The sequence below is a fragment of the Schlesneria sphaerica genome, assembly GCF_044336245.1.
GTDB lineage: Bacteria > Planctomycetota > Planctomycetia > Planctomycetales > Planctomycetaceae > Schlesneria > Schlesneria sphaerica.
In genome coordinates this window covers 1,004,385-1,062,055 of record NZ_CP172346.1, presented here as the reverse complement: position 1 = coordinate 1,062,055, position 57,671 = coordinate 1,004,385, and the positions used below count along the sequence as shown (strand labels likewise).

Below are 57,671 nucleotides of genomic sequence, written 5' to 3'. Positions count from 1 at the left end.
GACGATGTCCTGGCATTCCTCGACCAGCAGAATATTGCTGCACTCAACCTGGATCGAATCGCCTGGCGGATGCGGGATCGCGACGTTTTTGCAGCGACGCTCGCCAGACTGACTCAGCGACATCTCTATCAGCACACACTGTGGTCATATGCCCTGATGCACAACGACGTCCCGCGAATTCGGGAGTTCCTGCAGCATGCTGATCAGATTGCTAACGATTGTGGTGGGCGTATCAAAAGTCTGCTACTGACGATCGACCCCGTCGAGCGGAAAACGTTTGAGCACCTGGAGTATAAGCCGCTCGTGAATGCTCGAGCCCATTCGCTGGGGAAACGGCGACAGATTGTGAATGACCAATTTCATGCTCAGTATCACCGCACGCTGAAGCAACTCTCTTACGAGAAAAAGCTCGGGTCGCAGGACCTACTGATACTGACACACTACCTGCTGCTGCAGGACCGGATCGAAGAGGCGCTGTCGCTCTTCGCTCAAGTTGATGTCGAGCAGATTTCCACCCGAATTCAATATGATTACTGCGCTGCCTACCTCGACTTTTTCAATGATGACCACAAACGGGCACGGGGAATCGCTTCCCGGTACAGCGAATTCCCGGTGGACCGCTGGCGGCAGGCGTTTGCCTCGATCATTGCTCAGCTTGACGAGGCCGAGGGGCAAGGTGTTGGGCCGGTTGACGCGGAAGACCGAAATCAGCAGCAGAGTGTACTGGCGGCGACAGAGCCTGCGCTCGAATTCGTCGTCGAAGCGCGCCAGATCCGGCTGGAGACCCAAAATCTGAAATCGGTGACGGTGAACTTCTATGAAATGGACGTTGAATTGCTGTTCAGCAGCAACCCATTCGTGCAGCAGTTCCGCGGTGAGTTCAACTCGATCAAACCAAACTCGACGTTGCAGGTTGAACTGACCGCTCAGGAAGGGAGTCAGCCCGGCACTCCACGAGTGGTCTCCAAAACAGTTCCACTTCCCGAGGCGCTCCACAACAAGAATGTGCTCGTGGAAGTGGTCGGAGCGGGCCTTGCCAAGTCACACGCTTACTATTCGAACTCGCTGACGGTGCAGGTCATCGAGAACTACGGCCAGATCAAAGTGACGCGGCAGAAGGATGGACGCCCCGTTCCCAAAGCCTACGTCAAAGTGTATGCGCAACTGTCCAACGGCGATGTTCAGTTTTACAAGGATGGTTATACCGATCTACGGGGGAGATTCGATTATGCCTCTCTGAGTACGGACGGACTGGAAACGGCGACGAAGTTCTCGATTCTCGTCCTGAGCGATGAATTCGGTGCCACGGTGAAAGAAGCGACACCGCCGAAGCAGTGATAGCCGTTCCGCAATGAGGTTCGTGCCGACGAAATCGCAGAGATGACTTGGAAGTCAACGAGGTCGCTTGAAGGGATGGAAAGGGCTGGGAGCCTGCTCCCTTCGCGTGAGAACAAACCGCCAGAGATGGCGGTTTGTTTTTTCAGAGGCGTCCGTCTCAACTGTTGGGAGTTCGGTTTACGCAAAGGTAGAACGAACTGCCTGCTGACTCAGCGATCCGGGTTGACTTCATTGGGCTAACGTATGGATAATGCGTTATGCGTTTTCAGCGACCAGTCGGGTGAGGCACTTTACGCGGGGAAATCGATGCTGACAATTTTTGGCCGCCGTCCATCAACAGTCCGAGGTTTCTGTGACGGTGTTTCCCGCCGGGATTTCCTTACTGTCGGAGGTCTGGCCCTTGGCGGTATCAGTCTGGCTGACACATTGCGTGCCGAGTCGCTGGTGAAGAGCGGTCACTCGCATAAGGCCATCATCAACATTTATCTTCCCGGGGGACCGCCCCACCTGGACATGTGGGATCCAAAGCCTCTGGCGCCGGTCGAGATTCGGGGCGAATTCCAGGCGATCCAGACAAATGTTCCCGGCATTGAAGTCAGCGAAATGTTCCCGCGGATGGCCCAGATGATGGACAAGTTCATCCTGGTCCGTTCGTTGTCCGATTCCGACGGGGCCCACGATGCGTATCAGTGTATGACTGGGCGTAAAAAGGGTGAGCGGCAGCCTGCGGGGGGATGGCCACAGGGGGGAGCATGGGTTTCCAAAATGCAGGGACCGGTCAATCAGGCCATCCCGCCCAACGTGGCATTGATGTACCAGACCGGCAACCGGACATGGGGTGAGCCAGGCGATGGTGGATTTCTCGGCGTGGCACATGCGCCATTCAACCTGTTAGGCCGTGAAGCACGCAGCAGTGCGGAAAACATGGTGTTGCACGGTATCACGCTCGAAAAGCTGCGCGACCGGACATCTCTGATGCAGTCACTCGATAAATTCCGTCGCTCTGCAGACCAGCGAGGCCAGATGGAGAGTATGGATGTCTATGCTCAACAGGCGATGGGGATCCTGACCACGTCGAAACTGGTCGACGCTCTGGACCTGTCGAAGGAAGATCCTCGCATCGTGGCACGCTATGGGAAGAGTAGCGAAGCGTTCCAGCGCGATGGTGCCCCGCCGATGATCGAGAATTTTTGTGTCGCACGGCGACTGGTGGAAGCAGGAGCTCGTTTTGTCTCTCTGAACTACAGCCGGTGGGACTGGCATGGTCCCGACGGAATGAACTATCCCAAGTGTCGTGAAGAATGCCCGCTGCTGGACCAGGGCCTCGCTGCACTCGTGACTGATCTTCATGAGCGGGGACTTCACCGCGATGTCTCGGTGGTCGTCTGGGGCGAATTCGGCCGTACTCCGAAAATTAATGAAAACAACAGCCGCGACCACTGGCCGCAAGCCAATACCGCGGTCCTGGCCGGGGGCGGAATGCAGTCAGGCCAGGTCGTGGGCTCTACGAATCGTAACGGCGAGAGCCCGCAGACGCGCCCCGTCAAGTTTCAGGAAGTCTTTGCCACGCTCTATAAATGTGCTGGAATCGACGTTCAGAACGTCAGAGTCTTCGATGTCTCTGGTGTTCCTCAATATCTCGTCGATCAGGGCAACGAACCGATCGCGGAAGTGATGTGACGCGACCTGCCAACGACGTCTGATCGCCGCAGCGACATTGAGCGTCGAAGAACGCTGGGACCAGGGTGAGAATTTCAAGCCGGATTCCACGAGCCGCGACCGGGTGATTACCGATCGCGGCTCGTCGACGTTGAAAACGGCCGGCGGCTGGAGCAACATACTGATCAAACGTCTGAATGAGATCCAGAGTTGGAAGGAGGCGACTCGAGTACCGTCTGGTCGGATGCGTCTCTGGAATGCACTCTATCGCAGCAAGGTCCAGAACTCGCATGATTCAACACCCGATAGTACTTCCAGTCCTGCATTGGCTGCGTCGGTCTGCCCTGGTCGTGATTGCCGCATGCGGCTGTTTACCACCTTCACTGGTGTCGGCGCAGTCTCCGGATTTCGTTCACGACATCGCTCCACTGCTGCGTAATCACTGCGGAAAATGCCATATCGGTACGATCAAGGAAGGGGGACTCTCTCTCAATTCACGCGAGTCGCTTCTCGCGGGGGGAGATGGAGGCATCGTTGTCCGGCCTGGAAAAAGTGGCGAGAGCAAGCTGATTGACGTCGTTACGACGCGAGATCCGGATCGGCAAATGCCCCCTGACGGACCTCGCCTGACGGACAAACAACTACGGTTGCTGAAAGAGTGGATCGATGCCGGCGCCGAATGGGACGACACCTTCGTCTTTCAAAAGTCGACGTATGAGCCTCCGCTGAAGCCGCGACGTCCGGAATTGCCTCCTGTCGTTGATGGGCGGACAAATCCCATTGATCGACTGATTGATGCCGAATTTGCCAGGAGACAGACTTCGCGTCCGGGCCCCCTGGATGACGGTGCGTTTGCCCGGCGAACGTCGCTGGATCTGACCGGGTTGCTTCCTTCGGTCGAGTCGCTGAATGCTTTCCTTTCTGACACGCGTGCCGACCGTCGTGAACGCTGGATCGAGCAACTTCTGTCGGATGAAACAGCCTATGCAGAGCACTGGTTGTCGTTCTGGAATGATCTGCTGCGAAACGATTACGGAGGGACTGGATTCATTACCGGCGGCCGGAAGCAGATCAGCAACTGGCTTTATCGAGCACTGATCGACAACAAACCCTATGACGCAATGGTGCGGGAATTGATCGCTCCGTCCGCAGAATCCGCTGGATTCTCTGAAGGAATTCGTTGGCGCGGCACGGTCAGCGCAGGCCAGACGGTCGAAATCCAGTTTGCTCAGTCGGTGGGCCAGGCCTTCCTGGGAATTAACCTCAAATGTGCTTCCTGCCACGACAGCTTTATCGATCGCTGGAAGCTGGACGAGGCCTATGGACTGGCGGCGATCTACGCAACGGAACCGCAGGAGATTCATCGGTGCGATAAGCCTGTTGGTCGTCAGGCCGTTGCCAGTTGGCTCTTTCCGGAATTGGGGCAGGTGGTCGCGACAGATCCTCAGCCCGAGCGATTGAAACAACTGGCCGGCTTAATGACGCACCCTGAGAACGGGCGTTTCACAAGAACGATCGTCAATCGCCTGTGGCAGCGAATGATGGGACGAGGGATCGTGCATCCTGTCGATGCAATGCAATCAGAGCCGTGGAACGCGGACCTGCTCGATTTTCTGGCCAGTGACTTTGCCGATCACAAGTATGACTTGAAGCAAACTCTGAAACTGATTGCGACCTCGGCCGCCTATCAGTCGCAGTCAGAAGTTGTCGGCTCTGGAATTGAAGAATCGAATTATAAGTATGCCGGTCCGCGTGCCAGGCGGCTGACAGCAGAACAGTTTGTCGACGCGGTCTGGCAACTGACCGATTCGGCTCCACGTCAATTCGATGCGCCCGTCGTTCGGGGTAAAGCTGCAGGTGTCAGTGCCGAATTGAAAGCACTCTCCGGACAATGGATCTGGTCGACTCGGGATGCGTCGGCCGCTGTTCCCCATACCGATGCAATTGCCGTCCGGAAGCGATTCTCATTGCCAGCGGCACCACTTCGGGCGGGAGCCGTTGTTTCCTGTGATAATTCGTATGTTTGTTACGTTAACGGTGCAAAGGTTTCAGCATCGGAATCGTGGGAACGGATCGAGGGAGTTCCGCTTGAATCGGTGTTGCAGGCGGGTGACAACGAGATCCTGATTGTGGGCCGAAACGGCGGCACCAGTCCAAATCCTGCCGGGCTTTTCTGCGAAGTCTTTATTCGCTTGAGTGATGGTCAGACCCAGACCATTGCCTCGGACGGGACGTGGGAATGGACTGCAACGTTGCCTCCTGCAGATGGCAAATATGTCACTGTCCCGACCGACTGGAGACCGGCTGTCGCTGCGGCAGACCAGAACTTGTGGACGAGTCGCGTTGGCGGTGATCTGCTGCTGCAACTGACGCACGTCGCGATTAATCCGCTGCGAATGGTCCGTTCCTCGTTACTGAAGAGCGACTTCCTGCAGCGGACACTGGGACGCCCCAACCGGGATCAGATTGTGACCACCCGGCCTAATGAACTGAGCACGCTCGAGGCGATTGACCTGAATAATGCTCAGACGCTGGCAGAGAATTTGTCACGCGGGGCCAAACACTGGATAGAATTGACGGGTGGAGATGCCGGCCAGGTGGCAGACGGGTTGTATCTGGCCATGCTCTCTCGCCGACCGACGTCCGAAGAACGGTCGATCGCGCTCGACGCGTTGGGAACTCCCGTAAACGAACAAGTTGTGCAGGACCTGATATGGGCTCTGCTGATGCTGCCTGAGTTTCAACTCGTCCGTTGATTGTGACGGAAGGTATACTTCATGAAGCCGTTTAATGTGATTGACGAACGTGTCCCGGAAGAAGTTCTTCGCCGGACGTTTCTCAAGCAGCTTGCCGCTGCGAGTGCGGCGGCGCTTGCGGTCCGGGAACCACGACTGATCGGTGCCGAAACGACTGAGCATCCCACGGCAACAGCAGACGCCTGCATTCTGCTCTGGATGGGTGGAGGGATGGCCGCTCCGGACACATTTGATCCGAAGCGGTATGTTCCGTTTGAAGTCGGTGTTCCCGTCAAAGAGGTCGAGAGTACATTTCCTGCGATCGATACGGTCGTCGACAATATTAAGATCACAAAAGGGCTGGAAAATATCGCCCGAGTGATGGACCGGGCAACGCTGGTTCGCTCGCACGTGCTCCCCGATCTGGGAAGCATTCTGCATTCGCGACATCAATACCATTGGCACACGGGTTATGTGCCCCCCCAGACAGTCGCTTGTCCGCACATCGGGGCATGGATGGCTCGCGTCCTCGGGCCTAACAATCCCGTGATTCCTCCTTTCATCACGATTGGTCAGCGGCTGGAGGGGGTGGGTGAGTCAGAAGAACTGAAAGCATTCACGACGGCGGGCTTTTTTGGCAGCGAATTTGGACCGATGGTCCTGCCGTATCCCGATGAAGCGGCGCAGTCAGTCAGACCTCCCAAGGGGATGGAAGGGGGCCGATTTGAGAGTCGTGAAAAGCTGTTCCGAAAGCTGCTCGACAGGTCCCCGCAACGTGATCGAATGAGCGATTTCCAGCAGCAGTCCTATCTGAGGTCGCTCGACGGTGCTCATCGGTTGCTCAGTTCCAAAGATCGGGCCGCGTTCGATCTCGAGCTGGAACCTGGCGATAGTGCTGAACGATACGGCAGCACCCGGTTCGGGCGGGGCTGTCTGCTCGCCCGTCGACTGGTGGAATCCGGGGCCCGCTTTGTGGAAGTGACCACGGAATACGTCCCCTTCCTGAATTGGGATACGCATGCGAACGGGCATGAGACGCTCGTCCGCATGAAGCAGGAAATCGACCAGCCGATTGCCAGTCTGATCCTTGACCTCGAAGCCCGGGGATTGCTGGATCGGACCCTGGTGATCATCGCGAGCGAGTTCAGCCGGGACATGATCATGGAAGGGAAGCCGGGATCGACAGCGGGTGATCAGACCACTTTCCCTGTCGAGAAGCTGTCTGAGATGAAGCACTATGGACAGCACCGGCACTTTACGGGGGGCTCGTCCGTGCTGATGTTCGGAGGAGGAATGCGTAAGGGTTTCCTTTACGGAGCTACCTCGACGGAACGACCTTTCGTTGCGGTCGAAAACCCGGTCAGTGTGATGGATCTGCATGCCACCATCTTCACCGCGATGGGGATCAGTCCAAAGACTTCGTTTGATGTGGAGGGACGCCCCTTCTATCCGACGGAGGATGGAAAAGGAAAAGCGGTTCGTGAGTTATTCTCCTGAACCATCGGAAATCGAGATCAGGTTGTTTGTGGTTTGCCTCAACTTTGACACCTTCCGTCGTGATATTTGTCACCGCTAAGGTCGGCCGCAGTGACGAGCCGGTGAAGGGATGATGAAGACCCGACTGAGTGTCATCGCGAAAGAACGCTGAAGGATTCACCGTTTTCGGCCCTGACATCGTTAAATGATCGAGATCCAGATACTCGCCCCAGGAGCAAGCTAATCCTATGTTCGAAGCGCACCTGCCAATGACGCGTCGGTCTCTCCTTGAGCGGTCCGGAATGGGGATGGGGGCACTCGCCCTGGCGGGCCTCTTTCACGATCAGGAATCCCGTGAGGCACGCGCGGCATCCGGGGCAGACGCCGCGGTGACTGAAACAGAAAAGAAACCGCATTTTCCGGGTCGAGTGAAACGGGTAATTCACTTCTTCCTGAATGGTGGTCCGTCTCACGTCGATACCTTTGATCCGAAACCGGCTCTGGAAAAATATGCGGGTCAGCCGGCACCCGTGAATCTGACGACCGAACGGAAGACAGGGGCCGCCTTTCCGTCCCCTTTCAAATTCCAGAAGTACGGTCAGAGCGGGCTGGAGATCAGCGAGATCTTTTCCAAAACGGCCGCCCATGCAGACGACATCGCGGTGATTCGCTCGATGTACGCTCATGTTCCCAACCACGAACCCTCGCTCATGCTGATGAACTGTGGGGATTCCGTTCAGCCACGTCCCAGTGTCGGTGCCTGGGTGCTTTACGGGCTGGGAACAGAGAATCGCAACCTCCCCGGCTTCGTCGCGATGTGCCCTAACGGCCTGCCGATCAAAGATTCAGAAAACTGGCAATCAGGGTTCCTGCCGGGTGTCTATCAGGGAACGTATGTCGATCCCCGACACCAACTGATTGACAAGTTGATCGAGAATATCCGCAGCCCGCACGCCACGGCGGGAATGCAGCGGCGGCAACTCGATTTGCTCAGGTCACTCAATGCCGAGCATCGGGACGTGCGGGTTGATACCCGGCTGGAAGCCCGTATTCAGTCCTTCGAACTCGCGTTCCGCATGCAGACGGAGGCGGCCGAGGCCTTCGATATTTCGAAAGAGCCGAAGCACATTCAGGAACTTTACGGAGCGGGAGTGCACGCCCGGCAGACGTTAATCGCCCGTCGGTTGCTCGAACGAGGGGTGCGGTACGTCCAGCTCTGGCATGGAGCCGGGCAACCATGGGACAATCACTCGGGGATCGAAACTGCGCATCGCCAGCTTGCAGGAGAAATTGATCAACCCATCGCCGCACTGATGACCGATTTGAAGCAGCGCGGAATGTTCGAAGATACGCTGATCGTCTTCGGTGGTGAGTTCGGTCGGACTCCGACGGTGGAACTGGCCGGTGACGGGAAGGCGCTACTCGGACGTGACCACAATCACTATGGCTTTAGCGTCTGGCTTGCGGGTGGTGGCGTTCGAGGCGGGACCGCTTACGGAGCCACCGACGAGTTCGGGTTCAAGGCGGTCGAAAAGCCGACCAGTCCCCACGACCTGCATGCGACTATCCTGCATCTACTCGGCTTTGATCACGAACGGCTCACCTATCGCTATGCGGGACGCGACTTCCGCCTGACCGACGTGCATGGCCAGGTGATTCACGAAATTCTGTCCTGATCGATGAATTTCGTTGATGACTTGTTCCGGGACCGGACTTGGCAACGATTTCTACTGCCGCTGGATTCCTCTCCGGCGCTGCGTCTGACGGGCTGCGTCTTGTGTCCGCTACCGCTGGACTCGTTCGTAAGTTGAAGGTCGCTAGATTACGGCAGTTACCGTAATGGATCTGCGTCGATGAACACATCACATTCCGGGACCCAGCATCACGGGGCTGCTGCGGCTCAACCAGACTCCGCCGCCTCGCTGATCACGCTGCGATGGCTTCTGTGGGTTTGCTTGAGACACGATGTTCGTCGATACTGCCGTCTCATGGGATCTGTTTTCGCCTGCGGCACCTTAACGCGGAGTTTTGCATGGTTCGTTTTCTGATCGCACTGAGGATCGTCTGCGTTATCAGTGGGTTGAGCGGTCTCGGACAACTCGTCTCCGCGACAGAAAGTACCGCAACGTATTCTGTCGGTGTTTCGCAGGCCGACGTGACGCCGGAATACCCCGTTCGGTTATCCGGTTTTGGATTCCGCAGAACCGAATCCGAAGGGGTGACTCAGCCCATCTGGGCGAAAGCATTGGCCATTTCGGCGAATCCGCAGTCCGATCCTGTGGTGCTGGTGACGGTCGACAATCTCGGAATTCCGGCATCGATGTGTGATGAAGTCGCGTCACGCCTCAAGACGAAAGCAGGGTTAAAGCGAGCAAACCTCTCGATCACGGCTTCGCACACGCATACGGCCCCGATGCTGCGTGGTGTGGCTCCGACGCTGTTCAGTGTGCCGATCCCGGAAGACCACTGGAAGCAGATTGATCGCTATACGCAGTTCCTGACCGATCGCATTGAAGAAGTGGCGCTGGAAGCCCTGGCGAACAGGGAAGAGTCGAAGCTGACCTGGGGGATCGGGACAGTCAAGTTCGCGATCAATCGACGACAGCAGGGGGGGCCCGTGGACCACGATCTTCCAGTCCTGGTTGTGACGAGGCCGGATGGAGTGGTCCGAGCCATTTACGTCGACTACGCGTGTCATTGTGTGACGCTCTCTAACAACAAAGTGAGCGGTGACTGGGCGGGGTACGCTCAGGATTTGATTCAGCGCGCATTTCCTTCTGCTATCGCTCTGGTGTCAGTCGGATGCGGTGCCGACCAGAACCCGAGCAGCGGGGTGGTGGGCGACAGGGCCGATATTGCCATGCAGCAGGGGGCCGAGATCGCCGCTGAAGTGAAACGAATGATCAGAGGCTTTATGACGCCGGTCCAGGGACCGATCCAGGCCGTGCGTGAGTCGGTTCCGCTTGACTACGACACGCTTCCGACACGAGCCGAATGGGAGAAGCGAGCCGAGAAAGATGACCCTGTTGGATATCAGGCGCGCGTTCAGTTAGAGCGGCTTAACCGCGGGGAAAAATTGCCGACGACCTTGGACTACCCGATTGTGACGTGGTCGTTCGGTGATTCGCTGGCAATGGTCTTTCTGCCGGGCGAAGTCGTTGTTGATTACTCGTTGCGGCTGAAACGGGAATTGGATCGGATGCGCATCTGGGTAAACGCGTATGCAAATGACGCCCCTTGTTACATTCCCTCTGAGCGAATTCTCAGGGAGGGAGGCTACGAAGGGGGAGGGGCGATGGTCTACTACGACCGTCCCGCGCCGTTTAAGCCGGGACTCGAGGATCGCATTATCCGTTCTGTCCGAGGTCAACTCGACGAGAAGTTTGCAGCCCGCTTCGATGCCGGAAAGACGTCGGGAACCCTGCCGAAGTCTCCGCACCAATCCCTCGCTGCTCTTGAGACGACATCGAATCTGAGAGTCGATCTGGTTGTGGCAGAACCTTTGATCGCTGATCCGGTTGCGATCGATTTCGGACTGAACGGCGAATTGTGGGTCGCGGAGATGAGCGACTATCCCAATACCTTCATCTCGCTTCAGGGCAGTGAAGGTGGCGCCCCCACGGACTCCGTACCTCCACCACCGGGTGGACGAATTCGACTGGTCCGCGACACCGATGGTGACGGGCAGTTTGATCGATCGACCATCTTTCTGGATAAGATTGCTCAGCCGACGGGAGTCACCGTCTGGCGAAAAGGAGTGCTGATCTGTGCCGCTCCGGATCTGCTGTATGCGGAAGATACCGACGGCGACGACAAGGCCGATCTGGTTCAGAAACTGTTTACCGGCTTCGGAACTTCCAACAACCAGGCACGTCTCAACAGCTTGACCTACGGTCTGGATGGCTGGATCTACGGTTCGTGTGGTCTGTTTGGTGGGTCAATTACGAACCTGGCTGGCAAGACCGTCGAATTAGGTGATCGCGATTTTCGGATCAAACCCGAGACCGGTGAGATTGAAGCGGCCACTGGCCGGACTCAGCAGGGGCGAATCCGCGACGAATTCGGGAACTGGTTCGGCTGCGATAATTCCACGCTCGGTTATCACTACCCTCTGGCGGAACACTACCTCCGACGAAACCCTTACGTGACTTCACCCCTCAGTCGCGTGAATCTGGCGCAATCGGAGGAGACGCGTCGGTTGTATCCCGCTCGTCCTGATGCTCAGCGATTTCAGCTCAGCGGAGCACCCGGCACCGTGACCGCGGCGTGTGGAATCGCTGCCTATCGGGATTCGGTTCTCGGCGCGGACTACCAGAACAATCTTTTCATCTGTGAACCGGTAAATCTGCTGGTTCACCGCTTCGCCCTGAAGCCCGCCGGGACGTCCTTTGTCGCAGAACGTCCGGCGAACGAGGCGGAGACGGAATTTTTGCGATCGACCGATGGATGGTTCCGTCCGGTTCAGGTCGTCAACGGGCCCGACGGCGCCATCTGGGTCGTTGATATGTACCGCTTCATTATCGAGGATCCTCGTTGGATCCCCAAACCGGAACTCGATCCGCTCGATTTGAGGGCGGGAACGACACTGGGGCGAATCTACCGTGTCACGAGTCAATCCGACCAATCCAAACCAGCGACACGAGCACTCCCTCGCACTGACCGCTCTGGAACCACGGAAACCAAATCCACGCTGTTGTCGGTCTATCAGGAGCGGGAACTCCACGACGTGATTGCTAGCGGCGGAAAAGGGACCCGTACGATCTCTGCCGAACGGGTCAAGTCGTGGCGCGACGAAAGTCAGCAGGGCAATGCCAACCTGCGAGTGATGAGCTATCGCCGACTGGCCGCGGCATCGCAACTCACTGCAGCCGATCTTCAGCGTGCATTCAACGATCCTGACCCGCGGGTCCGTGCAGTGGGCCTGGTGCTTGCTGAGGAGATGACCGAGAAGGGAGCACTGATCGATTCGCTACTGAAACTTTCGGACGATGCTGATCCCCATGTGCGGTTGCAGGTGGCTTGTTCATTGGGTGAGTGGGAAGACCGACGAATTGGATCGACACTGGCGAAGATGGCCTTGCGTGATGCGGGTGATCCCTACCAGGTCGCAGCGATTTTCAGCAGCATCCGACCGGGAGACCTGCAGGCGTTTACGACAACCCTGTTCGATGAATTGAAAGACGGAGAGCCACCTCCGTCGCTGATGGCACCGTTCCTCGCCACAGCCGTCGGATACGGTGACGACGGTGCGATCAAGTTGGCGCTGGTTGCTGTCTCGAAAGGCCTGGATCAGCAACCCCGCGCCTGGCAATTGCGAGCGGTCACAAACCTGGTGGAATCTTTGCGTCGGCGACCTGCCGATGCGGGGGGGGAGCAGGTGAAGCGGGACGATGAGGTAATGAACGTCACCCGCCGGATGCAACAGGCGGCTCGCAGTTTGATCGCGGCCGAGGGGGCTGACGATGAAACTCGCATCGCCGCGATTCAGTTACTCGGGCGCGACCCGATGCAGCAGGTGGATGACGTCGCGACACTGACCCCGTTGCTGTCTTCTGCTGATCCGCCGAGAGTTCAACTGGCGGCAGTAGAAGCGTTTGAGCGGATCGCCACAGACAACGTTCCCGAAATTTTTGCAGAAAGGTATCGCGAACTTTCTCCGTCCGTACAGCCTCGAATTGTCGACGCGTTCCTGGGACGTGGCAAATGGACGCCCTACTTCTTTGAAAAAGTGGCCGATGGTACCATTCCCGCGACCTCCATTTCTGCGGCTCAGCGCCAGGCCCTGATTTCCCATCCAGTCCTTGAAATACGCCGGCAGGCGGAAAAGTCTCTCGCCGCCGGCATTAATAACGACCGGCAACAGGTGGTCGAGCAGTATCGCGAAGCACTGACGCTGAAAGGGGACAACGAGCGTGGGCGGGCTCTGTTTGCCAAGACCTGTGCCCAATGCCACCGTCTCGGCGATGTCGGACACGTCGTCGGCCCCAATTTGGCCATGGTGGCCAACAAGTCTCCTTCGTTTCTGCTGCAGGAGTTACTTGATCCCAATCGCAATGTGGATACTCGCTACATCGGTTACCTGGCCGTGACCCGGGAGGGATTGATCCGGACAGGACTCCTGGCGAGTGAATCGTCAAACAGCGTGACGCTGCTCGGTCCCGAAGGGAAGCAGTTCACGTTGCTGCGGAAGGAATTGGAAGAGCTGAGAGCGACGGCAAAGTCGCTGATGCCGGAAGGTCTGGAAAAGGACCTGTCACCGCAAGCTGTCGCTGATCTGATTGCACTTCTCAGTTCCGTTTCGGTTCCTCCGAAGCAGGCGGAAGGAAATACGCCAAAGACGGTCCGTCCAGTAGAGGGACGTTTGTCTCTGCTTGCCGCAACGGCCGCGATCTATGGCAATGACATTGCTTTCGAAACTCCCTATGGCAATATCGGATACTGGCATGGGGTGAACGATCACGTTGTCTGGTCGATCGACCTGCCCGAGGCAGGCGTCTTTGATGTCTACCAGGAGTATGCATGTGATGGCGGTTCTCAGGGGAACGCATTCCGAATCGAATGCGGTGAAAAATCTCTGACGGGCGTCGTTCGGGGAACAGGTGGATGGAGCAACTACGTCGTAACGAAAGTCGGCTCACTGTCACTCGACGCCGGCGCACATCGGCTGCTGCTCCGTCCGGACGGAAGTCATGTCAGCGGGGCTCTCATGGATTTGCGGGGAGTTTATCTGATTCCCGAGGGGCAGCCGTTCGCTCTCGCCAAGGTTGAACCTGTTTCTCCGGCCACAGACGTCAAGGAATTTGCTCGGCAACTTCTTGATGATGTGCTGTCCGCAGACGACCGCGCCCGCTGGATCACAGAGAAGCCCGAGCAGGCGAGTGAAATTGTTGCGGCACTTGTAGCAGACTTGCCTGACGATCAGGCCGAAGAATATCGCAGGATTCCCTGGATCTGGCGCGTCGCCATTGGCTGTGGCAAACGAGCCGAGGGAGATCCGCTTTTCAAGCTGTTAGAGGTTTCGCTTCCGAAAGACGGAGAACCGCTTCGGGACTGGCAGGCGGTCGTCGTTGGAGGTGGAATCATCAATGGCATCAGCTTGAGCGGAGGATGGCCCAAAGGGCGAATTCTGGAAATCCTTAAGGACTCGCCCGATCTGAACCAGCGGTGGAAGAGGTCACTGGTTCTCGCCTCAGAGATGAGCGACAACGAACGCGTTCCGACGGGAACGCGATATGATGCACTGCGAATGATTGCTGTGGACGACTGGAATCGACGTCGCGAGCAACTGGTGAAGTATCTCGCAAAGGGCGTCGACGCCGAACTGCAGATGGGGGCGATCAGCTGTCTGAGTGATGTCGAGTCTTCAGAAGTCGCTGACCTGCTGCTGGGCTGTGTCGAATATGTCAACGAGCACAATCGCACGCTCGCCCTCGACGCACTGCTGCGGACTGATCGCCGTGCAGAGAAATTGCTTGATGCGATTGCCGGTGGCCAATTGTCAGCGGCCCGGTTAAGTTCCGCACACCGAAAATCACTGCTTGAGTCGAAAACGTCATCGATCAGGGAGCGGGCGGTCAAGCTTTTGAAAGAATGATGGGCAATCAATGAACGAACTCGAACTTGCCGAGCGACTCCCGGCGACTTTTGGCGTCTTTCGTGAAGGTGTTGATCGGCAGTTACATACGGGCCTGCAGATTTATGTCTCGCTTCAGGGCGAGATCATGGCTGATGGTGGATTCGGACTGTCCGCGCCAGGCCAGCCGATGACATCAGAGACGATCAATCTGTGGCTGAGTGCGGGGAAACCGTTGACAGTGGTCGCGATTCTGCAGCAGTGGGAGCAAGGTCGACTGCGACTGGATGACCCCGTGGTGAAATTCATCCCGGAGTTTGCGGGGGGAGGCAAGGATGGGATCACCATCCGCCACATACTGACTCATACCTGCGGTTTCCGAAATGTCGAAACGGGCTGGCCCGAAGCGTCCTGGGATGACATCATTCGGCGGATCTGCGATTCGAGCGTCGAACCCGACTGGGTGGTAGGACAAACTGCGGGGTACCATACGGCATCGAGCTGGTTCATCCTGGGTGAGATTCTCTCCCGGCTGATGGGGCTTTCTTATTCCGACGCGATGCACAAGGGACTGTTTGAACCTCTCGGCCTGCGACAAACATTCACAAGCCTGACTCCCACACAATATGCGGAATACGAAAGCCGGTTGGGAAAAATCTACACCCGAGAGGGAGGGGGTCTGCAACTTCTGGACTGGCACGAACCGGCCCGTTGTGAAAAGCCCTCTCCGGGTGCGAATGCGCGGGGGCCGATTAGGGAACTGGGCTACTTTTACGAAATGTTGCTGAATGAAGGACAATATAAGGGGCGGCAGATCCTGACCCCTCAGACCGTGGCCGCCATGACTGCCCGGCACCGGGTGGGGGAATTTGATCTGACGCTTGCACATAAGGTTGACTTCGGATTGGGCGTGATCGTGAATTCGATTCGCTACGGGGCGGAGACCGTTCCATACGGGTATGGCCCCTTTTGTTCGCTCCGTACCTTCGGGCACGGCGGGGCGCAATCATCCCAGGGATGGTGTGATCCGGAGCGTGGCCTGGTCGTCGCCTATTTCTTCAACGGACGTCCCGGCGAGGGCCAGCATGGACGCCGTCTGCGAAAACTGAACGAAGCGATTTGTGCCGATTTGCAACTGACCTGAAAACAGGTGCTGGCACACTCACACTGAAGAGTAATGAAGAGGAGCCGACTTTAGCGTCGGCAGTTCCTTGGGTACGATTTTCGCTTATCGTTGACGGACAAGGATACTTTGCTTTGGGACACGTACGATTGGTGGTTTGCAGGTCAACACGTGGATGGTCGAGCCTCACGGAGTGAACGGATGAATCACTTATCGACTGGTTTTGATGTTTGAGTAATCAAGAGTGGTTCAGAAGTAGAGCCTTGGTGGATGTTTTTGAGATAATCACGCCAGCGCCAGTGCTCCGATGCTTTATATCGACAGGCAGATTTGAACAATAAGGGAGTCTGCGTACCTTGTATCGAATCTCCTCACGTTCCAAACCGAGGATCGATTCAAGGTGTAAGACGAGGGGCCACTCGAAGCGTGGATACGCGACTGCATTCGCAGTCCTTATGCACTGCGCCCCGACTGGCTCTGGTTCGTTGTCACACTTCGAGCGACCTGATTTTCACAGACAATTTGATTGTAAGAGGCTGCCGCTGAAGGCAAGATTGGCGGTATTTTCGTGTGGACACAGCATGACTCAGGCAAACCTGTGCTGGAGAGAGTGGCTCAATCGGTCTGAGATGGCCGTCTCCGCCATGTTGCGCCGAATCTGCGTCAAGTGGCGGATCGGTCAACGAACAACCGCTGTGGGTCGGGCGGATGGTGCGGAGCCTATGTGATTTGGCCCGTTGCTGATTCACCGGAACGAGTCGCCAATGGAATTCGGGCATTGAGGAACTGAGATGAAAGTGATTGTCACCGGGGGGGCTGGCTTTATCGGCAGTCACATCGTGGATGCGTTGCTCGAACGAGGCGATGTGCCCGTTGTCATCGACAACCTCGAATCCGGATCGAGACGTAATTTGCCTCCGGGCGTTCCCTTGTATGAGGCTGATATTCGCGATCAGGATCAGGTTCGCAGAATCTTTGACGAGGTCAGGCCCGAAGGGGTTTGCCATCAAGCCGCTCAGATATCGGTCAGCAGGTCGATGCGTGAACCAATCTTCGATGCGGAAGTGAACGTACTTGGCCTGCTGAACATTTTTGAGAATGCGTCCCGAGTTGGTGTGAAACGCGTCGTCTTTGCCTCGTCAGGAGGCGTGCTCTACGGAGATGTGACGTCCCCCGCGTCTGAGGATTTTCCGAAGAAACCAAAATCCGCCTACGGCATCAGCAAGTGGGTCGGCGAACAATACCTGGAGTTTTACGCCAAGGAGCGCAACTTGCAGGGGGTCGCCTTGCGGTATTCGAACGTCTATGGACCACGTCAAAGTCCCGAAGGGGAAGCGGGGGTCACGGCGATTTTCATCAGGCGGACCCTGGATGGAAAGGGAATCACCATCAATGGTGATGGGAAATACCTCAGAGACTTTGTTTATGGTCCCGACGTCGCACGAGCGAATGTCGCAGCCTTACACACGGACCTGGCCGAGGATTTCGCTGCGATCAATATCGGGACCGGACTGGGAGTCGACATCAATGAGCTGGCTCAGATGATCGCGGATTGTCATCTCGATGATTTAAGGGACCAGGGGCAGGCGGGCAGAACCATAGAGATTCAGCATGGCCCTCCTCGCATCGGGGATTTGCGCTCCAGTCTCGTGTCGCCGGTGCTGGCAGAGCGGCTACTGGGATGGAAACCGACTGTTTCACTCAAGGAAGGATTGCGGGAAACCGTGCGGTGGTTTGGTAAGCAGCCGAGCGAGTCATGATCGACATCCGTTCCGAGAGGTTCCGTTGCAACTGTCATATGGGAATTGCGACGAGTCGTCTCAATTCCCACATCAAATTCAGCCGTGGGAAAGTCTGACAGATTCTGCGGAAGCCGCATGAATTGGAACGTGACGTCGGGCCAAGGCAGAGACGGAAATTAAACTGTTCATCCATTAGGATTCACAATGCTTGACGCGAAGCTTTCGCAGATGATCGAACAAACTGGTCAACAGCACCTGTTGCGTTTTTGGAAAGAGCTGTCCGCCGAACAGCAGAAGCTCCTGGCAGCGCAGCTTGCGGATCTGGACTGGGATCTCGTCTCCAACTTCGCAAAAAAGGGAACCAGTCCGCAGAGCGACTTTGAGGAACGAGCCCGCCGGGCCGCTCCTCCTGCGTATGTAGTCAGGACGCCGAAGAGTGCCGCCGACCGGGATAAATGGCGGGCCGCTCGGGAAATCGGAGAGAACGCACTCCGCGAAGGGAAAGTCGGTGCCGTGCTGCTGGCTGGCGGCCAGGGGACTCGACTCGGATTCAAGCAGTCCAAGGGCCTGTTCCCGATTGGTCCCGTGACGAATCAGTCATTGCTCGAGATCCTGGCAACCAAGTTAATCGCCACGTCCCAGCGGTACGGCACCACGATCCCCTACTTTGTGATGACCAGCGACAAGACGCATGACGAGATCGAGGAATTCTATCGCCGAAACAATTACTTCGGTCTTGATCCCAAGGATGTGTTCCTGTTTCCCCAGGGCTTTGCACCGTCCGTCGATTTGAAGTCCGGAAAAGTCCTACTGGCCGACAAGGGAAATCTCAGCATGAGCCCCGATGGGCATGGGGGATTGTTCTCGGCCCTCTGGAAGGCAGGGCTGTTCGGCGAGATGCAACGAAGAGGGATTGAATACATCTTCTCGCATCAGGTCGACAACCCGCTGGCGCGTGTTTGCGACCCTGAATTCATCGGTCTGCACCTGATGCATGAATCAGAGGTCTCAACAAAGGTTGTCGCGAAAACCGGACCTGACGAGAAGGTGGGCGTGGCCGTGGATATCGACGGCCGGACGCAGATTATCGAGTACAGTGATTTGCCCAAGGACCTGGCGCAGGCACGTGACGCGGCGGGTGATTTGAAATTCTGGGCAGGCAGTACCGCCATCCATCTTTTCAATCGCAGCTTCCTCGAACGGGTCGCGACATCCGACAACATTCTTCCCTGGCATCGAGCCATCAAGAAGATTCCTCATATTGATGACCAGGGTAACGCAGTGGAGCCGACCGTTGAGAACGGAGTGAAGTTCGAACGATTCATCTTCGACACCCTGCCGCTCGCGAAGGTGGCGCTCATCGTCGAGACCGTCCGCGATGACGAGTTCGCGCCGCTGAAGAACAAAGAGGGAGAGTTCTCTCCTGATTACGTGCGTGACCGGATGGTTCGGTTAAGCAAACGCTGGTTGAACTCGATCGGCGTGAATCCTCCAGACGATGTCGCGGTTGAGATCAGCCCCCGCTTTGCTCTTTCACCGGAAGATCTGTCGGCCCGTACCGGCGAACTCGCTGCGGTTCCATTCGATAGTCCCACGTACCTTGGCCCCAAAGACTGAACTCTTGATCGACTGCGTTGTCATTTCGGAAATACCTTTCATGAATTCGCCTTTGACCATCGACGATCCGCTTGTGTTCGATACGTTTTTCCGCCCACAGGTCTGGGGGGGAAGGGGAATTCAGTCTCAACTGGGAAGAGCGCTTCCCTGTGAACTGCCGTACGGCGAGGCTTGGGAACTCAGTTCACTTCCCTTGCATGAAAGTCGGGTGCTCGAAGGGAAAAATGCCGGCCGTCCACTTGCTGAACTGTGGACGAAGTCGCGAAAGGAACTGACGGGCGGCGGAGGTCGCGATGTCTTTCCGCTGCTGCTGAAATGGCTCGAATGCAAAGAACTCCTGTCACTTCAAGTCCACCCTGATGATGCGATGGCGCAGCGGCTTCTGAACGAACCTTACGGAAAATCAGAAGCGTGGGTCATTGTGTCGGTGGAACCGACCGCCCGGATTTACGCGGGACTTCAGCCCGGCGTAACCCGCGAGGATTTCCTGACGCATATGAAGGGGGGGACGGTCGAGCAGTGCTTGCATTCGTTCGTACCACGTCCAGGTGATTGCGTCTCCATCCCTGCCGGGACGATTCACGCTGCGGGAGGAGGACTGATCATTGCAGAAGTGCAGCAGTCCAGCGACGCGACATTCCGCTTATTCGACTGGAACCGGCTGGGGCTGGACGGCAAACCACGTCCGTTGCAGATCGACAAGGCGGTCGATGCGATCAACTGGGACCAGGGCCCCGTTTCCCCTGTCGTTCCTGAAAAAATTCGTTGTGAATCGTCAGGGCTCAGCGGAGAACTCCTTGTCGACGGCGTGGGCTTCCGCATGGAACGCTACACATTACACCAGCCAGGTGCGACGCCGCATTCGGGTGAGTTCACAGTCTGGATGGTGCTGGAGGGGGAAATGTCGTTGACAAATTCCGGTACAGGGTATACCCGCGACTTCCAGAAGGGGTCGAGCTTCATGATTCCGGCGAGTGCGGGACAGACGCGGCTGAGCCCGAAAGAAAATGCGGGTTTGTTGACATTACTTTGTGTTCGCCTTACTTAAATGGCCGTGGATGAAACGGAGGTCCAGACATATCTGGAGGTTTCGCGACCACTTGAACCCCCCATCACGGATGAATAAAGGGATTTTAAGTTGAAGATCGTAGTGATCGGGACCGGATATGTCGGATTAATTACGGGGACCTGCTTCGCCGAAAGCGGCAACGACGTGATTTGCGTCGATGTGGACAGTGAAAAGATCCGGAAGCTGAATTTGGGTCAGATTCCCATTTATGAGCCCGGACTCGATGAACTAATTGTCCGCAATGTCGAAGCAAAACGTCTGCGGTTCACAACCGAGCCTAAAGACGCCATCCCACAGGCCCAGTGCGTCTTCCTTTCTGTAGGGACTCCTCAGCGAGACGACGGCTCCGCAGACCTGGCCGTTTTCTGGAGTGCGGTCGATTCGATTGCCCCGCACCTTTCCCACGATGCGATCGTCGTGGTCAAGAGCACCGTTCCCGTGGGAACTAATGCTGCTGTCGCGCGTCGCCTGCAAGATCTGCTGGGCCGCACAGTCCACGTTGCATCGAACCCGGAATTTCTGAAAGAAGGCTGTGCTCTCGAAGACTTTATGAAGCCGGACCGGGTTGTGGTCGGTGTGACACGGCCTGAAGTGGCTCAGGTCCTGCGAGAATTGTATCAGCCTTTCCTGCGGACCGAGCACCCGTTCTTGGTGATGAACCTGGAAAGTTCTGAGATGACGAAATACGTCGCGAACTGCATGCTCGCGACCAAGATCAGCTTCATCAACGAAATGGCGAACGTCTGCGAGAAGGTCGGTGCCGATATCAACCACGTTCGCAAGGGGATCGGCCACGATCAGCGAATTGGTTTCGCATTCCTGTTCCCCGGTGTCGGGTACGGCGGCTCGTGCTTCCCCAAGGACGTGCGCGCGATGATTCGCGTCGCCGAACAATCGGGGATTGAGCCTCACATTCTTGAAGCTGTCGATGCAGTGAACGTTGCTCAGAAAGAGGTCTTGTTCCAGAAAGTGCACAAGCACTTTGGAGGAGAACTCAAGGGGCGGACCATCGCCATCTGGGGGCTGGCTTTCAAGCCTCGGACTGACGATATCCGCGAAGCCCCGTCACTCATTCTGATTGACCGACTTCTCGCGGCAGGAGCGACCGTGCGGGTGCACGATCCTGTTGCCATGGAGAACGTTCGCAAGATCTACGGAGATCGACTCACCTATTGCCAGACTCCTTACGATACGTTAGACGGTGCTGAAGTACTGGCTATCGTTACGGAATGGAATGAATTCAGAAATCCAGATTTCGGTGTCATCCGTGAGAAGCTGAAATCTCCTGTCATTTTTGATGGTCGAAATCTGTTTGATCCAATGAGGATGACTCAGTTAGGATTTCATTACTCCGGGATCGGGCTGGAATCAAAGACCGACGCCAAGGATGGGGCCGGCAGCAAAACAACATAACTATTCCATGAGGGAATTGAGGTTTTCCAGCAATGCGATCAATTCTTGTGACAGGAGGGGCTGGATTTTTAGGCAGCCATCTTTGCGAACGGTTACTTGAGCGGAACGAGAACGTCATCTGTCTCGACAACTTCTTCACCGGTCGCAAAGACAATATCCTGCATCTGATGGGGAACCCCCGGTTTGAATTGATCCGCCACGACATCGTTCACCCCATCGTGCTCGAAGTCGATCAGATCTATAACCTGGCCTGTCCCGCATCACCTGTCGCCTATCAGTTCAACCCCATCAAAACAATCAAGACCTCGACCGTTGGCGTGGTCAATATGCTGGGACTGGCCAAGCGATGTCGCGCCCGGATCCTGCACTGTTCCACGTCTGAAGTCTATGGCGATCCGAGTGTTCATCCCCAGCGGGAAGACTACTGGGGGCATGTGAATCCGATCGGCCCGCGAAGTTGTTACGACGAAGGGAAGCGTGTCGCCGAGTCGTTGTGCATCAACTATCACCAGGAACACGATCTGGCCGTCCGGGTGATCCGGATCTTCAATACCTACGGGCCGAGAATGGACCCGAATGATGGACGCGTCATCTCTAACTTCATCACACAGGCGATACGCGGCGAACCGATCACCATCTACGGCGATGGCTCTCAGACGCGATCATTCTGCTATTGCGATGATCTGATTCGCGGGATGATGCAGATGATGGATCAGGACACCGAAATTGGCCCCGTCAATCTCGGTAATCCTGATGAGTACTCAATGCTGCAACTGGCCGAAGAGGTATTGAGGGCGATTCCGGAATCCAAATCCAAGATTACGTTTGAGCCCCTTCCCAAGGATGATCCAAAGCAGCGATGCCCGGACATCACCAAGGCGAAAGCCGTACTCGGCTGGTCCCCGACCGTCGGTCTTCGCGAGGGTTTGGCCAGGACGATCGCCTACTATCGTCAGGAACTTTCACGGGCCAGCTGATTCAGTATCACCACCGTCGAACTGGCCTCGCTGTCGCGTGCTATGCGAAGTGAATCCGAGCATCTGATATTTCACGGGAACCTCCATGATGAAGATCAAGATCGGCCAGATAGGGACGGGGCACGGACACGCGTCGGGAAAGCTGGAGGTTTACCGGAAATCCGACGACTACGAAGTTGTGGGGGTGGCGGAACCGGATGACCGGCTGCGGCGGAAAGCGGAGTCGAATCCCGCTTTCCGTGATGTGCAGTGGATGTCAGTTGAGCAATTGCTGAATACCCCCGGGCTTCAGGCGGTCGCTGTCGAGACAGAGCCCCGACACCTGCTCGCCCATGCGGAGCAGTGTATTGACGCCGGAATGCACGTTCATCTGGATAAACCCGCGGGCGAATCCTTGAGTCAGTTCCGGCGGATTCTTGATACTTCTGCTCGGCGACATTTGTGCGTGCAAATGGGGTACATGTACCGCTACAACCCGGCCGTCGTCCTTTGTCGGGATCTGGTGAAGAAGGGCTTTCTGGGTGATCCGTTCGAGGTCCACTGCGTGATGAGCAAGCAGCTGGACCGCGCTGCGCGCCTGAAGCATGCAGAATATCGCGGTGGAATGATGTTCGAACTCGGCTGTCACTTGATCGATATTGTGGTCGGTCTGCTGGGGGCACCCGACTCGGTGTTACCCGTGACAGAACACTCGTCTGACCAGGCTGATGAACTACTGGATAACATGCTCGCGGTGCTCAAGTATCCGCGCGCGATCGCTTCGGTCAAATCGTCAGGGCTGGAGGTGGAAGGCTTCGCACGGCGTCACTTTGTTCTGTGTGGAACCGAAGGAACCATCCATATTGAACCGCTCGACAGTCCGAAGGTGGTAAGACTGGCTCTGTCGAAAGAGCGGGGAAAATACCGAAAAGGGTACCAGGATGTCCCCGTCGAGTCTTATCAGCGCTATGTTGCCGATGCGGCCGATTTCGCGAAGATCATCCGGGGCGAAAAAATGAGTGACTGGTCTGTCACACATGATCTGGCGGTACAGGAGACTGTGCTCCGGGCGGCGGGGTGTCCCACCGACACGTGACAAATCTTAGTCAGCCCGAACGTCGGATTGAGTCAACTCGCATGGTCCGAGCACGACACGATTGTTTTGTGATCCCTCTGATTTGAAAGACGGCAATGAGTCTTCAGCGACGTGAAGAGATCCTGGCCCGGTTGCGCAAGAACGTTGCCGCAGGTCGACCGATCCTGGGTGGAGGTGCGGGAACCGGACTGTCCGCAAAGCTGGAAGAGGCGGGCGGCATCGACTTGATCGTGATCTACAATTCCGGCCGGTTTCGCATGGCGGGCCGTGGGTCGCTGGCTGGAATGATGCCGTACGGTGACGCCAACGCGATTGTCATGGAGATGGCTCGCGAAGTGCTGCCCGTCGTTTCAAAAACGCCGGTACTGGCGGGAGTCTGCGGCACCGACCCGTTTCGATTGATGCCCCAATTTCTGCGGGAGGTGCAGGAGGCTGGTTTCAGCGGGGTTCAAAACTTTCCCACCGTCGGATTGATCGACGGACAATTTCGGCTCGGGCTGGAAGAGACGGGCATGGGCTACGATAGGGAAGTCGAAATGATCCGCATGGCGGGGGAAATGGGCTTGCTGACGACACCCTACTGCTTCAATGTCGAAGAGGCCGAGGCGATGGCCAGGGCGGGTGCCGACATTTTGATTCCCCACATGGGGTTAACGACCAAAGGGCTGATCGGCGCCTCGACAGCGGTTACGCTTGAGGACGCGGCGCGGCGCTGCCAACAAATGCACGATGCAGCGAAACGGATCAAACCAGATATCCTCGTCCTGTGCCACGGGGGGCCGATCGCCGATCCAGAGGATGCACAGTATATTCTTGATCATACTGAAGGAATTGTAGGGTTCTATGGGGCGAGTTCCATGGAACGACTTCCGGTTGAACCCGCGATCATCGACCGGATTCGCGAGTTTTCCGAGATCCATTTCCGCCTGCCATCCTGAAGTTCGGAACGGGTATACTCGGTTCCCGCAGTTCCTCAGGCAGCGACAGTTGCTGAGGGGCGAGGGAGTCGATACCCTCGCGATGCTGTCGAAAATGCAGCCTCACGAAGAAATTGCCGACCAATGGGATCTCACCCATTGCGTAGTTTTCCGGCGAAGGAAATTGTTGCTTTTAGGAGAGCTCTGAGTATGACCGACGTTGCCCCCATTCGAGTTGCGATCACCGGTGCTGCCGGCCAGATTGGCTATGCGTCCTTGTTCCGACTCGCCTCGGGCCAAATCTTCGGGGCCCATCGCCCTGTGATTCTGCACCTGATCGAACTTCCTGCTGCGGTCGGGGCATTGGACGGGATCCACATGGAACTCGACGACTGTGCTTTCCCGACACTGGCCGGGGTGCAAAAGTTCGACAGTGATCATCTCGAAGACGCATTCCGTGATGTCAACTTCGCGATCCTCGTCGGCAGCGTTCCCCGTAAGCAGGGGATGGAGCGTTCTGACCTCATCCGTATCAACGGCCCCATCTTCACGAATACCGGCAAAGCGATTCAGGCCGCAGCCGCCAAGGACGTCCGGGTTGTTGTCGTCGGAAACCCCTGTAACACGAACTGTCTGATCGCCATGTCGCACGCTCCGGACGTGCCACGTGATCGCTGGTTCGCCATGACGCGTCTCGACCAGAATCGTGCCGCCGCTCAACTGGCTCAGAAGTCCAATCGACCCGTCGCTTCGGTCACCAATCTGGCGATCTGGGGTAACCATTCTTCGACGCAGTTCCCAGACTTCCTCAACACCAAGATCGATGGCAAGCCAGCAACCAGCGTCATTTCCGACCATGCCTGGTTGAAGGGTGACTTCGTCACGACCGTTCAGCAGCGCGGTGCTGCCGTCATCAAAGCACGTGGTGCTTCCAGCGCTGCAAGTGCTGCCAATGCTGCACTCGATACGGTGAAGAGCATCGTAACGCCGACCGCCGCGGGTGACTGCTTCAGCGCCGCTGTCTACTCGGACGGAAGCTACGGAATCGAAGAAGGTCTGGTCACCGGTTTGCCGCTCAGCACTGACGGCAAGAACTGGCGAGTTCTGCCTGGTTTCGAGATTGATGAATTCAGCCGTTCGCAGATCGACAAGACCATCAATGAATTGAAGCAGGAACGCGATACCGTTCGTGACCTGCTGCCCTGATGCATCGAGCTTTCGCAGCGTGCGATGCATTGAGTGCATCGCACATGTCGTTGCTCAACCGGACATGATCCCGTCTGCCGCTGGTGGACGGGATCATTTTGTGTGTCGTGGGAACGCCCGAAGAACTGTTCTTTTTGCCTGAGTCTATGTCGATCAGCGGAGCCTTCATGTCCCCTCGGATCGTTATCGTTGGTGGGGGGTTGGCCGGTCTGGCGGCTGCCGTGGCCTTAACGGAACGCAATTTACCTTGTCTGGTGCTCGAATCCCGGATACGGCTGGGAGGCCGGGCGAGCTCTTTCCACGATCCGACAACGGGTAGTGAGATTGATAATTGCCAGCATGTCACGCTGGGATGCTGCACCAACTTTCGCCATTTCTGCGAAGCGACAGGCTTGGCCAGTTCCTTCCGCAGGGAACCTGCACTGCACTTCGTCGGGCCTTCCGGCAAGGTCGATCGCTTCGCCGCAGGACCACTTCCAGCCCCGCTGCATCTTCTGGGGGGATTCGCCAGCCTGTCGTATTTGTCCTGGCAGGAAAAGCAGGCACTGGCACGAGGGCTGAAAGCCCTGGCGAGACCGGTCAGTTCGGCGGATGAGGCACTCCCTTTCAGCGAGTGGCTGAAGCAGCACCGGCAGCCGACGAACGTCGTCAACCGGTTCTGGTTTGTGGTGCTGGTCAGTGCCCTCAGCGAGTCGCTCGATCGGATTTCGGTGACGCATGCGAGGAAGGTGATCGTTGATGCGTTTCTTGCCAATCGGGATGGGTGGTATGTGGATATTCCCACCGTCCCCCTCGAAACGCTCTACGGAGGACTTCTGGTCGAATGGCTCACCTCGCGTGGGTCCCAGATCCGACTTCAAACAGGCGTCGAAAAATTTGAGATGGCGGGTGAGATTGTATCTGGGGTCCGTCTGAATTCAGGAGAAATCGTTGAGGGTGACGAGTTCCTCGCGGCGGTTCCATTTCATCGAATCCGGTCGTTGCTGCCGGACGCTTTAACTTCCCATCCAGACCTGCAGGGAATCGAGCAGCTCGAACCCGCACCGATCTCGAGTCTTCATTTGTGGTTTGATCGACCGATTACGGATTTGCCTCACGCCGTCCTGGTCGATCGACTCTGTCAGTGGGTCTTCAATCGCACACTGCTTGGCAATACTCCTGCGAGTACTTTGCTGGCGGGCTCGCAGGGGACGGATGTGGTTGAAAAGTCGTTCTACTACCAGATTGTGATCAGCGCCAGTCATCAGCTTGGCGGGCGGAGCAAAGAGGATATCCAGCAGGAAGTCTTGAAAGAATTAGCGGAGGTCTGGCCGGAAACGGCAAATGCGATCCTGCTGCATTCGCGACAGGTGACCGAGCATCGCGCTGTTTTCTCACCGGTCCCCGGAATCGATGGGCTCCGCCCTGCCCAACAGTCTCCTGTAGCAAATCTTCAACTGGCCGGTGATTGGACCCGTACCGGCTGGCCCGCGACGATGGAAGGAGCTGTGCGAAGCGGATATCTCGCCGCCGAGAATATTCTGTCGCGACTCGGTAAGCCGAAGAGAGTGATTCGTCCAAATCTGAAGACGGCTTTTTTATCGCGAGTCATCTACGGGCTGCCCGCTAATGAACCGGGATAAAAGTCAGTATCTTTCGTGTGGAACTCGATGAGGTTCACGAGCGAGCACATTTCCGAAACTTGCCGGCGCGGGTTACGATGTTCGCAAAGCAGGTGCCGCAAAGTTGCGAAGGTCGTGAGTCGCGAGTTCTTGAACTGTGCAGGAATCTGTCGCTGGGGATCAGTCAGGATCGTAGAACGGCAGGAAACACTTGAGTGTGGCAAGCCCCCAGTCAGTGGCTGCCACTGATCGAGTCGTTACCTGGAAGTGTCCGACGATCTGTCCTCAATCCTCGAATGCCGACGGAATGAGAAATTGAAAATGGAGTGAATTTGTGGCTGTGCCGATCCTTCAATCTCTGTTGCTGGCCGATCACGTTTATCGGGACCAGGCGACCGGTAAGCACATCATCTGTGGTGTCTTCTCAACCATCTTCTTTACCCCCAACACCCATCTGAACTTCTCGTCACAGGAAAGTGGACCGGTCACAGGAGGGGGCTCGGGTGGAGGTCATCCGTTGGAACGAGGTCCCGGTGGATCGGGAGAGGGTGGGGAAGGGGATTCTTCGAGCCGCGTCCAGCCCATTCAGCAGTTGATGCAGGCAGGATCCCCGTATGTTTACTTCAGTCTGACAGAGCTTTCAGAACGCAAAACATTTGAAGTCCGGTATGTCGAACTTCGAGAGAATCGGTCCTTGTTCCAGGCGGAAGTCGCCATTGAATGCGATGATCCTCTCAAGACGATCGAGGTCTCACTTCCACTGCCTCGTTTGCCACTGGTGGCGTTGGAAGAGCGTGCCTATGCGCTTGAAGTCCTTTGCGAAGGGCAACTGCTTGGAAGCCACCGTGTGCTGGCCCGAATGACTCCCGGAAGTGCACCTCCAGGCTTGTGACAAAGTCGCGCCACTTCTGTCATCATGGTTCCATATTTGTTCCTCTGTACGACAGGATTCGTGCAAACTCAGTACTCGACAATTCTTCACCACTAGAAGGAGTGAGAACCGTGACCATGGACCGCAGAGATTGGATCAAGCACGTTGCAGCCGGATCCGTTGCAGCGATGGCATCGAATTTGACTTCCGGGAATGGCGCTGATGCGATTGCCGCATCGCCTGTTCCTCGGGGAGAACTGATCGGGAAAGAGAATGAACAGCCGGGATCGACAGACTGGCAGTTGACCCGAGTTCGCCTCGACAAGAACCTCGGATTTCGCAGCCCATTCATCGAAGGCTACTGTTCTCGTCAAAGCGTCAAGGCGAACGAGACCATCGACATCATGGTGTCATGTGATCCGGTTCGACCCTTCAAAATTGAAATCTTCCGGACGGGGTACTACGGGGGAAAAGGGGCACGGCTGATGCAGACGCTGGGCCCGTTCCCCGGTAAGAAGCAACCGATGCCTGCCCCGGGTGAAAAGAATCTTCATGAATGCCGCTGGGAACCGACAACCACGCTGACGATTCCCGCCGACTGGACCAGCGGCGTCTACCTCGGACGGCTGAGCCTTGTTGAGGAAAGTCCGGATGCGGGGTACTGGCAAAGTTATGTCGTCTTCATTGTGACCGACGACCGCCCTGCTGACATCCTGGTCCAGTGTTCGGACAATACCTGGCAGGCCTACAACCAGTGGCCAGACAACTATTCTGTCTATACGCATCCAAAAGGGAATCAGGGGCCGTGGGCCGACGTCAGCTTTGACCGGCCTTATGCCAAGTATGCACAGATCTACGAAAATCCGCAGTCGATTGGTTCCGGTGAGTGGCTTTGCTTTGAATTCCCCATGTCGTACTGGCTCGAGAAAGAAGGATACGACGTCACCTATTGTTCAAACAGTGACATGCTGACTCCGGATCGGGCTCTAAAATGCAAGGCCTTCTTGAGTGTTGGACACGATGAGTACTGGGACATTCGCCAGTATGAAAGCGTTGTCAAGTTGCGTGATTCCGGTGTGAACCTGCTGTTCTTTTCAGGGAATTCCGTCTGCTGGGTGACTCCGCTGCGGCAAGGCTTTGACGGTCGTCCTAATCGCATCATGTTTCGTGGTGGCCCTTATGGGGGTGACTATAAATATGCGGAACTGCGTGAAAAACAGCATGGACCGTTCCCTCATCGCGGTCCCGATGAGGGCTATCTGATCGGATCCCGTAACGTCGAACCGGTCAACGGTGGCGGCGACTGGATCTGCACCAAACCGGATCATTGGATCTTCGAAGGAACAGGCATGAAAGAAGGGGACCGTATCCCCGGGCTGATCGGCTGGGAGTATCACGGTGAACCGCCAGAAGACATCCCCGGTCTCGAAATTGTCGGCAAGGGGACGGCACTCGTGGGAGGAACCCAGCCTCAGCACTGGACCGCCACGATCTATCCGGGCCCGAAAAATAACTTTGTCTTCAATGCGTCGACGATCTTCTGGTGCCAGGACTTATCAAGTCCTCCAGGGCACATGCTCCCGTGGTCCCACTGGAGTCGTCCGCACGGACCGGATGAACGCGTCCAGCGAATTACGCACAACCTGTTGCGTCGTGCGATCAAGTAGAGACAGTGCTGGATGTCCTGAAAGAGAAGTAGCCGGTCTGACGGACCACGGTCACGCAGTGGTCCGTCAGACCGCAATCTGAAAATGAGTTTCTCAGGACGTCTCACACAAAAGAAGAAGGGTCAGCCCGCAGACCCAAGTGGTCCGTCGGGCTGACTCATTTACAGGCTCACGATCGATTTCGTACGGAGGTCGTGGGACTGTGCTCGTTTCTGATGATGACACATTTCCGGGCACTCAGGCGATCGGGAAGGGAACACCGAACGACTGGGTGAGAAGTTCGGGGTCGTGAGGAATCACTTTCCTTCTTTCATCGTGAGACACCATCGCATGTAGGCTTCGATCCACGGATCGAGATCGCCGTCGAGTGTCGCCTGAGGATGTGACGTCTTGTATTCGGACCGGTTATCCTTGCAGTAAGACTCGGGATGCAGCACGTAGCTACGGATGGTTTCACCGCCGAAGCCGATCCGCGACTTCTCGCCGCGGCGTGCCGCGTTTTCCGCTTCGCGCTTATCCATCTCGATCTGGTACAGTTTGGCGATCATCATCTTGCGAGCAAGGGCTCGGTTCTGGTGCTGACTTCGCTCGTTCTGACACTGAACCACCGTGTTGGACGGAAGATGGGTCAATCGAATGGCCGAGTCGGTTTTGTTAACCTTCTGGCCACCCGCACCGCTCGCACGACAAATGTCTTCGCGAATGGTCTTGGGGTCGTCCCACTCGATCTCGATCGAAATGTTATCGTCAAGTTCCGGAGTCACGTCGACAGCGGCAAACGAGGTTTGTCGCCGATGAGCAGAATCAAAGGGGCTCATCCGGATCAATCGATGAATCCCAGTCTCACCTTTCAGCAATCCAAAAACGTAGGATCCGCGAATCAGGATGGTGGCGGAATGGATCCCTGCTTCTTCCGCGGGAGAAGTATCCAGAATTTCGGCGTCGAAGCCGCGACGTTCAGCCCATCGCTGATACATTCGCATCAGCATTTCCGCAAAGTCCTGCGCGTCCGTGCCTCCTTCACCCGCTTGGATGGCGACGTAGGCTGAATTCCCGTCTTCTGGAGCGGACAGCATGGCTTGCAATTCGACTTCGTCGAACTGCTGTTTAAGGCGGTCAACGGTCTGCTGAATCTCGGCAATGGTTTCGGGCGATTCGTCTGCTTCGGCAAATTCCAGCAGAACGGCGAGATCTTCGGATCCGGAAAACAGCTCATTAATCGGCTTGAGGACGCCGTTCAGCGTCTTGAGCTCATTCACCTGAGCCTGTGCTTTGTCCTGGTTGTCCCAGAAGCCTGGCTGGCCCATGGCGTCGTTGATTTCGGCAATTCGGCGATTCTTGGAATCGCAGTCAAAGAGACCCCCGCAGATGGAGGATGCGTTCAATCAAATTCTGGCAGTCATCTTTCAGATCATTGTCCATCGCAGTACTTCAATTCTAAAGAGTAAACCGTCGTTCTCACGCGGAGAATCGGCGATTAAGGCTAGAGTCAGAAAGCCATTGAGCACCTCGCAATCGGACGCTCACGTTGGCCTTCAAATCGTTCACGGCTCGGGAATTATAACTGCTGCCCGGAAATCGGACCAGCCGTCTGCGACTCCGTCATTTCTGCAACGAATTGAGGAAGTTGGCCATCGAGTCCCAGATCTGCTGGCGAAAAATAATCACCGCAGCCAGACCTCCGAATACAAACGCCAACCAGAGAATGAACGTCACCAGCCCCGCCGTTCCCGATACCAGATCTTTGAGCCAGCGAGTCCATGCGCGGCGGTCGTACTGCCGTCCGATCTTGTCGAATTCCGATTTCAGCCCGGCGGATTTTCGCTCGGCCTTCTCTTTGACCAGACGTCCTTCGACGGCTCTCTCAAACTCGGGGTAGAAGCCAATCGGGACAAAGCTGTCGACGGGATTTTTTTTGATCCGTGCCTTCAGATCGATTATCCCGGTTTTAAGCGCCGTCTGGAGCTGCAGAGTCGTAAACCTTCCCAGAGTTTCTTTCCCCTGCGGAGTCTTGTACTGGACGATCCACTGGTCCACGGGTGAAGTCGTTCCCGCTTTCGTGGTTCGTGCTTTGATTTCATCTTCGCGGTCTGAAGAGGGCGGAGTGCCCCCGTTCGCGCGGTTTGAAATGGGCGACGAGTCAACGCGCTCACCAGGCGATGTGTTCGCTTTCTTCGCAGCGGCGGATTGCACGACGCGGTCCGCAGTTTCGATGAAGCTCAATGAGGAGTTTTCCAAGCCCAGTCCCGCCAGTAATTTGATGACTTCATCGCAGTCTTTCATGCGATGGGCCGGATCCTTCTCGATCATCTTGCCGATGATCAGGTCGAGCTTGTCAGGAACTTGCTGATTGAGTTTGCGGGCGGGCGGGTACTTCCCTAACTCTTTTGCCATGATCACTTCCATCACGGATTCGCCCTTGAAAGGGAGCTGTCCTGTGAGCAGGTGATAAAGCGTGATGCCCAAGGCATAAATGTCTGACCGACGGTCGACGTGTTTCGCGTTTCTCGCCTGTTCGGGGGCCATGTAGTAGGGAGTCCCGAGGCCCATCCCGCTGGCAGTCATTGAAAGGTCGTCGTCCAGTGCTTTGGCCAGGCCAAAGTCCGCCACTTTCACCTTGCCGTTTCTGGTGAGCATGATGTTGTCGGGCTTGATGTCGCGGTGAATGAGGTTCTGCTTGTGAGCGAATTGCAGGACCTCTGCACAGCGCAACGCAACATGCAGTGCATCACCGACGGATAACGTGCCCAATGAATTGAGCCATTGCTGCATACTTTTGCCATCGACGTATTCCATCGCGACATAATGCAGTCCATGGTCGTCGTCGACATCAAAGACGCGGACGGCGTTATCATGATTGATCCGCGCCATTGCGCGGGCTTCTTTCTGGAAGCGGCCGATGAAGTCGGCTTCCCTGGCCAGCGTCTTGGACAATACTTTGACGGCAGCCTGACGGCCGAGCTTCGTGTCTTCCGCGAGATAGACTTCTCCCATTCCCCCCTGACCCAGCTTTTTCAGCAGCCTGTACTTGCCAAGCTGGGACGTTGCCTTTCGTTTCGGTTCGCTGGCCGAAGCCGTTTTTTCTTTTTCTGATTCCATGCGTTAGCCCGATGGTCGTACAGAAGGAGCGACGGTAGGAACGAAATGGCGAACCCCACGAGGGAAGAATCTGGATCTGATTATTCGCAGCAACAATCCTGATTGGAATGAAATTCCAGGATTTCCACCAGAATTGCCACGGAGTTTATCCCGTGATTTCGGTCAGTTCGACGGCCCGATGTTCCCTGGCCGAACGGTAGCAGGCTTCAACGAGAGCCATCGTCTTCAAGTTGTCTTCAGCGCTGATTTCTGGAATCTGATTGTCTTCGAGGGCACACAACAGCTGAGCCATCGGACCGACGAAGGCATCGGGGAACCAGACTTCATCCCACCGTGGCATGTGCCACTGCGGGGACTGCGTTGTGGTGTAATCGAGCGTGCTGGGAGTTCGTTCCGGGTAACTTGGCCAACCAATGGTGCCTCGCGCCATGCCGGATGTTCCTTCGACCCGCCAGCGGATGCCAATGTCGGCGGCGGATCCCTCCTTGGATGGCCCTGCCCAGACGTCATCACATCCCATGGCTCGCAGCCCGTTGGCATATTCGAGAATGTACAGGCAGATTCCGTCTTCGTGTGGAAATGTCGTGCGGGGATCGGGACGCACGCTCGCGTAAACCCGCACCGGGTCGCCAAACCAGTACCTGAGCGTGTCGAGATGATGAATACTCATGATCCGCAGCGTCACCCATCCCTGTCGGGACTGCCACGGCATCCAGTGCGGAATCGCGCGCATGTCGATGGTCGCGAGAACCGGTTCACCCAGCTTGCCACTGTCCAGCAGCGAGCGACACGCTCGCACCGACTGGTCATACCGCATGTTCTGGTTGACCGACAGAGTGATTCCTGCTTCGCGACAAAGCCGCACAGCTTCAACCGCCTGTTGGTAGTCGACCCCCAGCGGCTTTTGAGCCAGCACCCCGCGGATGTGATCTGCGTGAGTCACAATCTGCTGGATTACTGAAAGCTGCAAATCGGGGGGAACAGCAACGTCGACGACTTGCACAGCCGGGTTGGCAAGCAGCTCATTGTAGTCCGTGTACACATTGAGAATGCCATGGCGATGTGCGACGGAATCGGCCTGTTCCTGTCGGCGTGCAGCGATCGCGACGGGATTGAATCCCGCTTGCCGATACGCAACCAGATGACAATCGGACATGATGAAACCGGCACCGATACAGCCGATCCCTACCGATTTGTCGCGAGGGAGCCGAGGACGAAATTCGAGGTTGGCACAGTGATCATCAGACATGACGGTTCCTTCACCAGGCAGTTGAATCTCTGCAGTGCGCGGCGCGATGATACCATCGCCACCCATTCGCAGCCCTGCAGGAACGAGTGGAAATCTTCAGTCTGGCGATGTTGCCCAACCTGCTTCGTTCAGACGTCACCACGCAGCAGCCAGGCCGACGGATTCTCAATCGCCGAGCAGACGGTCTGAAGGAAACGGGCTGCGGGGGCGCCGTCAACGATTCGATGATCGAAGGTCAAGCTGAGTGTCAGTTGATCACGCGCAACGATCTGGTCGTCCACAACAACCGCTTCCCGCCGGATACGTCCCAGGCCGAGAACCGCCGTTTCAGGCAGATTGATAATCGGCGTGAAGGAATCAATTCCAAAAGAACCGAGGTTCGAAATGGTGAAGACCCCTCCCTGCATCTCCGAGACGGTCAGTGCTCCGGCACGAGACTTCTCAATCAATGCGGCAGACTGCTTCGCCAGTTCAAATAAACTGGACGAACTGACATTCCGGACGACGGGAACAACCAGGCCATCGTCCGTGTCGACGGCAAGTCCAATTTGCAGATCGGACTGTGGCGATGGAACGATCCATTGATCCCCTTCTGCTCGGGTCGCCAGCGCTAAATGCTGTTTCAGGGCCAAAGCAACCAGCTTGATGATGATGTCGTTGAACGACGGAACCAGGCCGTCTGTTGCTGCTTGTTTGAATTGCTTTCGCAGGCCGACGAGGTTCGTGGCATCAATCCGCGATGTGAGGGTCACGGCAGCCGTTTGCTGCTGGCTCGCCATCATTCGACTGGCGATGGTTCGACGGCGCGATGTCGGAGAGGTGCTCACGCTGCCTGCGGCTGCTGCAGGCGTTTGCTGGCTGGCTGACAGTCTGACATCCGCTTCACGGACTCGACCATCTCGCCCTGTTCCCCGCACGCGTCTCCAGTCGACACCCAGTTCCGCGGCGGTCCGTCGGGCTCGAGGACTCGAGAACTGTGAAACGACAGCGTTTGCCACTCGGGCTGGCGACGGAATGGTGTGATGAACGTCATCAGCGGTAATTCGGCCTGCGGGACCAGTCCCGCCGAGCGACGCCAGTTTGATCCCCTTTTCACGTGCCAGCCGGCGGACCGAAGGGGGGGCCGCGGGAGAGTCATGTCCCGTCGCCGGCACAGTCACGGATTGTGCGGTCGCTGGAACAGCGAGGGGACGCGCAACGGATGCTTCTGTGGCAGGGGGGGCACTCTGCTGAGGAGCGGACGGTCGAGGCGCTGACGGAGCGCTCGCGACCGAGTCTGGTATGGCTTCCCCTTCTGCGACGAGGTAGCCCAGCACCGCACCGACGGGAACAATACTCCCCGGTTTCGGCGCGCTCGCAGGAATTCGTAGGAAGCCTTCATCGACGGCTTCGATGTCTTGAGCTGCTTTCTCACCTTCCAGCTCGAATACGGCCTCACCTGCTTTGACGTAGTCGCCCTCCTGCTTCAGCCAGCGGACAAACGTTCCTTCTTCCATCGACCAGCCGAGACGGGGAACTGTGATCTCGAATGACATATTTCGATCAGCCTTGATGACGTGAGTGAATGGGCCGAATACTCAGGATCAACCGCAGACCGGTGGCCATTGGTTCTTCACCGGACCGCACTGTGTTGTCCGCACGACGTTACTCATTAATCAGTTCTCGGATGGCCTGAGCGATCGCGTCTGCATTCGGAATGACGGCGTGTTCCAGCGGTGGGCTGTACGGTGTCGGTGTGAAGGCGCCGTTCAGTCGTTTGATCGGAGCGTCCAGATCGTTGAATCCGCGATCGGCAACCTGCGCGGCAACATCGACAGCGAAACCACACGGGGCAAACCCTTCATCGATGACCAGCAGACGGCCTGTTTTCTTGACGGATTCCAGAATCGTATCAATGTCCAGCGGCAGCACCGTCCGGGGATCGATCAACTCCACAGAAATCCCTTCGGTCTGAAGTTTATCGCAGATCGATTGAGTCAAGACGACCATCCGGGCCAGAGCCACAACCGTTACGTCGGTCCCCGGGCGAACCACGGCTGCTTTCCCGAATTCGATCTCGTATTCTGTTTCCGGCACGGGACCTTTCAGTGACAGGATCTCGCGATGTTCAAGAAACAGGACGGGGTCATCACCGTTCAATGCCCGCTTGAACAAGCCTTTGGCGTCGTAAGGATTTGATGGGACGACGACCTTCAGCCCGGGGATCTGTGCGTACATTGCATAATAGTTGCCAGAGTGGTGCGTCGCTGCGGAGTGACCGATGCCGATGCAGCCTCGCAACAGCACGGGCATCTTCAGCCGACCGCTGCTCATGTACTGGATCTTCGCAATTTGATTGACGATTTCACCAACGCCATCAAGTACGAAATCAGCGAACATGAAATCGATGACAGGCCGGGTTCCTGTCATGCCGGCGCCGCAAGACAGGCCCACGAAACCTCGCTCACAGATCGGGGTATCACACAGGCGGACTGGACCGTGCAGAGCATAAAGCCCCGCGGTCGTTTTGAAGTTGCCGCCACGCTGCCCGATCCCTTCCCCCATCACAAAGATTTTCTCGTTCCGAGCCATCTCTTCGGAGAGCGCTTCATGCGTCGCCTGCGTCATGGTGATTTCACGAGCAACATTCGTTGGACGTGTGTTAATGATCGGCCGTCCCGAGGGGGCAGGCGTCTCGGAATAGACGTGTCTCGTCGCCGACTCGGGGCTGGGCAGGGGGCTCTCTTCCGCAAATTTGCGAGCCTCTTCCACGAGCGATTTCACTTCGGCATCGATCGCATCCAATTCGGCGGCGGTCACGATCTTGTCTTTGATTCCCTTCTCGCGCAGTCGAAGGAGGGGGCAGCGTTTTTTCCACTCTTCGACGTCTTCGCGCGTCCGATAGCCAAAATCGCCCATCCCTTCGGCATGGGCCCGCGTTCGATAGGTGACACACTCGATCAGTGTGGGACCTTCGCCCGCTCGGGCTCGAGCGACGGCCTCGCTGGCAGCTTGATGGACCTCCACGGCATCGTTGCCATCCACCGTCAGACCGGTCATTCCGTACGCCGCAGCACGGCTGCCGACGTTCGGGTTACCAGCCGCATACGAGAACGGAACTTCGGTAGCGAACTGGTTGTTTTCGCAGATGAACAAGACCGGCAATTTCCAGATGCTGGCCATGTTCAGGCCTTCGTGGAAGGCGCCATTATTGGTGGCGCCGTCGCCGAAGAAGGCGACAGCCACGTTGTCTGTTTTCATCAACTTGAAGCTGTAACCGCCGCCGCAGGCCTGCAGAATACAGGGGCCGACGATGCCGCTGGTACCCATCATGCCGACTTCCGGGGAAAACAGATGCATGCTGCCGCCGCGCCCTCGCGAACAGCCGGTTTCGCGCCCGAACAGTTCGGCGATCAACTCACGCGGCGGCATTCCCTTCGCCAGAGCATGACCGTGGCCACGGTGAGTACTGAAGACGACGTCTTCATGACGCAGGTGAGCGCAGACTGCACTGGCAATCGCTTCTTCACCGACGTACGTGTGACACGCACCGTGGATCAGGCCTCGCTGGTGACATCGAGCCAGTTCCTCTTCCGTTTGCCGGATGACCTGCATTGTCCGATAGAGCCCCAAATACGTCTGCTTCGATGGCGAGTTGGTCATCTTTGTGTTGAGATCCTTATGGAGTCAGCAAACAGAAACTGGACTGAAAGCGAGCCTTTCGGGGATGGCAGTACCCTGGAGGGATCAAGTGGCCGAATCCGGGTAACGCCGAGATCCTCCCCCGTTCATGGCGAGGTTTCCGCCATCCATGGGGATCAGTGCGCCCGTGATCCAGCTCGAGGCATCGGAAGCAAGCAGAACGGAAAGCCCCTGGATATCGTTGGGGTGACCGAATCGTCCCGTCGGAATGCCGGAAAGGAACTTCTGAGCCAGATTGGGGTCTTCGGCGATCCGCTTTTCCAGGGATGGATTCAAGACTTGAGCGGGAAGAATGGCATTCACGCGGACGCCGTGTGCGGACCACTCAGTACTGAGTTCACGGGTCATCTGTGCAACAGCGCCCATGGCCATACTGTAGGCAATATGGCCTCGACCGAGTGCGGTGAGGCTGGCGAGTGAGCCAATATTGACGATACTCCCCTGGCCAGCCGAGATCATGCGCCGACCCGCTTCCTGACACATGCAGAAACGCCCAAAAACCAGATTCCGCCAGGATTTTTCGATGTCTTCCAGCGATATCTCTTCTGGCTTTCCGAGCACCCCTTCACCCGCGACGTTGCCCAGAAAGTTGATCTTTCCAAATTGCTCGTCCAGCAGGGCGAACATTTTGCGAATGGAGTCCGGGCAGGAAACGTCACACTTCACGGTGACAGCTTTGCGCCCCAGTCCGCGAATCGCGTCAGCCGTTGCTTGAAGTCCTTCTTCGTTGAGATCTGCCAGCAGAAGGTCCGCCCCATGCTCTGCCAAGGCAAGTGACATCGCTTTTCCCAGACCACTCGCCGAACCCGATACCAATGCCACGCGTCCCGAGAGATCGAAAAGTGATGCCATATACTTGCCCTCATTCGGTAAGAGAATTGATGACGACGCAAATCCTCAGACTCTGTTCTTTTTCCGCCAAGACAACTGAAAAATTACGATATGCCCAGTAATTCTTTCAGGATGGGCCACTGTTTTGTGACAAAAACCAGATAGGACAGACCCAGATAGAATACCGCGCACAAGACCATGCCTGTCTTATGATACCATCTCGGCTGGATTTGTTTGGGAAGGAGTGTTGAATTGACCCATAACAATTGAAATGCAGTAATACCCAGCGCCAAATTGTTGAGGTTGGCGATAATCAGCGTCATCAGTTTGGGTGTACCATAAGTACTGAAGAGGTACGCGGCCACCAGCGTCCACAGCACGTACGAGAACAGGATCGTGTAGTAAATGTACTTCACCTGATCGTCGCGCATGTTGTCTCGCGCGTGCCGGTTGGCAGACCAGATGATGTCCGTCCAGCGGCGGCTGAAATCTTCGACGATCGACATCTGACTTGGGAGCAGTACGGTCAGTCCCACGAAAAGGGTGATCGTCCATAGCAAGCCACCCAACTGTGGTCCTAAATTCGGAGCGTGGCGGATGCCATCCGCAGTGATCATCGCCTGGGCCCATTCCAGCTTGTCTGTTTGATTATACAATCCTGAATGTGCGGCGAACTGAAGGGAGAGCAGAGCGGGTAATGCCATTCCCATGAAGCAACCGGGAGTCCAGACCAGGATCTGGTCCGTCAGAATGTATCGCCACCAACCGTTCCACTTTCGCAGATTGTCCGGGGTGATGAGGAATACCTTCCCCAAATGACTGAGAGTGATATCACGTCCCCCTACCGCACTGGCGATGGCACCGACCTGACTGCCCATTCCCCAGCCCTTGTCACGGACGTAGTTACTGTAGGTGGAATTGGCCAGTCCACCGCCCCCCGCGTAACCAGCGAAGGCTCCGAGAACGGCAATGTTCCCCAGTTCAATCATCGGCCATGTGCCAGTTGACCACATCTGTGTGAACACGTTCGCGATTGCATCCTGCCCATCGATTTTGACCGGAACATTTCCGAATCGAGCGAATCCACTCATCACGTTCCACCAGTGCAGGGGACTGACAAACAAGATTCCGATCGCCAGACAGAAGCCCAGCACAATGACGACTTTCGCCGTCATGACTGCCTGAAGCATGTTATAGACCTTCCCCCCAATCAGTACTGGGAAGGCGACAATCAGCAGACAGGCATAGGCAAGCATCGTCACGAGGTTTCGATCCTCGGCGCCGGGGGGACGGTCCAGCCAGATTCCCGCCATGACGGCTGCGGCATTGGTTGAGAGAGCAGGGATCAAAGCCGAGAGGTTGAGGAAGAGGATGACGGAAACCCAGAAGAGCGGGCCGGGTCTTTTCCGGAGAAAACCCGTCATGACAGGCTCGCCGCAATAGAGTGCGTAGCGGGCACATTCAATGTTATAGAAGACCTGAAGCACGATCGCGACTGTTGCGATCCACATGAGGTTGCCGCCGTAACGGGCTGTGACCTCCGGGCCAAGCAGCCATTCGCCGCCTCCAATCTGGATGCCCATCATGACGATACCCGGCCCCACGAAACCGGCCCAGTTTCGCAGTCCCAATGGTTTCGGTTCGGGTAACTCAGCCAAGTCCCATGCCGGAAGGCACGTGACCGGAAGGTCTGACGTGTTTGTCATAAAAAACACACCGAATTGTTAGGGGATGGAGATTCCGGCGGATACGGTAACCCAGTGAGTCGCGGGAATCAAACTCGCGAGCAGAACTCGTCTCAAACTTTGTGGTCACAGTGCCTCGACCATCACGGCACTGCTGAAACTTGAGCCCCTGGCGTTTTCGAGTGATGGGTGTAAACGCCTCCAGGGTATTCAATGGTGTCTGTTCCTCTTTTCGTCAGAAAAGACCTGAGCTTCCGTTTTCCCAGTTTCCCTGTCATTCGGTTACGACAGCTTTAATTTGGGTTGGCGTGCTCAAGAACGTCGCGAAAAGTTCGAAATCGACAAGAGTCGGGAAGCGAGATAATTTAATCGAGAGGCTGCGACACACACGGGATCGTTCGAAAAGCGTATGCTACCGCACTCCACTGCCGGAATGTGCTCAGGACATTCCAGTAGATACCGTAGACCTGGGCAATCATCGATGGCTACCGGGCTCTCCTGAGTGATTGCCGGTACGCGATCGGAATTCGGGATTAAAGGAATTGAAGATGCGAGTCTGGCCAGGGCACCCCTATCCGCTGGGCGCGAGCTGGGATGGAGCGGGAGTCAACATCGCGCTCTTTTCCGACAAAGCGACCAAGGTGGAACTTTGCCTTTTCGACTCTCCGCATGACCTCGAAGAGAGTCAGCGCATCGAGCTCACAGAACGCACCTACAACGTGTTCCATGGTTATTTTCCAGATCTTCGACCGGGGATGCTTTACGGATTTCGCGTACACGGACCTTACGCGCCCCAGAATGGCCTGAGATTCAATCCCAACAAGCTGCTGTTTGACCCGTATTCTCGGGCCGTGGGACGTCCCCTGAAGTGGGATGATTCGTTGTTTGGCTATCGGAAGGACGATGCACTGGGAGATCTGTCATTTGATGATCGCGATTCAGCTCCCTTCGCTCCTTTAAGTCTGATCGTCGATACCGCATTTACATGGGGAAAGGACGAGCGGCCCGATATTCCCTGGGAGCGAACGGTCATCTATGAACTGCACGTCAAAGGCTTCACGAGGTTGATGACAGAGGTTCCCGAGAAATTACGGGGGACCTACGCAGGTCTGGCGAGCGCACCTGCCATCGACTATCTCAAACGCCTTGGCGTGACCGCGGTTGAACTACTGCCGATTCACTTTCACGTCGATGAAGAATTTCTGACAGATCAACAGCGTGTGAACTACTGGGGCTATAGTTCGCTCGGTTTTTTCGCTCCCGATCCACGGTATTGCGCGACGCAAGATCCCGAGTTAATGGCTCAGGAATTCAAATCGATGGTTCGAACGCTCCATTCGTTCGGCATCGAGGTCATACTGGATGTGGTCTATAACCATACAGCGGAAGGAAACGAGCGGGGACCGACGTTGTCGTTTCGCGGCATCGATAATACCAGCTACTACCTGCTGGATGCGGAAGAAAAGCGCCGCTACATGGACTTCACGGGCTGCGGAAATACGCCCTACATGCGTCATCCACGCGTTCTGCAACTGATCATGGACAGTCTGCGGTATTGGGTTACCGAGATGCATGTGGACGGATTTCGATTTGATCTGGCCACGACGCTCGGACGCCAGTTCCACAACGTCGACTCTATGAGCAGTTTTTTCAACATCATTCATCAGGACCCGATTCTATCCCAGGTCAAGCTGATCGCAGAGCCTTGGGACGTTGGTGAAGGGGGGTACCAATCCGGCAAGTTCCCTGTGATCTGGACCGAATGGAACGGTCGATATCGTGACTGTGTCCGGTCGTTCTGGAAAGGGGACGGCGGAATGGTGAATGAACTGGCCACACGACTGGCAGGCAGCAGTGATCTCTACGAAGACAACGGACGAAAGCCATCTGCGAGTATCAACTTCGTCACGTGCCATGACGGGTTCACGCTCAACGATCTGGTCAGCTACAACACCAAACACAACGAAGCAAACGGTGAGGGCAACCGTGACGGCAACGACCATAATCTGAGCTGGAACTGCGGAGTCGAAGGTCCAACTGTTGATCCCGAGATCCTCGAGCTGCGTGCACGACAACAGCGGAATTTCCTGGCGACCCTGTTTGTTTCGCAGGGGGTCCCCATGCTGCTCGCGGGTGACGAACGGGCCCATTCAGCACAGGGCAACAACAACTGTTACTCGCAGGACAATTTCCTGTCGTGGCTCTCGTGGGACTTCAAACCGGCTCAGAAGCGGCAGTTAGACTTTGTCCGGCGACTGATCCAAATTCGCAAAGAGCAGCCCGCACTCTCGCGTCGCCGATTCTTCAAGAGCTCCGTTCAGGGAGACGATGTTGACGACATTTACTGGCTCGACAACTCGGGCCACCGGATGAGTGAGGCGGCGTGGAGTGATACCTCGCGCCGGTCGCTCGGCATGCTCCTGCTGGGACATTGCAGTCAGATCGATGAGCAGGGGGCCTGTATCATCGGTGATAACCTGCTGGTCCTGCTGAATGCGGGAGAAAGTCCGGTGCCATTCACGATGCCGCGAGCGGTCCAGAGATTCAAAGCCATTGACCGGCTGTTCGATACATACCATGGTTCGACCGACATCGTGAAATACGAGACCGCAAACCCCTATGTCCTTGAGCCAAGAAGCATGGCCCTGTTCCGTCACAGGATTGGAGATTGACCGCGAACGCAGTTGTCCGCGCTCGTTCCTCTCGCATTTCTTGCAATGGCCGACAGAGGATGTGTACGCGGAGCCGGTGGAGCAGGACCGTCGACATTAAACGTCAGGCCTGAGTCTCCCATATCGAAAACTGGCTCTGGAGGCATCGAGTCGTTCGATGCGTCTGCGCGCCAGTTTCGAATGGCGGGATTTGAATTGCCGGCCCCGCTACGGGGGCGGCGTTGGCTCCGCGGTTTCTTCACCCCTTTTCGAAACTTTGCGTCAACGATCGCAATTGGGTCAGTTGGTCAATCAGCCGAGGCAGTTCTGAGAGCGGGACCATATTGGGACCATCGCTCAAAGCCTTGTCCGGGTCAGGATGGGTTTCGAAGAAGACACCATCGCAGCCACTGGCGACAGCGGCACGGGCGAGGAAAGGGACCATGTCGCGGCGACCACCCGTGGTGGCGCCACCGGGCAACTGAACACTGTGCGTGGCATCAAAGATGACAGGTGCGCCGAACGACTGCATGACAGGGATGCAGCGGAAGTCGTTGATCAGCCGACCATACCCGAACATTGTTCCCCGTTCGGTGAGCAGGACATTCTGATTTCCCGAGGCTTCGCACTTTTTGACGACGTGAACCATGTCTTCAGGGGCGATAAATTGCGGCTTTTTGACGTTGATAATCCCGCCGTGTTGAGCCGTTGATTTTGCCACTGCTTCCACCAGATCGGTCTGTCGGGCCAGGAAGGCGGGGATTTGCAGAATCTGACAGACTTCCGCCGTCGGTTCGGCCTGCGCTGGTTCGTGGACATCGGTTGTGAGAGGTAATCCCGTCTCTGCACGAACCTTCGCCAGGATTTCCAGGCCCCGTTCCAGTCCCGGTCCGCGAAAACTGTCAACGCTCGTGCGATTGGCCTTATCGAAGCTCGATTTGAAGACGATTTGAACGCCTTTCGACTCCGAGATCTCCGCCAGCTTCCTGGCGATCTGCATGACAAGCTCTTCGCTTTCAATCACGCAGGGCCCCGCGATGAACAACAGGGGAAGACCTCGACCGCATTTCCAACGCCCGACCTGGACGGGATTATTTGGCACAATAGCTCCTTCTAGAAATGTAGCGACTCCTCGAGTTCGCCGGTGCTCCGGTCCGATGTCGCAGAAATGGTGTCAATCGCGGCCTCTTTTGGGCTGCAGGTCCATTACTGCACTCGACGTACTTCACGGGCGATCCAGTACCGAATCTTATCGACGGAAAGAGATTCCCGCGACTCCGGCTTGAGCCAGATCAGGAGACTCGCTTCGAACACGACGCGTCATGACGACGTGGGAAATCCTGCGGCTCGTTCGAAGTAGAGTCCCCTCCGGGAACGATTTGTCACGTTCCGAGTTGTCCGGTCCACGTCAGTAACTGTTTCCAGAACGACGCATAATCGTGTCCGACTTCGATCCCCTGTGACTGAGCAGCCTGACCCGTGACGCGGGGCAAACCCCAGTCAACAAAGCCCCCCACCCAGTGAGGAGCGACGTCGCTGAGGAACGAGGCGGTTCGGCCTTTCCCGTACTGACCGGTGACCAGAGCGGGGTACTTCTGATCTGGCGTGAACGACCAGCCCGAGTTGCTCGAGCCTGCGGAATTCGATGTCCCGGCGTATGTCACCTTAAAGGTGTGAGCTTCCAGGACCACTTTGGAATCGGGTTTTGGTGTCACGCGGTTCATCCCGCCAATTGCAGGAGGTCGCGTGAGCCACGGCAGGCCGCTGATGGCGGGATGCTCGGTTGCCGGGACCAGCCACGCGGATTGGTCAAAGTTCATTCTGTCATCCTTGGCCGCGATCTCCACGGGCAAGGCGGCCGCCAGAGGGGTCCCGTTCCAGTCACCGCCGAATCCGTGATACGACTCCCACCCGCCGATCATCAAGAGCCCGCAGCCTTGCTGAATGAGCTTGAGAGCCGCTTCCTGGCATTCTGGAGCAAAGTTGGCGGCCGGGTAGTCGCTGAGGATCAGCAAGGATCGAGGTTTCTCAAGGTCCGCGATACTGATTCGCTGGTTGCTGGGGATGTACTGAAAATTAAAGTTCCAGGTTGTCAACATACCTGCCAGATAGGACGCGGCGCCGTACAGGTCAGTGTCGCCGCAATACAAAATCGATCCGCTCACAGATTCACTCTCCCGAGAAAAGTAGGTGCGCAATCTTAGTGGATGGCGCTTCCCGCCGTCTGCCCCGCAATGTCGCTTCCGTGGCTGGAAATGTCGATCGCAAGATCAGAGCAAGGTGAAAAAGTGCGGCAGAATAATCGCGGATGGCCAGTTTCATTGATCGAAGTCCCGAAAACCCCGCCGGTGAGCTTGCAGACCTGGCGCAATTTGGTTGTATTGATCCCCTCGCCTAGCACTGTAATTGCCCCCCGCGAATAAGGCTTCCCTCAATGCATGGATTTGAAACTGCAGCATCGCCAGAAGAACCAACGCGCTCTTCAACTCCCTGGTGGAAAGATCTGTCACGCTATCACTGGTTTGTGCTGGTTGTGGCAGCGCTCGGTTGGCTCTTCGACACGATGGATCAGCAGCTTTTCAACCTGGCTCGCGTTCCCGCGATGCGCGAACTGCTCGCACCGGCTCCCGGTGTTTCCCCAGCTCAGGCGGACGTTGAGTTCTATGGCTCAATTTCCACGTCGATCTTTCTGCTGGGCTGGGCGACGGGCGGTCTAGGCTTTGGAATTCTGGGTGACCGGATCGGCCGAGCCAAGACGATGCTCCTGACAATTCTGCTCTATTCGGCCTTTACAGGACTGAGTGCTCTTTCCTGGGACCCATGGAGTTTTGCCGCGTTTCGATTTTTGACCGGCCTGGGTGTGGGTGGGGAATTTGCCGTTGGTGTGGCACTCGTAGCCGAAGTGATGCCCGTTCGGGCGAGACCATTCGCGTTGGGGTTACTCCAGGCACTGTCTGCTGTGGGAAATATCTCGGCCGCGGTGATCAGCCTTGTTCTATTCGAACTCGAAGAACGGGGGGCGGTGGGGAGCGCCTGGCGAATCATGTTCGTGATTGGGGCCTTGCCCGCGCTGCTCGCGATCCTGATTCGTCGACGATTGAAGGAGCCTGAACAGTGGCAGGCCGCTTCGGACGAACAACTCCAGAAGCAACTTGGATCGTACAGTGAACTGTTTGGTAACCCCACTTGGCGGCGAAACGCGATTGTCGGGCTGATCATGGCGGCGTCCGGGGTGATCGGACTGTGGGGCATCGGATTCTTCAGTATCGACCTGACCCGGTCCGTCTTCCGCAAGTCCTTCGAAAACGACCTGCGCGTGGCAGGTGAGGCCGAGAAGGACCGGGAATTTATTCGACTGCTTGTCAGCAAGCCCCAGTTACTGAGCGAGGCAAAAGCGGTCCCGTTCCCCAATCAGTTGTTGTCACCGGCGGCAGGAAATAAAGACGCTGAAGTCATCTACTCTGAAGTACAAAAGAGAGTAAAAGCCGGGGAAACGCCGACCGCATCGGAGATTGCCTCGAGCCTGTCCAAAACGGATGACGAGCGAGCGCGTCGGTTGGAATATCTTTCAGGCGAAGAAGTTTCAGGCGATGCCGCCGCGGTCGAGGGGCATACCGACCGCATTTCGAAACGAGCGAAGAAGCTGACGAATCAGTTGGGGCGTTGGGCGGCATTCACATCTGTCATGCTCAACATTGGTGCCTTCTTCGGGATCTATGCCTTCACCTACGTCACCTATTACACCGGTCGCAAGCCCGCCTTCGCGGTCGCTTTTGTCCTCGCAATGCTCAGTACAGTGATGGTGTTCGGGTACCTCACCGAGTTCAGCCAGATCTTCTGGATGATTCCCATTATGGGTTTTTGCCATCTCGCTCTGTTCGGTGGATACGCCATCTATTTCCCCGAGCTCTTCCCGACGCATCTGCGCAGCACAGGGACTTCGTTCTGCTACAACGTGGGGCGCTTCGTGGCGGCGTCCGGACCGTTCGCTCTGGGAGCTTTCAGCAAGTTCGTGTTCCACGGGTATGAGGAACCGATGCGTCAGGCGGGAGTGACGATGAGTGCCATCTTCCTGATCGGATTGCTCGTTCTACCATTCGCCCCAGAGACCAAAGGCAAACCGCTACCGGAGTAACGTTCTCCCGAGGTATCTAAAGCTGTCGATGGGGATCCGGCGTTTAAGTTCTGAAATTGGCGGTCTCATCAGGACGACTGATGTGATTGTTCAATATGATGAGTTGGAACCTGGAAACGCTTGAAACCGGATCCCGCGCCCCTGGCGGCGTGGGATCCGTCTCATTGAGGCAGCCCGGGCGATGGTTCCTGCGTCCGCATGCGGCAGAGAGGCGAACATGTTTCTGGTGCGATCCGAGAGCGCACGCCCTGGGGTCGGGTGCTCAGATCTCAAAACTGGCTAACATTCGATCAGAACGATCGACTCACTCGGAAGCCAGTTTTGAAATTTGAGTACCCGAGCCCAGTTTGTTGAAACGCCTCTCGCTGACCCACGTCGGGGCTTGGTTCCGGTCTACAGAATCGCGAGTGCCTGCTTGGTGCGCTCAAGTAATGGCGAGTCAGGTTCGCCTGCGCCTCGCAGGTAGTAGACACTCGCGGCCATCAGTTGCGGGCGAACGGCTGGGCTGGCGTACGAAAAATCTTCGAAGGCCGAGGCCGCAAACTTGAAGTCGTGCGAGTCCGTCCCCTTGGTGAAGATCAAATGCCGGGCTGCATCGAAGAACCGGGCGGGATCTCCTCCATGGCGACTGTAAGCCAGCACCTGCGCGGCTGCCGTATCCCGATTCTGTCGCAATCCATCGAAGACCGCTTCAATGGACGGTGGAACTGCATCGCTCGGTTGGAATGCGTCGATGTTCGGCTTATCGGGGAAGCGGCCACGTTGCCGCGTCCCCTCGCGGAACAACGCGATCCACGATGCCGCCTGCAGCAACGCGACTCGCCGCGTTGAATCGTTTCCACTTTGTCGAAAGATGAAGAACAGGGCGTTAGTGGCTGTCGTCGCGTGAAGGGGGACAATTGCCTGTTCTCGCATCAGAAGCTCTCCGGCTGCCAGCAGGATGGCATCCCACAGAGAGCTTGCAGCCACGCCTCGATTGAGTTGAGTGACCACTGCCTGGGCCGCTTCTTCCGTAGTGGCGACGCGCAAGGACTGAACCATTGACCGAGTGACGTCGGGGTCGGGTTTGCCGTCCATCCAGTCACCGCGGATCTTGCCGGCCAATTCCCGATTCTTATCGTAGGGGGCGGCTGAGTCCGTGTTTCCCCCATTAAGCAACCCGTAGACGAGCGACCGCATCACTGGCTCGGCATGTTCCCAACCGATCAAGTCCAGCGTGCGGCCCGCACAGGCTGCAAAGATCGCTTTATGCCCGATGTTTTGCCAGTCTCGAATCGCGTACGGCCAAACTATTTCCATAACTTCGGTGGAACTGGCGGATCGGCAAAGTCCCGCGATAGAGACGTCAGCGGCCGCTTCGTCCCAGCGGTCCATGGCCTCGATGAAGCGTGCTCGTGACTGAGAGGCCGAAGGGACCTCTGCATCGCGAACAGCAGATAAGGTCCAGTCTCCTTCTTTGACGTCCTGGGCCTGCGCGCCTTTGAAATTATCGAGCGCCCAGAAGAACGGAAGAAGACGATCGGCCTGCGATGCATCGAGCGAAAGTTGATGGGCCGCACCCATCACCATCACCGCGTGAAATTTGAACCCGACTGGGCGGGGTTTGATATTGCGGATTCCAGCGAGAAAGAGACCTCCGACGAGTTGCCGATAGGGAAGTCCGTTTTTGAGTTTTTCAACCGCCTGCTCCAGAATCTTCTCGCGTGGAGCCTGCTCAATCCAGCGGACGACTCCTTCCATTTCGGAGCGGAACTGGACAATTGTGGGATCTATTGCCACGTCTTCCGCTCGGGCGGATGTCAGTGAATTCAATGAGCACCAAGCGGCGCTGCCAGTGACGAGCGTACCACCGAGGTCACGGAGAAACTCGCGACGATCAATTGGAAACATGCTGTTCCTTTCCAAGCGGATGGAATCATCGAGCGGAATGGCCCACCAATTTGCCAGTGTAGCAACTGGATGAGCTGATTTCCTGATCCAGCGTGCGCTGGGAAGATTTTGACACGAGTTTGATGAGAGGACTCTAGAGACCAGTCCGTTGGATCCAGGGAACATTTCGCTGAAAAAATGGCCCCTTAAAAAAACGGGCCTCTTTCGTAGCTCGGGTCTTGTCGGGGTTGATACGATGCGCGTCTAATCCCACATGAAGCAGGATGGCAGCCAATGACGGGCGAATTTACCTCTGTACCGACACCGAACTCGATTCGACGTCTCAACCAGATCATGGAGACAATGCGCGAATTGAGTTTGCAGACTGACCCGCAGGCCATGGTACGCGAGTACTATGAGCGGATGAGGCAGGTCAATCCGCAAATTGATCGACGCCTGGCCATGAGTCGGCGTGAACTCTCCTATCCGGACTTCCTCATCACGCGATACAGCGAATGGGAAGATGATATCGATCCCTGGAAAGAGCCCGAGCGTTTGCCCTTACTGTCTGGTGGAATCCTCGCTGAACTGATCTACGGAAACGAACCGCGGATCATCAACAACCTGAACGTGTCTCCTGACGATCCTGCTTACGAATATCTCGAAGGACAGCACTCGCTGCAGGCGATCCCGCTGCTCGACCAGGGTTTGTCGCTGAACATGTCCCTGCATATGCGGCGGGTCCCAAACGGCTTCTCGTATGAGAACCTGCCCGAATCAGTTTGGCTGGCAAACTTGTTCGGACGCGCCACCAGTACTCTCGTCCTGGCCGAGCGACTGAAGGAAGCTTATGAAGAGATTGATCGCGAACTGAAAGCGGTCGCCCGGATTCAGCGGTCGCTGCTGCCGATCAAGCTCCCTCAGATCCCCCGGATGAAACTCGCGGCGTCGTACCAGACAGCGCGACGGGCCGGTGGTGACTACTACGATTTCTTTCCACTGGGGGGCGGGCTTTGGGGGCTACTGATCGCGGACGTCAGCGGCCATGGAACACCGGCGGCCGTAATGATGGCCGTAATGCACAGTATTGCGCATACGTTCCCCGGCTCGACGATTACCCCGGGGGCGATGTTGAACTACCTGAACGATCGCCTGTGTCAGCACTATGTCGGTAACACCGGCACATTTGTGACGGCATTTTACGCTATCTTCGATCCCCAGACACTGCGGTTAACCTACTCGTCAGCTGGTCACAATCCCCCGCGGCTGCGACGAGGTGACTCGGGCAAGATCAGCTCGCTCATTCACGCGCAGCATTTTCCGCTGGGCGTGATGCATTCTTTCCGTGCAGTGGAGGCGGCGATTGATCTACGTCCTGGAGATCAGTTGGTCCTATACACGGATGGGATTGTGGAAGCCGCAGGACCCGACCAGGAACTTTACAGTCTGTCACGACTGGACCACGAGATTTCGAACACATCTCTGGATCCTGAGCAGACGGTTCAGACGCTGCTCAATTCGGTTGCTGAGTTCTCGTGTGGAACACCCGCCTCGGATGACCGGACGCTCGTCGTAGGCACGATTGTCTGACGGAGCTTCAAGACAATTTGTGAAAAGGTGAGAGAATAAAACGTCGCTGCCTGTCTGTCTCGGGCCTGAAACAAGAGTGACAGCAGGGGCGCTTGACTGACCTGCTGCTGTCAACCCACATTACCTCAATTGTCGAAGTAACTGACCGGTTGCGACTGACCACTCGTGAATGGTCCCCTCGAAGCTGGCCGAGACCAGTGTCTGATCGTTAGGGCCAAAGACCAGACCTCTTACGATTCCATACTGACCTTTCAATTCTTTGGGAGGCTGTTCGGGTTCGGAGAGATTCCAGATGCGAGTTTTGTGATCGAATCCCCCGCAAGCCAGTTGAGTTCCATCGAGCGAGAACGACACTGCCCGTGCGAACATGAAATCGAGTCGCTGATGCCAGACCTGCTTACCCGTGGTCGTATCGAACACAATCACGTCGCCGTGCTGATTTCCCACGGCAAGATAGCGACCGTCACTGGTCCATTCTGAGCAGCAGCAGAATCCCGTCAGCCCCTGCAATTCCACTTTCGACTGCCCGGTTCGGGAATCACAGAAGTAAGGGGTCGCCTGGTCTGCCGAGACGAACAGGCGGTTTCCATCGGGAGAGAGGTTGTTTTCGACGTTCAATGGCTCGAGAGTGAACTCATGGCGTTTGGGTTCTTCGTCTCGAAGTTCCCACCCAATGGCGTTCCCTTCGAGTGTCATCACGATCGCGTACGTTCCGTCCGCAGAGACGTTGACGGTGGCAGAAGTTTGAGACTGCGTGCCGAACTCTTCGGAGATGAGAATTTCTCCTCGTCGAAAGATGTCGACCCGGTGGTGAATGGCTCCCCCTTCAGCCCATTCGGAAAGATGTGCGACGACTGAGTTCCTTTGGGAGGCGTCATAGGCGATGACTTCGGGAAAAATGGTCTGTTGCGTGACGTCTCCGGTATCGAGAGAAATTTCGTCGTGCTGGCCTCCCCAGACATGAGCCAGGACAGCCCCGCGTTCACGGTCGACGTTCAGTGCCAGGACGGGAAGCAGCTTTCTAGCGTTTGGCTGTTTGTCGGCGGCAAGATGAACCTTCATAAATGCCGAGGACTGCCAGAGACAGACGGTGACAATAGAGACTGCGGACGCAAGGACGAAGACCTCGCGTAAGGCACCCAAACAGAAGAACCCCGTTCGTTGATGTCGGGGGCTACTCAGATTCAGGCGGGGCCGATGGACTAACACAAGAAACTCCCTAAACTCTCGGAAAACTCTTGAGACGCACTCACTTAATGGCTGACTCGTTCAGCCGGCGTGCGCAAGTTTTCTGCAAAAGCGATCTACTTGCTTCAAATTGTGGAGAATGATCGCGTCGACTACTGCCTTATTATCAGGCTCCTTGTCGGGAGTGTGAACAACGCAGACCGCATGCCACTTCTCGGTTGGGATTTCCGAAGTGCTCGTAAGTTGTTTTTAGGTATATATTTCTGATGCTGTGTGGCTGTTTCAAAGGGAGTGATAGTGAACAAAAGCTTCGGCAAGCCGCAGAGGTGAACTCGGGGAATATGCGATCTTGTTAAGCGTTCTTGCAAGCAACATGAACAATTCTATTGCGAAGGTGTCCGTTTATTTGAGGCGGCCTATTGAAAGGGGTCCTTGTGTCTGCCCGAGTGCTGGTAAAATAGGCAATCATTCGCGCACAATAGACGCACGAACCTCGCCCGTGTGACATTGGATCCCACGACTCAGCTTTTAATCCTTGCGCCAGAAAGTGCGTTCTATGCGTTCCCGCGAACTGGTCATCTGTGGCCTCAACGCCGTTCGCTCTCGTTTCGAAACAGCGTCCAGCACGGTGAAACGGCTTTTTTTCACTCTTCCCATCGCACCGGAGATCGGTGACCTTTGCAGATGGATGGCCAAAGAACGGCTTGTTTACCGCTGTGTTGAACCCGAAGAACTTGAACGCATTTCGGGGTCCATCCATCACGGCGGGGTTGTGGTAGTGGTGCAACCGCCCCAGATCCGCTCACCCCGCCTGGATGAAGTCCGTCAATGGGCCAGCAGTGGTCTTTCGCTGCTGATTCTTGACCGGGTGAGCAACGTGCACAATTTAGGTGCAATCATCCGAACGGCCGCTTTCTTTGGGGTCACAAAGCTGATCATTCCCGATCATCCTCAGGCGGCACTGCCGACCGAGGCGACCTATCGCGTCGCCGAAGGGGGGCTGGATCACGTCGAGGTCTTCTGTGTGGACCATCTACCTGGCTTTCTGCGAGCGATCCGCCCCTACTACTTTATTGTCGGTGCTGCGACCCGTGGTGGTTCGCCCACAAAAGGAAGAAACCAGGAACGGCCCTATGCCATCGTTTTGGGCAACGAAGAGCTTGGGCTGGATCGGGAAGTGATGAGTGCCTGTCACGAGCTGACGACCATTCCCGGATCCGGGTTTGTCGAGTCTCTGAATGTTTCTGTCACGGCGGCGATCCTTCTGTGGGAACTGATTCGTTCGCCTGAACGCCCTGATACTCCTCGGTTTCCTAATGGACCCATCTCGGGTCGAGCGCTGTAGTTTATTTCATCAACCTATTGTCCCATCCCATCTGTCGGGTCCGTTTATTCCTTCCCAAACGCGTGATCCTAAGAATTGGACTCGTCTAACACAGTTCGGCAATTCTGACAGCTTCTCGCTGATTCGATTTTGAGAGAGCCAGCGGAATTTGCCGATCTAGGCGACAGGATGAGGTGACAAGGTAAACAGGGCGACCTTAGGCTCGGTCTCTTCAGGGAATTTCCACTGAATTGAGTTCTGCGCGGGAATCTACGCGCTTTGGCTCATGCAGGCGGACCTTGACGGTCGATCCTATTAGATAACGGACGAAGCCCGTTTCAAACCTGCAGACACCCATCGTGACTACCACTTTGACGAGCCGTTCTGACAGGGATTAAGGGACCGATTGATGAGATACATAACCTGGATCGTCGTAGCGAGCTTGCTGGCGCTTGCTTCCGACGTCAACGTTGAAGCCTCCTACTGCGGGGCGGCGAGCTACAAGAATTGTGCTCCAGCAGCATGTGCCCCCTGTGGTGATTACGTGGCAGCCAAGAGCTGCTGCGGGACCAGTTATCAGACAGTGCGTGAAACCGTCTACGATCAGAAGACGATCACCTGCTGCCGAACCGTGTACGATCAGTGTACGGAACAGTTTCCTGTGACCTGCACACGGACCATTCACGAGACCTGCTATCGTGATGAGTGCTACACCGTTTGCAAGCCGGTCTACCAGACCTGCTACCGTGACGTTTGCTGCACGATTCGCAAGCCGGTCTACCAGACCTGCTACCGCGATGTCTGCTGCACGATTCGCAAGCCGGTCTATCAGACCTGCTACCGCGACGTCTGCTGCACCGTTCGTAAGCCGGTTTATCAGACCTGCTACCGCGACGTTTGCTGCACCATCACCAAACCAGTTTACGAAACGAAATACCGCGACGTCTGCTGCACGACTTATCGCACCGAAACCGAGACCCGCTACCGCGACGTCTGCTACACCGTTTGCAAGCCAGTTTGTGAAACCAAGGAAATCCAGGTCTGCACCGGCGACTGGGTGACTGAGACAAAGCAGATTCCGGGCCCCGTGGTGAAACGGCACACCAGCAATCCCGGGACCTGGTCGTGGGATGCTTGCCTCAACCGTTGCGTCTATCAGCCAGGCTGCTGCCAGACGGTTTGTGAACAGACCTGTCGCACTGTCTGCTGCCGCCGCTGGGTTCCTCGGGTTGAAACCCGCACCATTACCTGTACACGGATGGAGCAAGAAGTCCGTCACTGTCAGCAGCCTTACACGGTCTGCCGCAAGGTTCCTGAAACCGTCGTCAAGCAGGTTCCTTACACCTGCGTCCGTTACGAACAGCACACGGTGACCAAGAAGGTTCCATACACGACTTGCTCGTGGACCTGCGAAACGATCACCAAGAAGGTTCCTTACACGACCTGCACCTGGACCTGCGAAACGATCACCAAGAAGGTCCCTTACACGACCTGCTCGTGGACCAGCGAAACCATCACCAAGAAGGTTCCTTACACCACTTGCACGATGACGCAGGAAGTTCGCACCCGCCGCGTTCCTTACACGACTTGCCGTCAGGTTTGTGAAACGAAAATGGTGACCCGAACGAAGTGTGTCCCACGTCAGGTTGTCGAAACCAAGGTGATCTCAGTGCCGCGCACGATTTGCCGACGCATCCCCGTTCAAACGGTTTGTGTCAGCACCCCCTGCCAGGGTGGTGCCGTCGCAGTCCCCAGCAGCAACTGCGGACACTAACCACGAGTAGAACGTCTGGTTTGGAAAACGGTTCTGAGGGACATCCCCGCCCTCAGAACTCCAGACCCGGCCGATCGGAACTGGTCAGAACGGAAAGCCGACTCATTTGAGTCGGCTTTCGCTGTTTACGGGCAAGCTTTTTTGAGCAACCCATGAATGTAGACGTCGCCATCCAGCAGCTCAACCGATGGGCTCTCCAGCGAAGCCAACTCAGGAACGAAATCGATGCCGCGGCCCCCGATCGGAGTGAGTGCCTGAGTGCCTCCCACGAGCTTGGGGGAAATGAACGCATGAAGCTCGTCGATTAATTGATGTTCGAAAAACGCTCCATGGATTCCGCTTCCTCCTTCGATCAGCACGTTCGTCATGCGCCGTCGGCCCAACTCAGCCGCAACCGCTGTGACATCGCAGTGCTGTCGCGAGTCCTCGCTAACGACGACGACTTCCACGCCCGCCTCACTTAATTGCTCGCAACGCTCAGGGGCGGCCTTTCGGGTGGCAAAAAGGAGGACGGGAACTTCGCTTGCGGTGCTCACCAGTTGAGACGTCAGGGGCAACCGCGCGGCTGAATCGATCACGATTCGAACAGCCTGACGGGGGCCGGCTGGACGCGCAGTCAAGCTGGGATCATCGGCCAGGGCCGTCCCGGCGCCGACCAGAATTCCATCCATACGTCCGCGCAACTCATGGACGACGTTCCGTGAACGTTCATTGGAAATCCATTTTGAATGGCCCGTCCGGGTGGCAATCTTGCCATCGAGTGTCATGGCCCATTTGGCGAGAAACCAGGGGCGTTGCTGTGTCATCAACATCATGAAGGGAGCGACGAGACGGCGGGCTTCGTGTTCAAGAATCCCTGTCTCGACTTGTACCCCGGCGTTCAGCAATTCCTGAATGCCCCCCCCATCGACGCGGGGGTTTGGATCTCGCATTGCGGTGACGACTCGTCGGATTCCCGCCGCAATGACGGCTTGTGAACAGGGAGGGGTCTTCCCGAAGTGACAACAGGGTTCGAGTGTGACGTAAAGAGTCGCGCCTGATGCTGCTGTGCCCAGTCCTTCGAGTGCACGAACTTCCGCGTGCGGACCGCCGTAGTATTCGTGCCAGCCTTCGCCCAGAATTCTGCCCTGGGGGTCAACGACGACGGCCCCGACGAGTGGATTTGGTTCGACACGACCAAGACCGCGACCTGCCAGTTCCAAGGCGCGTCGCATCATTTGTTCGTCGAAGGGGCGATTGCTCGACATCGACTGCTGCTTTGCCAATCTTCAATTCAATGTTTTCGGGCAGGGAGGGATCCCGGCCGGTTCAAAGGGCTTTGAGAAAGAAGAGAGCAGCGGTCTGGCCGCTGCTCTCTTCTTCTGTCGCGATTACTGACCGGGCAGCCAGAGCTTTCCACCGGCCTGAGAAGTCTCGTTCTGGTCGGATGTCCAAATACCCGCAGAACCGGCTGCCCCGCTTCCGCTGAGGATTTCGATCGAACTCCACGGGGACGGAATATCGAACGCTTCGAGTGTCTGTTCGATGTGGGGGCGGATCTGCGGCACCTTCGGGCCGTAGTAGGTCACGAAGCGATGCAGCAGTTGCTGCAACTTCGGATCAGTCGGGTCTTCCAGACGAGAAGCCAGTTCCGCGAGGTCCCAGGTCCATGCCTGCTGGAAGGCCGTTTTGCCATCCTCAACGCGAAGCTTGCGACCTTGATCAATCCACTCGAAGGCTTCGTCACGCTGTCCGAAGATCGAGCTGAGTTCTGCCAGCGTGCGCATGATTCGAGGCATGTCGAGGTGGTCAGTCAGATTCGGCCGGGCAACCGCAGCTTTGAGGACCTGATAAAGCGTCTCATCGTGCCGGATCAGCATCGATCGGTTGACGACCGTCAGCAATTGCTGATCGCTGAGCTTGTCGATCGGAAGCCGGTGCATCTGCATGACGGACAGGCTGCCGACATTCGTCTCAGGGGTGACTTCAATGGCGGGAAGGGGCTCGATGTTCAGTCGCTTGATTGCTGCAGAGAGAAGTCCACCACGCCCGCGGACCTGACCTGCGGCGTCCAGAGCGTATACGGCTCCCAGCAGCGCGACTTTGTAAGCAGGATCCTTCGCGGCTTGTTCGGGGGTATGGCCTTCCAGGGCACGCAGTGGCAATTGAGGCCACTTTTCGGTGATGACCGTATCCCAGAACCGATTGAAGAGCTTCTGCCGCTGCACGAGGGGCGTCTTCTTGGGGAGATACCAGTTATTGTCGAGGAAGTGGAACTCTTTGGGCGTTCTTCCGACAACTTCGGGTTCGCCCGACGTCGTTGACCACGTTAGCAGATCACCCGCAGCAGCTGAGATGATCGACTTGGCGCGATCGATTGTGGAACCGCGAATTCCCGCGATCACAATCGTGGCAGGGCTATTTCGCTTTTCATCAAGGTCATCGACCACGACTTTGGCGAGGATATGCGGGATTTGTTCCAGTGATATGTTGGAAAAGTCGTCAGGGACTTGATCCGTATCCAGAACCACATAGGCGGCAGCGGGTGTTCTTCCTT

36 protein-coding genes (2 of these 36 cut by a window edge) are annotated in these 57,671 nt (G+C 56.5%); 23 read left to right on the top strand and 13 right to left on the bottom strand.

All coding sequences use genetic code 11. The annotated features are described in order from the left end of the window. The 18 genes from ACGY09_RS04070 to ACGY09_RS03985 all read left to right on the top strand — a co-directional run. Positions 1-1,338 carry the 3' end of a hypothetical protein gene (locus ACGY09_RS04070; protein ID WP_397570557.1) on the top strand. It extends 5,091 nt beyond the left edge of the window, so the window shows 1,338 of its 6,429 coding nt (coding positions 5,092-6,429); its start codon lies beyond the left edge, outside the window; the stop codon is at positions 1,336-1,338. A gap of 306 nt (positions 1,339-1,644) precedes the next feature. Further along, a complete protein-coding gene (locus ACGY09_RS04065; RefSeq protein WP_397571844.1) occupies positions 1,645-3,018 on the top strand; it encodes a DUF1501 domain-containing protein in 1,374 nt (457 codons plus the stop codon). A 269-nt stretch (positions 3,019-3,287) separates the two neighbouring features. Next, entirely contained in the window at positions 3,288-5,753 is a 2,466-nt protein-coding gene (locus ACGY09_RS04060) for a DUF1549 domain-containing protein (protein ID WP_397570556.1), read from the top strand. A gap of 21 nt (positions 5,754-5,774) precedes the next feature. After that, positions 5,775-7,229 (top strand): DUF1501 domain-containing protein, encoded by a 1,455-nt coding sequence (locus ACGY09_RS04055; protein WP_373651468.1) that lies wholly within the window; start codon positions 5,775-5,777, stop codon positions 7,227-7,229. A gap of 227 nt (positions 7,230-7,456) precedes the next feature. Continuing rightward, on the top strand, positions 7,457-8,884 hold the full coding sequence (locus tag ACGY09_RS04050; RefSeq protein WP_397570555.1) for a DUF1501 domain-containing protein: 1,428 nt from the start codon (positions 7,457-7,459) through the stop codon (positions 8,882-8,884). A 356-nt stretch (positions 8,885-9,240) separates the two neighbouring features. Next, positions 9,241-14,802 carry a neutral/alkaline non-lysosomal ceramidase N-terminal domain-containing protein gene (locus ACGY09_RS04045; protein WP_397570554.1) on the top strand — a complete coding sequence of 1,854 codons (5,562 nt, stop codon included), beginning with the start codon at positions 9,241-9,243 and terminating at the stop codon, positions 14,800-14,802. Between the two features lie 10 nt (positions 14,803-14,812). Then, a complete protein-coding gene (locus ACGY09_RS04040) occupies positions 14,813-15,925 on the top strand; it encodes a serine hydrolase domain-containing protein (RefSeq protein ID WP_397570553.1) in 1,113 nt (370 codons plus the stop codon). 770 nt (positions 15,926-16,695) lie between these two features. Further along, complete coding sequence (locus tag ACGY09_RS04035) at positions 16,696-17,664, top strand: NAD-dependent epimerase/dehydratase family protein (RefSeq protein ID WP_397570552.1); 969 nt, start codon at positions 16,696-16,698, stop codon at positions 17,662-17,664. A 186-nt stretch (positions 17,665-17,850) separates the two neighbouring features. Continuing rightward, positions 17,851-19,263: a UTP--glucose-1-phosphate uridylyltransferase gene (locus ACGY09_RS04030; protein ID WP_397570551.1), complete on the top strand. Its 1,413-nt coding sequence runs from the start codon at positions 17,851-17,853 to the stop codon at positions 19,261-19,263. 40 nt (positions 19,264-19,303) lie between these two features. Continuing rightward, positions 19,304-20,311 (top strand): type I phosphomannose isomerase catalytic subunit, encoded by a 1,008-nt coding sequence (locus tag ACGY09_RS04025; RefSeq protein ID WP_397570550.1) that lies wholly within the window; start codon positions 19,304-19,306, stop codon positions 20,309-20,311. Between the two features lie 90 nt (positions 20,312-20,401). Continuing rightward, positions 20,402-21,745, top strand: a complete 1,344-nt coding sequence (locus ACGY09_RS04020) for a UDP-glucose dehydrogenase family protein (protein ID WP_397570549.1) — start codon at positions 20,402-20,404, stop codon at positions 21,743-21,745. Between the two features lie 32 nt (positions 21,746-21,777). After that, positions 21,778-22,722, top strand: a complete 945-nt coding sequence (locus tag ACGY09_RS04015; RefSeq protein WP_373651476.1) for a UDP-glucuronic acid decarboxylase family protein — start codon at positions 21,778-21,780, stop codon at positions 22,720-22,722. Positions 22,723-22,807: 85 nt separating this feature from the next. Next, positions 22,808-23,797 (top strand): Gfo/Idh/MocA family protein, encoded by a 990-nt coding sequence (locus ACGY09_RS04010; protein ID WP_397570548.1) that lies wholly within the window; start codon positions 22,808-22,810, stop codon positions 23,795-23,797. A 95-nt stretch (positions 23,798-23,892) separates the two neighbouring features. Further along, positions 23,893-24,735, top strand: a complete 843-nt coding sequence (locus ACGY09_RS04005; protein WP_397570547.1) for a phosphoenolpyruvate hydrolase family protein — start codon at positions 23,893-23,895, stop codon at positions 24,733-24,735. A 189-nt stretch (positions 24,736-24,924) separates the two neighbouring features. Continuing rightward, positions 24,925-25,920, top strand: coding sequence for a malate dehydrogenase (locus ACGY09_RS04000; RefSeq protein ID WP_397570546.1), 996 nt, complete (start codon positions 24,925-24,927; stop codon positions 25,918-25,920). A gap of 167 nt (positions 25,921-26,087) precedes the next feature. Continuing rightward, complete coding sequence (hpnE, locus tag ACGY09_RS03995; RefSeq protein ID WP_397570545.1) at positions 26,088-27,542, top strand: hydroxysqualene dehydroxylase HpnE; 1,455 nt, start codon at positions 26,088-26,090, stop codon at positions 27,540-27,542. Between the two features lie 313 nt (positions 27,543-27,855). Beyond that, positions 27,856-28,413, top strand: a complete 558-nt coding sequence (locus tag ACGY09_RS03990; RefSeq protein ID WP_373651481.1) for a hypothetical protein — start codon at positions 27,856-27,858, stop codon at positions 28,411-28,413. Positions 28,414-28,529: 116 nt separating this feature from the next. Next, positions 28,530-30,059 carry a N,N-dimethylformamidase beta subunit family domain-containing protein gene (locus tag ACGY09_RS03985; protein WP_373651482.1) on the top strand — a complete coding sequence of 510 codons (1,530 nt, stop codon included), beginning with the start codon at positions 28,530-28,532 and terminating at the stop codon, positions 30,057-30,059. Between the two features lie 296 nt (positions 30,060-30,355). Here the strand turns inward: ACGY09_RS03985 and prfB are convergent. The 7 genes from prfB to ACGY09_RS03950 all read right to left on the bottom strand — a co-directional run bounded on the left by prfB (position 30,356) and on the right by ACGY09_RS03950 (position 40,625). Beyond that, positions 30,356-31,481, bottom strand: a protein-coding gene (prfB, locus tag ACGY09_RS03980; protein WP_397570544.1) for a peptide chain release factor 2 whose coding sequence is annotated in 2 segments (ribosomal slippage) — positions 30,356-31,411 and positions 31,413-31,481 — 1,125 coding nt in all. Because the reading frame shifts where the segments join, the coding sequence is not laid out codon by codon here. A gap of 180 nt (positions 31,482-31,661) precedes the next feature. Then, a complete protein-coding gene (locus ACGY09_RS03975; RefSeq protein WP_397570543.1) occupies positions 31,662-33,158 on the bottom strand; it encodes a serine/threonine protein kinase in 1,497 nt (498 codons plus the stop codon). A 145-nt stretch (positions 33,159-33,303) separates the two neighbouring features. Continuing rightward, entirely contained in the window at positions 33,304-34,407 is a 1,104-nt protein-coding gene (locus tag ACGY09_RS03970; protein ID WP_397570542.1) for a Gfo/Idh/MocA family protein, read from the bottom strand. A gap of 128 nt (positions 34,408-34,535) precedes the next feature. Next, positions 34,536-35,942, bottom strand: a complete 1,407-nt coding sequence (locus tag ACGY09_RS03965) for a 2-oxo acid dehydrogenase subunit E2 (RefSeq protein WP_397570541.1) — start codon at positions 35,940-35,942, stop codon at positions 34,536-34,538. Between the two features lie 109 nt (positions 35,943-36,051). Next, complete coding sequence (locus ACGY09_RS03960; RefSeq protein ID WP_397570540.1) at positions 36,052-38,049, bottom strand: pyruvate dehydrogenase complex E1 component subunit beta; 1,998 nt, start codon at positions 38,047-38,049, stop codon at positions 36,052-36,054. A gap of 84 nt (positions 38,050-38,133) precedes the next feature. Next, entirely contained in the window at positions 38,134-38,940 is an 807-nt protein-coding gene (locus ACGY09_RS03955; protein ID WP_397570539.1) for an SDR family NAD(P)-dependent oxidoreductase, read from the bottom strand. A gap of 83 nt (positions 38,941-39,023) precedes the next feature. Continuing rightward, positions 39,024-40,625, bottom strand: a complete 1,602-nt coding sequence (locus ACGY09_RS03950; RefSeq protein WP_373651489.1) for an Nramp family divalent metal transporter — start codon at positions 40,623-40,625, stop codon at positions 39,024-39,026. Between the two features lie 527 nt (positions 40,626-41,152). Here ACGY09_RS03950 and glgX point away from each other — a divergent pair. After that, positions 41,153-43,276: a glycogen debranching protein GlgX gene (gene glgX / locus ACGY09_RS03945; RefSeq protein WP_397570538.1), complete on the top strand. Its 2,124-nt coding sequence runs from the start codon at positions 41,153-41,155 to the stop codon at positions 43,274-43,276. 238 nt (positions 43,277-43,514) lie between these two features. Here the strand turns inward: glgX and kdsA are convergent, their stop codons facing one another. After that, complete coding sequence (kdsA, locus tag ACGY09_RS03940; protein WP_373653883.1) at positions 43,515-44,360, bottom strand: 3-deoxy-8-phosphooctulonate synthase; 846 nt, start codon at positions 44,358-44,360, stop codon at positions 43,515-43,517. A gap of 277 nt (positions 44,361-44,637) precedes the next feature. Then, positions 44,638-45,420 (bottom strand): glutamine amidotransferase, encoded by a 783-nt coding sequence (locus ACGY09_RS03935; protein ID WP_397570537.1) that lies wholly within the window; start codon positions 45,418-45,420, stop codon positions 44,638-44,640. Between the two features lie 269 nt (positions 45,421-45,689). Here ACGY09_RS03935 and ACGY09_RS03930 point away from each other — a divergent pair, with 269 nt between their 5' ends. Beyond that, the gene (locus tag ACGY09_RS03930) at positions 45,690-47,390 is read left to right on the top strand and encodes an MFS transporter (RefSeq protein WP_397570536.1); all 1,701 of its coding nucleotides are present in this window, start codon (positions 45,690-45,692) and stop codon (positions 47,388-47,390) included. A 393-nt stretch (positions 47,391-47,783) separates the two neighbouring features. Here the strand turns inward: ACGY09_RS03930 and ACGY09_RS03925 are convergent, their stop codons facing one another. Then, complete coding sequence (locus ACGY09_RS03925) at positions 47,784-49,280, bottom strand: hypothetical protein (RefSeq protein ID WP_397570535.1); 1,497 nt, start codon at positions 49,278-49,280, stop codon at positions 47,784-47,786. Between the two features lie 273 nt (positions 49,281-49,553). Here ACGY09_RS03925 and ACGY09_RS03920 point away from each other — a divergent pair, with 273 nt between their 5' ends. After that, positions 49,554-50,849, top strand: a complete 1,296-nt coding sequence (locus ACGY09_RS03920) for a PP2C family protein-serine/threonine phosphatase (RefSeq protein ID WP_397570534.1) — start codon at positions 49,554-49,556, stop codon at positions 50,847-50,849. Positions 50,850-50,969: 120 nt separating this feature from the next. Here ACGY09_RS03920 and ACGY09_RS03915 read toward each other — a convergent pair whose 3' ends face one another. Further along, positions 50,970-52,058, bottom strand: a complete 1,089-nt coding sequence (locus ACGY09_RS03915; protein ID WP_397570533.1) for a WD40 repeat domain-containing protein — start codon at positions 52,056-52,058, stop codon at positions 50,970-50,972. A gap of 535 nt (positions 52,059-52,593) precedes the next feature. Between ACGY09_RS03915 and ACGY09_RS03910 the strand changes: the two genes are divergently transcribed. Both ACGY09_RS03910 and ACGY09_RS03905 read left to right on the top strand, forming a co-directional pair. Beyond that, a complete protein-coding gene (locus ACGY09_RS03910) occupies positions 52,594-53,382 on the top strand; it encodes a TrmH family RNA methyltransferase (protein ID WP_397570532.1) in 789 nt (262 codons plus the stop codon). A 388-nt stretch (positions 53,383-53,770) separates the two neighbouring features. Continuing rightward, entirely contained in the window at positions 53,771-55,135 is a 1,365-nt protein-coding gene (locus ACGY09_RS03905; protein WP_373651497.1) for a hypothetical protein, read from the top strand. Between the two features lie 125 nt (positions 55,136-55,260). Here ACGY09_RS03905 and ribD read toward each other — a convergent pair whose 3' ends face one another. Both ribD and ACGY09_RS03895 read right to left on the bottom strand, forming a co-directional pair. Then, positions 55,261-56,382: a bifunctional diaminohydroxyphosphoribosylaminopyrimidine deaminase/5-amino-6-(5-phosphoribosylamino)uracil reductase RibD gene (gene ribD / locus ACGY09_RS03900; RefSeq protein WP_373651498.1), complete on the bottom strand. Its 1,122-nt coding sequence runs from the start codon at positions 56,380-56,382 to the stop codon at positions 55,261-55,263. Positions 56,383-56,505: 123 nt separating this feature from the next. Further along, positions 56,506-57,671, bottom strand: partial view of an SEC-C metal-binding domain-containing protein gene (locus ACGY09_RS03895; protein ID WP_397570531.1) — the 3' portion only. The gene runs 976 nt beyond the window's last position; 1,166 of the gene's 2,142 nt are visible here — the last part of the coding sequence; its start codon lies off the right edge, out of view — the gene reads right to left on this strand; the stop codon is at positions 56,506-56,508.

What these genes read in the sequence shown, in the direction of transcription:
- ACGY09_RS04065 (WP_397571844.1), top strand. Translation starts at nt 1,645, where the DNA reads ATGCTGACAATTTTTGGCCGCCGTCCATCAACAGTCCGAGGTTTCTGT.
- ACGY09_RS04060 (WP_397570556.1), top strand. Translation starts at nt 3,288, where the DNA reads ATGATTCAACACCCGATAGTACTTCCAGTCCTGCATTGGCTGCGTCGG.
- ACGY09_RS04055 (WP_373651468.1), top strand. Translation starts at nt 5,775, where the DNA reads ATGAAGCCGTTTAATGTGATTGACGAACGTGTCCCGGAAGAAGTTCTT.
- ACGY09_RS04050 (WP_397570555.1), top strand. Translation starts at nt 7,457, where the DNA reads ATGTTCGAAGCGCACCTGCCAATGACGCGTCGGTCTCTCCTTGAGCGG.
- ACGY09_RS04045 (WP_397570554.1), top strand. Translation starts at nt 9,241, where the DNA reads ATGGTTCGTTTTCTGATCGCACTGAGGATCGTCTGCGTTATCAGTGGG.
- ACGY09_RS04040 (WP_397570553.1), top strand. Translation starts at nt 14,813, where the DNA reads ATGAACGAACTCGAACTTGCCGAGCGACTCCCGGCGACTTTTGGCGTC.
- ACGY09_RS04035 (WP_397570552.1), top strand. Translation starts at nt 16,696, where the DNA reads ATGAAAGTGATTGTCACCGGGGGGGCTGGCTTTATCGGCAGTCACATC.
- ACGY09_RS04030 (WP_397570551.1), top strand. Translation starts at nt 17,851, where the DNA reads ATGCTTGACGCGAAGCTTTCGCAGATGATCGAACAAACTGGTCAACAG.
- ACGY09_RS04025 (WP_397570550.1), top strand. Translation starts at nt 19,304, where the DNA reads ATGAATTCGCCTTTGACCATCGACGATCCGCTTGTGTTCGATACGTTT.
- ACGY09_RS04015 (WP_373651476.1), top strand. Translation starts at nt 21,778, where the DNA reads ATGCGATCAATTCTTGTGACAGGAGGGGCTGGATTTTTAGGCAGCCAT.
- ACGY09_RS04010 (WP_397570548.1), top strand. Translation starts at nt 22,808, where the DNA reads ATGATGAAGATCAAGATCGGCCAGATAGGGACGGGGCACGGACACGCG.
- ACGY09_RS04005 (WP_397570547.1), top strand. Translation starts at nt 23,893, where the DNA reads ATGAGTCTTCAGCGACGTGAAGAGATCCTGGCCCGGTTGCGCAAGAAC.
- ACGY09_RS04000 (WP_397570546.1), top strand. Translation starts at nt 24,925, where the DNA reads ATGACCGACGTTGCCCCCATTCGAGTTGCGATCACCGGTGCTGCCGGC.
- hpnE (WP_397570545.1), top strand. Translation starts at nt 26,088, where the DNA reads ATGTCCCCTCGGATCGTTATCGTTGGTGGGGGGTTGGCCGGTCTGGCG.
- ACGY09_RS03985 (WP_373651482.1), top strand. Translation starts at nt 28,530, where the DNA reads ATGGACCGCAGAGATTGGATCAAGCACGTTGCAGCCGGATCCGTTGCA.
- ACGY09_RS03975 (WP_397570543.1), bottom strand. Translation starts at nt 33,158, where the DNA reads ATGGAATCAGAAAAAGAAAAAACGGCTTCGGCCAGCGAACCGAAACGA.
- ACGY09_RS03970 (WP_397570542.1), bottom strand. Translation starts at nt 34,407, where the DNA reads ATGTCTGATGATCACTGTGCCAACCTCGAATTTCGTCCTCGGCTCCCT.
- ACGY09_RS03965 (WP_397570541.1), bottom strand. Translation starts at nt 35,942, where the DNA reads ATGTCATTCGAGATCACAGTTCCCCGTCTCGGCTGGTCGATGGAAGAA.
- ACGY09_RS03960 (WP_397570540.1), bottom strand. Translation starts at nt 38,049, where the DNA reads ATGACCAACTCGCCATCGAAGCAGACGTATTTGGGGCTCTATCGGACA.
- ACGY09_RS03955 (WP_397570539.1), bottom strand. Translation starts at nt 38,940, where the DNA reads ATGGCATCACTTTTCGATCTCTCGGGACGCGTGGCATTGGTATCGGGT.
- ACGY09_RS03950 (WP_373651489.1), bottom strand. Translation starts at nt 40,625, where the DNA reads ATGACAAACACGTCAGACCTTCCGGTCACGTGCCTTCCGGCATGGGAC.
- glgX (WP_397570538.1), top strand. Translation starts at nt 41,153, where the DNA reads ATGCGAGTCTGGCCAGGGCACCCCTATCCGCTGGGCGCGAGCTGGGAT.
- ACGY09_RS03930 (WP_397570536.1), top strand. Translation starts at nt 45,690, where the DNA reads ATGCATGGATTTGAAACTGCAGCATCGCCAGAAGAACCAACGCGCTCT.
- ACGY09_RS03925 (WP_397570535.1), bottom strand. Translation starts at nt 49,280, where the DNA reads ATGTTTCCAATTGATCGTCGCGAGTTTCTCCGTGACCTCGGTGGTACG.
- ACGY09_RS03920 (WP_397570534.1), top strand. Translation starts at nt 49,554, where the DNA reads ATGACGGGCGAATTTACCTCTGTACCGACACCGAACTCGATTCGACGT.
- ACGY09_RS03910 (WP_397570532.1), top strand. Translation starts at nt 52,594, where the DNA reads ATGCGTTCCCGCGAACTGGTCATCTGTGGCCTCAACGCCGTTCGCTCT.
- ACGY09_RS03905 (WP_373651497.1), top strand. Translation starts at nt 53,771, where the DNA reads ATGAGATACATAACCTGGATCGTCGTAGCGAGCTTGCTGGCGCTTGCT.
- ribD (WP_373651498.1), bottom strand. Translation starts at nt 56,382, where the DNA reads ATGTCGAGCAATCGCCCCTTCGACGAACAAATGATGCGACGCGCCTTG.